Origin of the sequence: Paenibacillus sp. HWE-109, from assembly GCF_022163125.1 — a bacterium.
In the GTDB taxonomy this organism is placed as follows: domain Bacteria; phylum Bacillota; class Bacilli; order Paenibacillales; family NBRC-103111; genus Paenibacillus_E.
The window spans coordinates 8840001-8897021 of record NZ_CP091881.1 but is presented as its reverse complement, the minus strand read 5'-3'; the positions used below and the strand labels follow the sequence as shown (position 1 = coordinate 8897021).

Here is a 57021-nt window from a genome sequence, read left to right as displayed (position 1 = left end):
TACATCAGGACACCTTTCTCACCTTCGAGATCGTATCTCCCAAGCACTGCCTCACCTAACTTGCGATTTAAAATGTAGTCGATACCCCTTTGAATGGCCGCAGGCCATAAATGGCGCTCCGCTTCAAAATGCTCCACATTGCTGATAATCATGCTCTGAAATCTCCTTAGAACTTCTCTTGATTCGCGCCTTCCCAATCGGCTAGGAACTTCTCAATACCAGCATCAGTCAGCGGATGTTTGCTCATAGACTCGATTACTTTATATGGCACAGTAGCAATATGCGACCCTGCAAGTGCAGCCTCAATCACGTGCGCAGAGTGACGAACGCTGGCAGAGATAATTTCGGATTTAATCCCGTGTACTTGGAAAATTTGGCTGATCTCTTTGATCAGATTCATCCCCACTTGGTTGATATCGTCCAAACGGCCGATAAACGGCGATACATACGTAGCACCCGCACGAGCAGCCAACAAAGCTTGTGTCGAACTGAAGATCAGCGTTACATTCGTTGGGATGCCCAGTGAACGGAAAACGCTTGTTGCTTGCAGGCCATCTAATGTCATTGGAAGCTTGATCACAACATTCGGGCTAAGCTTAGCGAGCTTCTTGCCTTGCTCTACCATTTCGTCCGCTTTCAAGGAAACGACTTCTGCACTGATTGGTACATCGCCTACGATGGAGATGATTTCTTTGACAGTTTCAAAAAAGTCTCTTCCCTCTTTGGCAATCAGTGAAGGATTAGTCGTAACCCCCGCAACTACGCCTAACGCGTGCGCTTTACGAATTTCTTCTACATTGGCTGTGTCGATAAACAATTTCATCCTGTATCCCTACCTTTTCTCCCCTGTTGGGTTCTTATTGGAAATACTTCTGTCTGATTTGTTGTACGATTGCTTCTGCGGTAAAGCCATATTCACGAATCACACGATCCGCTTTGGCCGATGCCCCGAACTTACGAATCCCGACAACGAAGCCGCTGCCGCCCGTAATTTCTTCCCAACCAGCAGGATAAGCCATCTCCAGAACGACATTCGCCTGTACATTCGGTAACAGTACGGCATTTCGCACTTCTTCAGGCTGCTGCTCGAACAGTTCACGGCTTGGCATCGAAATCACACGAGCCCCAATACCATCTTGCGCCAACTGCTTCTTCACGTCAAGTGCAAGGCTTACTTCAGAACCTGTCGCGATAAGCTGAACAGCGATGGTTTCGCCAGCAGCCACATCGGACAACACATAGGCCCCTTGATGAATATGGTCAAAAGCAAGCGTATCCGTGCCCGGCAGCACTGGCAGGTTCTGGCGCGAAAGCGCGAATACGAAAGGACCTTCCTTCGCCTCGAGGACGTACTGCCAAGCGGCAGCTGTTTCGTTCGCGTCCGCAGGACGGAACAACGTCACATCCGGAATCATCCGCAGGGATGGGATCTGCTCGATCGGCTGATGCGTCGGGCCGTCTTCGCCGACAGCGATGCTGTCGTGCGTGAAGACGTACGCCACCGGCAGCTTCATCAGCGCGGACAAGCGAATCGCGCCACGAAGATAGTCGCTGAACACGAGGAACGTTCCGCCGAAGGCACGCACGCCGCCGTGCAGCAGCATGCCGTTCAAGGCTGCACCCATGGCGAATTCACGGACGCCGAACCAGAAGTTGCGGCCGCTATAATCCGCGCTGCTAAACGCCGCGGCGTCATTAATCATGGTGAAGTTGGAGCTTGCCAGATCGGCAGAGCCGCCTACAAGATAAGGTACCCGCTTCGCCAAGCCGTTAATCACTTTGCCGGATGCCGTACGCGTCGAGATCGCGCCGCTCTCCGGGGTAAAGCGCGGCATATCTGCCTTCCAATCGGCCGGAAGATCACCGCTGTTCGCGAGCTCGAATTGCTGCGCGAGCTCAGGATACGCCGCCTGATAGCTGTTCCACAGCTGCTCCCAGGCAGTTTGAGCTTCTCCGCCCAGCTGCTTGAAATGGGCGAAATGGGCGTAAACCTCAGCCGGCACATAGAAGTCCGGCTCCAAAGGCCAACCGAGCGCCTGCTTCGTCAGCAGCAGCTCTTCTTTGCCAAGCGGCGAGCCGTGCGTGCCGCCGTGGCCGCCTTTGCCGGCTTTGTTCGGACTGCCATAGCCGATCGTTGTTTTGATCTCGATCAGCGTTGGGCGCTCGAGATCCGCCTTGCCCTCGGCGATCGCAGCGGCAATCGCCTCGACGTTGTTCTGTTCTTCCACACGTAAGTATTGCCATCCGTAGGATTCAATACGCGTCTTAACATTCTCGGAGAACGACATATTCAATTCACCGTCAAGTGAAATATCGTTGGAATCGTAGAGCACGATTAATTTGCCCAATTTCAGATGCCCCGCCAGGGAGGCAGCCTCAGATGAAACGCCTTCCATTAAATCACCATCACCGCAGATAGCATAGGTGTAATGATCAACGATCGGAAAGCTCGGTTTATTATAAACAGAAGCTTGATGCGCTTCAGCCATCGCCATACCTACAGCCATGGCAACACCTTGGCCCAGAGGTCCCGTTGTAGCTTCCACGCCTGCTGTATGCCCGTACTCTGGGTGCCCTGGTGTCCGGCTTCCCCATTGGCGGAATTCCTTGATGTCTTCAATCGTCACATCGTAACCGCTTAAATGCAGCAGGCTGTAGAGCAGCATCGAGCCATGACCCGCTGATAATACGAAGCGATCGCGATCCACCCACTTGGGATTGGCCGGATTATGCTTCAAGTGCTGCGTCCAAAGCGCATACGCCATAGGCGCTGCTCCCATCGGCATACCGGGATGACCCATCGCTGCTTTTTCAACAGCGTCGATCGTCAAAGTCCGGATCGTATTTATGCTTAATGTTTCTAAACTGGCTGTGGCTTGATTCAAAAGAAGTTCGCCTCCATCATTTAAGTTGTAATTGCTGGATCTACTCCTTATTATAAGAGTAGATCAGCCATTCAAATAATTGATAGTTTCGATACTAGGTATAGAAGGTGTCTATATGGTTAATTTTGAGTTGTACAAAGTATTTTATTTGACCGCCAAATCTGGAAGCCTTTCCAAAGCAGCCAAAGAGCTGTTCATTACCCAGCCCAGCGTCTCTCACTCCATTAAATTATTAGAAGATCAATTGAAGCTGCAATTATTTGCCCGCACGTCCAAAGGAGTTGAACTGACCAAGGAAGGTTCCATTTTATTTTCCTATATCGAGCAAGCGTACAACTTCATTTCCCTCGCGGAAGAAAAACTCCATGAACTTCGCACCTTTTCCAGCGGGGAAATCAAAATCGGCGGCAGCGACTCCTTATGCAAGCACTACCTGCTTCCTTTCCTGGAGTCTTTCCACGACCAGTATCCACATGTGCAAATCAATCTGGTAAACGGCACCACACCGGAAATTGTAAAACAATTAAAGGAAGGGAAAATCGATATCGGGATCGTCAGGACGCCTATTCTGGATGAGCAGATGCAAGTCCGTGAGGGCATTACCATTCAAGATTGCTTCGTGACCGGACCGAAATACCGCGAACTGGCTTTAGGTAAGGTCTCGCTTGCTGATCTGCTGAAATACCCGATCATCTTATTTTCGAGCAACAGCTCCTCGCGGAAATTCGTCACCCGTCTATTCAGCGACCATGGCCTCATGCTGGAGCCGGAGATCGAGCTGGGCAGTGTGGATCTGCTGATTGAATTCGCGAAGATCGGGTTTGGCGTCTCCTTCGTCACGAAGGAATTCGTCGCGAAGGAACTCGCCGAGGGCAGTTTGTTTGAAGTAAACTTGGACGCTGCGATCCCATCAACCAAAATCGGCATTATTACTTTGCGCAATATGCCGCTTTCGACAGCTGCTGCTGCTTTTATTGCAAAGCTTGATCCTGCGCTTGGGTGAGCGGGTATTTCAGAAATAAAAATACCCTACTGATCTCGTTGATCAGCTGGGTATTTTTCAAAACTATCTCTATTCTCAGAAACGCTTATTTCAAGCTGTCCAACAACTGCTTAATTTCTGGATTAAGATTTAGGATATTCATGATAGCCGTAAGCGCCTCGGCGCGGGTCGCAGGACTATTCGGATGGAACTGGCCATCGCCTAATCCGCTAATGATTCCCGCTTTGGATGCTTCTTTGATTTGCTCCTCGGCAAAAGAGCTAGCAATATCGGCGAAGCTAGATGTGCTTTCCTGTTGAACAGAGCGTATGTTTACGATGCGGCTGACGATAGCTACCATCTCAGCACGGCTAATCGTTGCATCTGGTTTGAATGAGGAATCTTCGTAACCGTTCAAGATGCCGAGATTGGCTAGCTTTTCGATCACTGTTTTCGCCCAGTGCGTGTTCAGATCATTCAGTGTCAGGCTGCGAACAGGCTCACCGTTAATTTCGAATATGCGGGAAATGAGAGTCGCAAACTCTGCACGCGTCACCTTGCCATCAGGCTCGAAAGTTCCGTTCTCATACCCTTGAACGACACCTATTGCTGCGAATTTGTGAATGAGGTTCCCTGCCCAATGTGCAGTAGGCAAATCTGTGAAAGAAATGATGTTGCTTTGCTTTTTCGCTTCTTTGACTTTGGATTCCATGCTTTTGATCAGCGTGTCCAGCTTGACAAGTTCTGGATTAAATACTTCTGGAAGCGCGGGTTTTGTCGGTTCGACCGGTTTTGCAGGTTCCGCAGGCTTAGTCTGCTCTTGCGGCGTGGTTGGCGCAGGCTCGTAGTCTGGCTCTGTCGATGAAGAATTTACAGTAAGTGTATATTGATCCATCAATCCGCCATACGTTGCTTCAATAACTGTCGTCCCCACCCCGAGCGCACTTACCAAACCTTGCGAGTTAACGGACGCCACAAATGGGGCACTGCTGCTGAAAGTGATGCCGAACACAGGTTGGGTCTCGCTGTTATCACTGTATTTCGCCTTAACCGTCGTTTGATCCTGTAGGCCTATATACAATGAAGCTTTTCCGTTCATTTTAATGGAAGACAATGTCGTTTCTACTGGTTTGGAACTAGTGACCGTAAGCGTATACTGACCCATCAATCCACCATATGTTGCTCCAATGACTGTCGTCCCCACCCCAAGCGCGCTTACCAAACCATGCGAATCAACAGTTGCTACAGTTGGAACCGTACTGCTGAAAACGATACCGGAAACAGGCTGAATCACACTGTTATCACTGTACGTTGCCTGAACGATGGTTTGGTCTTGCTGGCCGATATTCAGTGAAGTTTTCCCATCCAATTTGATAGAGTATAATGTCGTTTCTACTGGTTTAGCTTGTATAGTGACAGTGCTTTGCGATGTAAAGTTTCCATCCGCTGCAGTCGCCGTGATTGTTGCCGTACCTGGTTTGATACCAGTAATAACGGCCTTGTCACCTCTGGATTCAAGTGCCGCGACCGAAGAATCGCTTGTGGTCCATGTCACCGCCTGATTGCTCGCTGTAGCAGGCAGCACTTTGGCGTAAAGTTCTACAGTTTGTCCTTCATATATCGATAGGTTCGCAGGGGTGACTTCTACGCTTGTCACCGGAATATCACTTTCTTGTTTTTCCGCACTAGTTAAGTTCGGCATCGTTTCTTTGGCCTGCGGATCGGCAACCATGGCGTCTTTAAGAGCTGCGGAGGGATTGGCTCCCTGCGATCCAACAAGGATATTGACAATGGGCTGATCGGCAACAATGCCTGTATCCGAGGAAAGAATGATTCTCGTCACGCCATTTGCCGTTTCATTGCGCAGCACCTTGACGCCGGGTTGAACAGGTTCCACGGATACGACCGACAAATCATTTGTCTGGATGTCAAGATCCATCGCTTTCGCGTCCGATTTCAGCTCACCGATGGACAGTTCATATCTTTTTAATTGCTGAGTAGTTGAAGAGACGACTTTGGTTAACTTCAAGTTGGAAGCATCCGGCTTATGCTGATTTTTCTGCTGGATGAACATCCCGTCAATCACCTTGGAATCCCCAATTGCAGGATCGATACCTAGAGCGGTGAGAACAGTCGCTGCCAAATCTTTGGTTGTGCCGCCTTGCAAAAGCTTCTCTTTCCCGACATCCGCAGCTACCGTTCTTCCGTTCGCCGCCATGAATGTGGTCGTTGACAGCGGTGAGTCTTGGCCGTGCGAAGTGGAGCTTCCTAACGTATGATTGGCATTTTCGGTGCCTCCGCCATGATCAGGCAGCATTAAAATAAGTGTATCGTCTAGCAGTTGATTATCTTTCAAAGCATTGTAAATTACGCCTACGTTCAAGTCGGTTTTCGCTAATTGATCATAATATTTTTTCGTATAAAAACCGTATATGTGCCCCGCCTCATGATCCATATCATCCAAATGTATGAAAATCACGGATGCATCGGCAGCTTTCCCATCTGCTATATACTGAGCGAAGGCAGCGGCATTGCCTTCATCATTCGAGGGGTAGTCCTCAACACCGACAGACGGTTCAATATGACCAGTGAAAATGTTGTTCCAAGTTAAAAAAGCAGCTAGCTTAGTTTCAGGCATGGCTGATCTTACTTTTTTAAAGAATGTCGGATAAGGGGAAGCTTCATCATAGGTATAAGCTTCGCTGATATCATTACCAATCTTATGTTTACTGTAATCAACGCCGGATATCATCGCGCCCCAGTTTGGCGAAGAACTGGATGGCAGCGTTGTTTTGACGGTATAGGAGATAGCGCCATGGTCAATGATGTTTCTAATCGACGGGATGTTTAGGCGGCTTCCGACTGCCACTTTGACGGAATTAGGAGTTTCCCAATATGGCGCATTGGGCGAAACCGAAACGCCTCCACCGTCGATCCCAATGACAACAACACGTTTATAAGGAGTAAATTTGGCTTTGTCGGCAATTTTTTGTAAAACCTCGTCAGAGTTGCCTTGGGCCAAAACAACATCCCCAACCGTCACATGGCCGTCCTTATTGAGATCTTCAGACGCTTTGGAATGGATTTGAACGGTAGCAGCCGGCTTATTCAAAGATTCAATTTCTATTTTATCCGTACCGTTATAGAAATCCGCATTCTTTACTTCAATGGTTCCTTGACCTGAAGGAGCTTTCGCTTTGAAGATCAGCTCGGAAATTCTGGAATTCTTGAATTCAAGCGGATTGATGTTGCTGTAAACGATCCCCCCAGGCAAGCTCAGCTTCAAGATTCCCGGCACGGAAGTGTCAATGGAAGTCGCGCGCGACGCACTGACGAATTCAAATAAATGACTGTCATACGCGAGTTCAACATCTGCTTTATCAATCACTTTGTTCATGTCCGGTGTACGAAGATCCAGGTTGTAGTGAAATTGCGAACCCTGAACGGTATGCTGGGCGCCTATCAAGTTCAGAGCGCCATTGAATTTTTCAGGGTCACGGGGAGGAATGGCGTTATAGGCATCTAAAACTTCTTGCGCCGTAACAGCTTTTCGCAAAATCTGAAAATCATCAAGCCGAGCTGTCAAATTGGCGGAATAATTGCCGGTACCATCATTGCCAATCATCGTTGACAGACCAGAATCCAGCGTGCCTGTCCGTCCCGTAATATTTACTGCGCTTGAAATGTTGTTATAATTACTTCCACTCGTTATGTCTACCGTTACAGGGTTTCCGTCTTTATAAAAATCAACGCGTCCTGTTGCCCGATCGTGCGAAATCACGATGTGATGCCAAGCGCCGTCCGCAACGTTAGGAATAGAGGCATCCGCTCTTGAACCGCCGTCCGTATTGTAGTTCCATATCAAGCGCGTATCCTTTAAAGCGACGACATAGCCAACATTGCTGCCGCCGTCCCAGTCCTTATTGGAAATGATGGGAGGGTCTGATGAAACGCCATTCGATTTCACCCAGAAAGCAAGGGTAAAGCTGGTTCCTGTGCCAAACTGAAGTTGATCTGGTTTTCCCAAGTTGACGTATTGCTTGGATGCGCTTGAAGAATCAATATTCAGCGCACTGCCGATTCGTCCCGGAGCATAAGACAATCCCCCGACAGGGGTTGCAGTTAAAAGATTTTGCGAACTATCCGTCAAGTTATCCTCAAAAAGCATGTGCAGAGCATAATCAGAGGGGATAATTGCGGCAGATGCAGTGAGAGAGTTTCCAAACAGAGGAATGTTTGAAGTTGCGACGACCGTAGTTGCTAACGTAATAATTAGCACTTTTTTAAAATGAATAAACATCCTAATGCCTCCAATTCGTTTAAAATAATATTTTTAGTCCTAAAAACAACATGAAAACAAGTTAATTTAGTTTTATTAATTTGTTTTATTTGTTTTTAGTTTCTTTCATTATATTACTAAATCATCCTCGCAGTGTAAATTATTTATTAAGTTTATGTTAATATACATAACACGAACACGACATGTTATTGTGGATATAGTACAAGATCAGAGTGTTGAACGAATAACCGGGATCAATCGGAGCAGATAACTTCCCATGACTTGAGCAGCCACCTCCATACCAACTTACTTACCGTCCATTATGCAGCGCTCCTTAGTTCACGTAGTAGCTTGCTTTGCTGATAGAACCCTGAAGTAAATAAGAAAACCGGATTCGCTATCCTGATAGATCAGTCAGTCTCTTCTTAGCGGCAAAACCTAGTAAGGGAACTAGGGGACGCTAATTAGGCAAAAAGTAGGGATGCGAGGGGGATAGCGGAACTACAGGGTCTTATTTTCACAAAAAGCGTTGAAGATTCCCAAGAAACAGCAAAATAGCGTACTGTAGTTCCCTCAACCTCTCGATACTGCCACTTTTGGCTAGAATAGCGTACTGTAGTTCCCTCTGCGTGAGGCAGCTGGAGTAACTCCGCGTTCACTCCAAAACATATAACTCATATATTAAAAAAAGGTTGGAGGATTTGAAGCATCCCTCAACCTTAAGGCCGTTTTCTATCTTTACGGAGGCCAGTTCGCACTTTCCGCCCACCTTAGCTCTGTTTTTCATCCTCTCAAGAGGATCGACAGCATCCAGAAGTAGGTTGTATCACCAATAAGAAAGACCTAGCCTACGGCTAGGTCTTCAAATCCATACACCTTCGCAAGTTTCCTTACGAACTCAATACCCTTTATTCGGCCAAAATCGCCCATTCTGAAAATCTAATGAATGCCAGATGCGCTATTTCAAGCAATTGATTACCTTTCCGACAATAAAGTACCGAATAATGCCAATCCAGTTCATTACATCTCCAAAGCAGCCATTTTCTCGTCGATAAGCATCCTACAGTTCATTAGATACCACTCAAGACTGAAAACCTCCAAAGCAAAGAGGCCTGCGGTGGACGTCAACTAAAAAGGGAAAACCCCTTAAATCCACCCAAAAGCTTATACTTTCTAAAAAAAAACGCGCCCATCTGCCTACAAGCAGTTGGGCACGCCTTTACAAACAAACGATCGCTTTAATCACCTTGGACTCCGGCTTGAGCCATGTATCAAACTCCCCGATCATATCCTCGAAGGAAGCACGGTGCGTGATATAACTCTCAATGTCGATAACTCCGCTCTGCATCGCTTCACGGACGGTGTCGAAATCTTCCATCGTTGCGTTGCGGCTGCCCATCAGCGTCAGCTCCCGCTTATGAAAATCCGGATCATGGAACGTGATATCCGCCTTCACGAGGCCAACGTACACGAGCTTGCCGCCATGCGCGACAAGTCCGAAGGAGTCCGTCATCGACCGCGCGTTGCCGGTCGCATCGAAGACCACAGTGGGCATATCGCCGTTCGTTAGCTCAGCGAGCTGCTCCTTCGGCTGCTGCAGCGCATTCACGGTCTGATCGACGCCTGCCCACTTGCGGCAAAACGCCAGCCGCTCATCATTGATGTCCATCGCGATGACGGTCGCGCCAAACTGCTTCGCCAGGACCATGACGCCGAGTCCGATCGGCCCTGCGCCAATGACGAGCGCAGTTTCACCTGCGCGAAGCCCCGATCTTCGCAAAGCGTGAGCTCCGATGCTAAGCGGCTCCAGCATCGCAGCTTGATCCAGCGTCAGCCCTTCGGTTTTAATGAGATGGCTGGCAGGTATAGATACCAACTCTCTCATTCCTCCATCCATATGCACGCCAAGTACTTTCATATCGATACAGCAGTTTGTATTGCCATTGCGGCAAGCAATGCATGTTCCGCAATGCATATAGGGGACGACGCTGACCAGATCGCCAGCCTGCAGTCCCAAGACCCCTTCGCCGATTTCCTCGACATAACCGGAGAGTTCATGACCAAGCACACGCGGGTAGCTGAAAAATGGCTGATTCCCTTTATAGGCGTGTAAATCCGTCCCGCAGATACCGATTCTTTTGATACGAACGATGGCTTCACCCGCTTTGACAGTAGGCTCCTTCATCTCTACAAAGTTAAACTGCTCAATCTGTTCACATACGATCGCTTTCATCTGAACCCCCCCTTAAACGTAAGTCTTCTCGTTATATTCAGGTCTTCCGCTAATCCATGACTTGTTGCGGATTGGCTCCAAAATGTCCAGCACTTCTTGCAGCAGCTCGGTATCCATCGGCTCATCCGTCCATGCGATGTTTTTGCGGATATTGTCCGGACTGGCTGTACTGACAAGTGTCGTTGGAATTCGCTCGTTCGCCGTTGCATATTGCACCGCCAGCTTCGCGATGTCAGCGCCTTTGCTTGCGCAGTGCTCCGCCGCCTCCTTGCAGAGCCGTTGAATGTCAGCCGGTGCAGGATGCCAAGCAGCAGCAGGTCTAGTGCTCAGCAGTCCCATAGAGAGCGGCGATGCATTCACTAAGCCAACCCCATGCTGCTCCAACAGTGGAACTACATCCAGCAAGGACGTGTCATTCAAAGCATAATGGCAATAAGACAAGACAGAATCGAACTCTTTCACAGCCAGCGACTTCTCAAACACAGACAGCGGTAATCCGGATACGCCGAAAAAACGAATTTTCCCAGATTGCTTTAATGCATCCAGTGCAGGGAAGGCTCCCTCAGCAAGCTGATCAAAAGCCGCAAATTCAATATCATGCAAATAAAGAATATCGATATAATCCGTATAAAGCCGCTTTAAGCTCTCATCCACACTGCGAATGATCCGCTCCTTCGAGAAGTCGAACTCGTCGTCGCCGTAACGTCCTGCTTTCGTTGTCAAAATAAAGCGTTCTCTGTCTATTTGGGCAATAGCTTTGCCTAAGACCGTTTCCGCCTTGGTTAAACCGTAGTAGGGGGACACATCAATCAGGTTAATTCCTAGATCAACAGCCGTATGAACGGTCCGAATGCTTTCTTCCTCGTTGGTTTCCCGGAAGAGGGAGCCAAGCGAGGAGGCGCCGAAGCTCAGTACTGAGACATCCAGCCCTGTTTTGCCCAGTTTACGATATTTCATAGTTTATAAAACTCCTTTGCATTTAGTCCAAATAGACGGTCATTGTCGTGCTGAGTCCAAGATTCCGGCAAGGCGTGCGTCAGTACCCCGATGACTTCATCATAATCAGCCGCTAGCAAGCATACAGGCCAATCGCTCCCAAATAATACTCGCTGCGTTCCGAATACTTCCAGAACATGCCGGATGTATACAGTAAAATCTTCTTTGACCCAGCTCGTTGGGTTCGCTTCCGTCACCATGCCCGAAAGCTTACAGTACACATTCGGATGCTTGGCGATAGCTGCCATCTGACTTTTCCAAGGCTCAGTAGCCCCCTCCCCAATTCGGGGTTTCGCGATATGATCGATCACTGCCCGCAACCTCGGGACCTGGTCCAAAAGCTCAACAACCGGCGCTAATTGCTCGGATTTTACAAGCAAATCTACGGGAACATCCTCCCCGGCAAAATATCGCAGAGCTTCAACAAAATGAGGCTCTAGGATGCTTTTCGCATCCGGCATTTCTTGAATCATGACTCGGAAGCCCACATATTTGGGATGCTGGCTGAATTTTTGGTACTGTGCAACAACGTCGGGGTCATTTAAATCAAGCCAACCTACGACACCCGCAATCGTATCTGATCCTTCGCTTAAGCTTAATAAATAATCTGTTTCATCTAAGGTTGGCGCCGCTTGGACGGCAATCGTTTGACTCACATCCTGTTGATGCAAGATAGGCAACAAATCATCTGGCAGAAAATCACGATACAAGACCGACAACTCCGGCGTTAACCACCCATAATCGCCACGATCTATTTTCCAGTAATGCTGGTGTGCATCAATTCTCATAGCGCGCTCCTTTTTCATAACTTTATTATGGTATCGCTTTCTTCTATTGTATCATTAATGAAATCATATGAAATATTGATATCTAGCACATTTGTACGGTTTTTTGATATTATAGAATAAATCTCTATTCAGAAGGAGCTCACCATGCATCCCATACGTAAAACATTCGATACGAACGAGTCCTTCCCACTCTCTTTTGCTTATAAAAACACAAAAAGCTCGCTAAGCGAGCTGCCTGACCATTTTCACGACTGGTATGAAATTGTGTATGTGTATCGTGGGCAAGGCACCTTCTTCATTGATCATACTTTTTATGATATGAAGCAAGGCGATCTGTTCCTCATCCCAGGCAATACAATTCACCGAGCAACGCCGGACAAAGAAATGCCTGTTACGTCTACAGCGATTTATTTCAGCCCAAGTCTGGCGCAGGCCCCTAATCTGGATGAGGCATTCTCCTATTTACGAAGTTTTGAGCAAGCCGCGGAACTGCGCAATTACAAATTTGAAACGCTGCTTCCTCAGCGTCAGCAGATCGAATTTACGTTGGAGTCCATACAGACAGAACTGAAGCATTCGCATTTAGGCCAACGCCAAGCCATTTACTTGAAGCTGCTGGAGCTACTGCTTTATTTGCAGCGTGAGCTGGGGCCTGAACGCAAGACAAGCAATGGAGACTCCTCGGTTGGTCCCTTATGGATGCGAGATATCTTGCTGTATATTGAGCTGCATTACTGCGACGACATCCGTTTAACGTCCCTAGCGAAGCAAGCTTCTGTCTCTCCTGCCCATTTCAGCCGGGTATTCAAGCAGTTGATTGGAATGAACATTACCACCTACCTGATGACCAAAAGAATCATTCGTGCGAAGCAGCTGCTGAGCGAAAGTGACGCCAACATCGGTATTATCGCCGAAATGTGCGGCTTCGATAGTCTGCCCCATTTCCATGCCATGTTCAAAAGAATGCTCGGCATGACGCCGGCTGCTGCGAGAAAGGCCCTGGCGGGCAGTCCTCTTTAATGATTTAATCCTGCTGTAGAAGAGGCTTCTCATTGGAATTCATTGCGGCTGGTTTCCGATGATAGAGCCCATAGTAAAGGATCGAAGAACAAGCAACGACAAGTCCCGCAACGAAATACATCGTATGGTAGTTTGTTTTGGAAGCAATCGTGCCAAGAATGTACGATCCAATCCCATAGCCAACGTCAAAAAGCAGGTAATACGTGCCAGTGGCAAGCCCTCTGCGATGAGCAGGCGCTGCTTGTATAGCAATCGTTTGAAAACTCGGAAGAAGTGCGCCGAAACCAAGTCCAAGCAGCACAGCTACCAACAAAAAGAGGAGGGAGGATTGTGTCAAGCTAAGCCCGATCATACCCACTGTAAATAAAATAATGCCTGGGTACACCAGCCGATTGGGACCGTAATGATCGAACCATTTGCCAATGAAAGGTCTAGATACGACAATAGCCAAGGCGAATACCATGAAAAAATAGCTGGCATATGATTCTAAACCAATAGCCTTCGCATAAACGGAAAGAAACGTAGTAATCGCCCCATATGAAAAGGCTAATACACTGCCCGTCAATGAAATCGGCAAAGCGCTTGGCTCGATAAATTTCCTCCAGCCTTTGGCTGCGATCACTTTGGTGTTAACGACTCTTTTGGGAAGGCGGATGAACAGCCCGCAAATGAAGGCCAGAAATCCAAGCAGGATACAAACGCCAAACAAGAGGTTATTATTATGAGTTTGCGTAATTGTCAAACCAATAAACGGGCCCACGACCATCGCCAGACTCATAAAAAGACTAAAATACCCAATACCTTCACCCTTGCGGCGTTCAGGCACTAACTCAATCGCAATAGCCCCCGTAGCGGTGGCTGCCATACCAAAGCTGATGCCATGGATAAGTCTTAAGCCTAACAATACATAGTATTGATGCACGAATGGATACATAGCCACACATAAGATAAATAAGCTAAGCCCGGCAATAACAATCTTTTTCCGATCCCATTCATCCATCCATTTGCCGGTTAAAGGCCGAAAGATCACGGTTGAGAAAATAAATACCGTCATCACCAAGCCAACCTGCTGCTGACCTCCGTGCAGCGTTTCCGTAACAAATAACGGCAGGGTGACGGCCAAAATGTAAAAGGTCATAAACAAAAAAAAGCTGCTGAAACAGACAGCAACAAAACCGCGGTTCCATAATCTGTTCTCTTCACTCATTGCCGAGCCTCCAGTTCCTTGATGCCTTCGTTAGCTTTATTCGTAACCTGGCTAAGCATATTGCGCAATAGCTGCACCTGCTCTTCCGAAAATTGACTCAGCAGAGAAGCAATAACCCTACGTTCAATCGGGGTAAGAATGTCATTCAAGGCTCTTCCTTGATCTGTAATATACGTCAAAAATGATCTTCTATCCGTCTCATTGGCTCTTCTCTCTACTAAGCCTTTTCTCTCCAGTTGATCGAGAATACGCGTAATATTCGTTTGATCCTTTTCGGCTCGAATCGCCAGCAGCTTCTGCGTAATGCCATCCTCCTCCACCAAGCGGCTGAGTACGACCCATTGCTCCGTTGTGATATCGTAAGGTTGAAAACTAACATTCAACAGCTGCGTCATTCTACGCCCCGCGTGGTTCAAAACAAATCCAAAAGAGTTTTCCATTTTCATATCAGTTCACCCCTGCCCATTTAGATGCTATAGCAATTATATACTTAGCAAGTAAATGTGTCAACAAATAGTGTGCGTATAAATGCCCTTTAAGGTTGTTCGGTCTGGATAAATAAAAAAAGAGTTAAGCCCCTGGGCTTAACTCTTTTTTTATGAACTTAGATACCGGCGAGAGGACTCGAACCTCCACGGTTTCCCACTCGATTTTGAGTCGAGCGCGTCTGCCATTCCGCCACGCCGGCTTATTGCGTTCATGGTGCCGTCGAGAGGACTTGAACCCCCAACCTACTGATTACAAGTCAGTTGCTCTACCAGTTGAGCTACAACGGCGTATTTAATTAAAAAATGGTGGCTTTGGACGGAATCGAACCGCCGACACGAGGATTTTCAGTCCTCTGCTCTACCGACTGAGCTACAAAGCCTTACTTGGAATAAACAATAAAGCTTAACATCACTTTAATGGATAAAATGGCGGAGCTGACGGGATTCGAACCCGCGGTCTCCTGCGTGACAGGCAGGCATGTTAGGCCACTACACCACAGCTCCACATCCAAACCTGATGAATCCAATATGGTGAACGCTGACGGGATCGAACCGCCGACCCCTACCCTGTCAAGGTGAGTTACGGCTTAGGAACCAAACTGTCATAACGGGTAATATACAGTAAAATAAAGAGAAGTGCAAGCACTAATATTAAAAAATATTAAATGCTATGAAAGGTTATTAGAAGATTGGTCCCCAGTCCGTCCCCAGTCCGTCCCCACAATTTTTATGAAATATACACATGGTTATAGATAGCGGTTGTCATAATTTTTTGATGAAGTAATAGGTTTGGCGGGTTCATCTTCCCACCCTCGAATGATCTTTATAGAGTCTGTATTGAATCCATCCCACATGATAAATTTTTGTTCTGCAAGTTGTTTCAATGCAAGCCTAATTTCGTTTTCACTCTTACCTGTCATCGTTCTGATATCTTTGAAATACGGCATGTACCCACGATGTTTTGTTGAATAGTTCCAGAGTATCCGAAGAATTTTCCGCTCGATATCTCGTAGCATAGTATCACCTCATAAATATTATATGCGAACAAAATACGAACGTAAATAAAAAAGCCCTCAATCCTTTTTATTGGACGAGGGCTCGCGTTATTATATAAGACCTTTTCGATGGATCGTTGTCAGCAGCCTATAGAAGTCATAACTTCCGCCGTCTGGTGTATCGATAAGTGGTTTTCCATCTTTGCATAGAGTCGAGCTAGCCGCGGCAACCGCTTCTTTCGCCCACTCCGGTACCGCCATACTATTTCTTGCCTTCAATTCCTCGACTTCTTTTTTCAATGCTTCCAGTTCTTCTCTCATCGCGGCTTCCTCCACACATTCTGTATATTCGTTTACAATATCAATGATCAAGTCCTGAAATGATTTGCCAAGCAATTTAAGGGCATTCATGGGATCTACCTTGCGAGCTGGATCCAGAATGAAATGTCCGGTAACGTGAACTGTTGGATCAAGATGGAACGTCCAGCAGCTGTAGGCCATTACCCAGACATACCGCTTATATGCCTCGTTCATATCGATATTGCCGCCATAGCATAACTCCACCCCACCTGCGACATCATTCGCATCATCGCCAAACATGTCGTTGTCGGTGCTGACATTATACACGACATGCCAAGCTTTCTCAGGCGTACCTGTTAGAAACGGGATACACTCGATAATCTGTTTGTCATCAACGAAGATATGCGCACTTGCCTCCATTACGTTTCGGCTGTTCTCGTAGTAATAGACATTTCCCGCCGCCGTGCTGCCGGGATTACCCGTATCATGTGCGACCATGAAGCGCATTAAATCAGCGGGGATACCTGGTCTGCGCAGGCTGGGCGCTGTTAGATACCGCGGGATGATCATATATTTCATCAAGAAACCTGACATCTTCTATTTCCCCTCCGTCTCATTTGGGTTAAGGATCGGGCCCTGCGTGCTCAGCATATTACGAATCTGTAGGTACCGGGCTGCTGCCTCTTTCCCGATCTGGTCCGGATGAGCTTTGATGTATTCCATATAATCGTTCAACTCCGCATTAACACTTCCAACGATACTCATGATTTCTGATACATCCAGGCTATCAATCGTCGGAACTGGCTCTACTGGTACCGGTTCAACAACTGGCTGAGCACTCCCCGGTACCACATACACTTGCTGCTTTTGTGCTTCCCGGTCGATGCTACCCTCAATGTGCTGGTAGATTACCGTCGCTATCATCTGTGCTGCCAGATTCATCAGCGGCATCCACTTGTCGATGGTTGCGTCCACCTGCAAGCTGCCTTGTACCGACAGGATAAATGTCGCGATGTTCACGACCGTCAGTATCAGGTACGCTTGGAACTTGGTCTTGCCGAGCTTCCTCAATAATTCTTTCATCGTTGGTATCCCCCTCGAATTTAAGCATGTGGTAAACGAATGTGCCCTTCTCTCTCGTGCAGAACGGGCAAAAATACGGATTGAAGATAGCGAGAAGCTTCTGTCTCTCGCGGCTGAGTTTCGTATAGCTATCAAGTCTGCATCCCACTGGACTCCCACCTTTCGTGCCATTGCTTCGTGCAGTGCTGTCCAATAAATATCACGAGCATTCAGCTGTTGGTTTCGCAGTCTCTTCCTCAGAAGTAGAATCAGTGTCACGAGGAACCCGAGTCCGAATCCATCCTTCAACAGTTTCTGAATCAGTTCCATTGTCAGGTCGATCATTGCCGTAAACCTCCCGTGGATCATAGAGAAGTTGGTGAGCTACTTCCTCACCCAGAAGTCCCAATATGCCAGTGTAAGCGTCCGTGTGGACGCAAGGATAAAGCGGTATGACTTCAATCATGTGGTACCCTCCTTCAAAACAAATAAAAGAGCCACCCCTAAGGATAGCTCTCGTATTGCTCATATTGATCTGCATCGTACATCTGAATTTCTTCGTAATCGGTACCGCGCCCTCCGCTAGGACTGCCGCCCCCCATGAGCCAGAGGCTCAGCAATATAAACGCGATTACAATCAGTGCATTTCCTGTATTCTGGCTCACCGGACACCTACTTCCCTAGTCCTTTTGCTGCTATATCATTCATTTTATCATCTAAGGCATTCAATTTGATACGCTTCTCCTGTGCGGATATTGCACGGTCGTTCTGAACTAATTTATATTGATCCATTAGCTTATCAACAACAGTTTTGGCACCTTTAATACGGGCGTACTCAGCGACATTTTCAAAGCGAGTCTTGTTCTTGTCTGCTGAGGATTTCTCTTTGCTAAGTGCATCCCACTTGTCGTAGAAGTCTTGGCGGACTTGGCCGCCGCCCGATATGGTAGCAAGGAATCCGGATACAGGTTGTTTCTCATACCACTGCTTTTTAGGCGGCTGCGGCCCGTTGCTTTCAAACATAGATTTTAGAATACTGTCTGCTCCACCCACTGCGTATTGACCTAGTCCTGCCGTGTAGCCTCTGATTGTGTTATCAATGATACGCGGGCTGGCAGCGTTGGAGTCTTCCATGCCCGGTATCTTCGAGACACCTTTACCGATCAGCTTGGCTGTCTCGCTTGTGTATAGGCCATATTGATCTTTCTTTTCAAGACGCTGTTCCCCTTGAGGAACAACAGGAGCGTTACGAAAGAATGAATGATTTGTAATTGCTTCTAAAGCTGGTAATAGTGCAGAAATCATCATTGGTGGCATGAATGTCTGTGCTAGTGTTGATCCGTAATCCTTGTAAGCCTTGGGATCATTATCAGCATACCAACGAAGTACACGTTCAGCACCTGTTGAAAAAAGCATGCCTGCTTCAAATGGTTTTGGAATCCTTACGAATTGATCAGTACCGGGTATCGGTATAATAAAAAAGCTATCCTTCTGCCACTGAGGAATGTTGTTGAAAACTTTCTTCTGTTCAGCAGGCAAATTGTTAACCCAGTAATGGAGCCCGATTGTCGGAAGAACAAGCGTTGTGAATGCTCTTACTAGGAATGAAGCAGGATTGTCTTTGAATGCACGATACATTTTATCTGTACCTTGAATGTTAGCATTCATAAAGGCGATGGCTTTATTGGCCTGGCGGATCGAGCTACCGGCACGGTTGAAGTCCATGAGATCCCGAGCAGTGAATGCCGCTTCCTCCAAACTCCCTGTCTTCTTCAACGTTTTATTAAACGCCCCGACCTTCGTCGATAACTCTGATACCTCTGCTGCCTTGCGTAATCCGCCTATAACCGTTTTGGCCGGAGTGTACCCTGAAAGCATTTTAGCGAGCTCTTTAGGACTAGTCACTACGTTCATTGCTTTATCTTTCAGACTCTTACGGAAGACTTGCTCCAATGCTTCCCGGCTTGTATCACGATCCAGCGACATCATCGTACTCATAGATCCGCCGCTGGATAGAAACTGGTCAAAAGTCTTTGTTTTGCCGATGACATGACCCAATCCTTTGAAAAAGTCGATAGGGTTAAATCCATACTTAGTGCTATTGATCGTAGCCCCGACCACGTCCCGCATGGCATTTCTAATTGTGAATTCTGGCGTTAACGTGGCGCCCGCGCGAAGAATGGAAGCTGCGCTGCCCAGGAACTTTAAGAGCGAGTTAGAGGATTCGGCATCCAACGAAAGCATGGCGTTATAAAGTTCTGGCTCCCGAATCTTGTATGCTTGCTTCTTCCCAGCCTGCCACACGGAAATAATATGTTCGTTCCCCACGCTGCCCCCAGGGCCGACATGCTCAACCCAATTACCTGCACCATTCACTTTGGCAAGCTCAGCCAACTGCAAGCCAGTCTTATTCTTGGCTGCAGCGTTCATGACCTTGAAAGTGTTCAGGACCATGCTCTCAATTGGGTTAATGATAGTTCGTGTGGAGCCTTCCTCAGACATTTTCTTGATCGGGTTCGTTACATTGGCGAACGATTTACCTGCTCCGTATCCGCCATTCTTGAAGCCCGCCTCGACATCGTCCTCAAAATGACGGAAGAAAGGAACGTAATTGGGAAATTCCTTTTTCATGTCAGCAACTGACTTGCTTGTTAAGATCTGAGCATCAACCAGAATATCAAGGAGTTTGTCATTGAAGCCTATGATTTTCTTCTGAACAGCTTGCACTTCTGGAGTGTCGAGCTTTTGCAATACAGCTTGCATCTGTGCATCCGTGAATGGTACACGTTTGCCCATCGCTTTCAAATCCATTGCATGCTTAACCGATAGGTATGTCGCAAAGTCCTTCTCTTTGATCCCTAGCTTCTCAAGCGGCTTAACGATCTGACGGAGTCCTTCGCTCACCTTATTTCCCTGTGCATCGTAAATGCCGCGCGTAACCGCAAGCTTCGCCCGCTCGCCGATACCTCGGCTCAACCGGGCCATCTTGTAGAGTGAATCGGATCCTTTACCGACTGCGCCTTTTAGAGCTTTTTCAGCAAGTTGTAGTGGATTAAGATCATCGACAAAACGTGTATATGCTCGGTCTTTACTGAATTTCGGCTTTGCCTTGCTACTATCGAAATCCACGAGCCCCTTGGCCTGATTATAGTCGCCTTGAGTAATCCAAGTATCGACATCTGCCTGAGAAGCTTCTAGCCCTTTCAGCGTTCTTTTATCAATCTTACCTTCAAAGTAGCGTGTAAAGTTCGGAGCGAGGCGACGTGCTGCGTCAGGATCAGTAAGACGGAGTCGAACATATTCCGCAACACCTTCGCCCGGGAGCTGATGAGGCTGATAGGCTGATACATTGAGTACTGGATTATGCTGAATCAAAGAAGCAAATTCATTGTTGTATTGGGCATCTTGTAAGCCGAATTTCTTATCAAGATGATGACCAACTTCATGAGAAATAACCTGAATATCTTCCGCCATTCGAGTACGCACGACCTCAGGGTTTACCTTATATAAGCCAAGAACGCCACGCCCAGCACGAAGCTTACCAGAATCAACCACAACTCCAAGATTGTTCTTGATGTTCCTGACTACCTTGTTTCGGTTAATGGTACGAGTTGATTGAGTGGCGGCTTGACGGAATGGAATGGCATTGCCTGCATAAGCTTGCGATCCATCAGGTGCAGCATGAGAAGCTTTGTAATCCTTTGCGCTAACAAAAGACTGTTCACCCTGTGTGACTGGCGCTTCTTTGCTCGCATTGAATTCCTTAGCAGAAATCAATTTACCACCACGACGCAGCTTAGTAGATGGCTTTATTGGTTGAGTAGCTTCGACAGGTGCCAGTTTTCTTGTAGGCGGAGTGATTTCGACAACCGGTTCTTTTGGAAGGATTCGATCACGTTGCAACGGCGCTGCTGCTTCTCCTTTAACGCCCCCATCATACCGCTGACTCATAGACTTCACTGGACCATTCACTCCAGCAACATCCCGCTCATACTGCTGCTGTCTTGCGCGGCTTATGGATTCAGGTTTGACCTTTGATTTTGGATAGGCAAGAGTTATGAGCTCATCAAGGCTCGGATCTTTAGGTCCGGCCATACGCGACCACAGATCGTCCATGCTTTCTAGTTCACGACCTGGAGGATGATCCATGCTGTTAGCCACTCGGACAAGATTCTCAAATTTCTCACGCCAGATATTCGGCTGTCCAACTCTTGCTGTTGTTGGGCTTGCCACTGTTGGCTCAGGAAGTCCGAAAGTTCGAATGTCACCTCTTGCTGGGATAGGATCAAGACCATCAGCATTAATTCCACGCGATTGAGCTGCATTCATGCGTATTTCACGGTTTGAAGGTGGCAAAGCAAGAGGTCCGTTCGTCGCTGTCCGTTGATCAATAAACCCAAAGCGATCGGCAGCTTGCTGTGCTGTTTGTGGTGCCGCCCCCCTTGCTTGTTGAACGTTCCGTGAACTGGATGCATCCTCAAATGGAAGCAAGCTATCATCAATAGAAGAACCGCGCCTTTTTACTAAAGCAGCCAACGCTCTACCAACAGAAGGAGCTGCTGCACCAAGTAAACCACCGAACGCCGCACCGCCTATGCCCTCCTCAAGAATGTGCCCCGGAATGTCCCGCACATCTCCGCCAATCTCCAATGTATGAAACGGCGAAAAGGCAGCTGCACCAAGGCCGCCTTGCACTGCCCCCTGCACTGCCTTATTTACTGTCTTTCCTGCTAATGAATCTACGATCTGAGCTCCATTCCTTGAAATAGTCATCCCTGCATCAGGGAGAAGTCCTTGAACCTTATTACCAGCTTTCTCAGCAAGTTGCACAATCTTTGGGTTTTCGAAGAAGTTCGCACCTATACCTAAGTTCCCTACTGGCATGCCGGGATTCACAACAAAACCCGCAGCTCCACCAACGACGTCCGCAATTTTATCTGCGATCTTGTTATTAGTAGTAGCTCGCGGGCTCATTTGAGAATCATTAAGACCAATCGTATGACCTATCCCTTGTGCGAATCTATCAACAAATTGTCCTGCTGTTGTACGACGAAGTGCGTTCAAATCATTTACAGGGTTAAGCCATCCGCCCGGGTAATCCGTACGGAGATCACCGCGATACTGCAACTGAGGATTATCTTCTGCTTGCATTGCTTCCAATTGCTTCTGATAATCATTTGTGAGTTGCACTTGATCATTCATTGTTCGCTGTGCTGCATCCATCTGCTGTTGATCTGATAGAGTTTGTGCTGTGTACTCGGGACTACTGATCGTAGGCGTCCTACTACTCTTATAAGCACTAGCAGAGATGAGGCCGTTACCACCACTTGATTTAGTACTAGATTTAGACGGAACAGGAGCAGCAGCCGATGATCCACTGCCATCCTTTTTATTTAGATAATCCTTTGCGCTCACTAATGCCATAAGAACCTCCTATCTGAGGTAACTCATATATTGCTGGATGAGTGCCTCTCTACTTGCTTCGTCATACCAGCCCGGGTCATTCTTTGCTAAGTTTGTAGCTTGTGTTCTCAGGCTGTCAGCCGCTTTACTCTCCTGTTGCGATGGCGCAGTGACTGATTTCCTGATCCGATCATATCCGTCAGTACCTATCTGCCTAACAATTTCACCGCGGTTCTGGGTTAACCAACCTTCATAATCAGAAGGATCGAGCTGTCCCAACTCATCCATTACATCACCTTCAAAGCCTTTTGCATTCTTTTGATCACTGTATCTGCTATTTGTGACTGATGAATTATTAGCGGAGGTATTGGCGTTCTGGCGTGATGTTTGAGCGTTGTACCAGCCGATTTTATTGCTTTCTAACATTTTCTGAGCTTCCAACATCGGCGTTCCTACTGGAATTCCCGTTGCTTGTGACAATTCCGCTGTAACATACCCGAGTTTATCTGACACATCGATTGCGTTCTTTATTTGTTTGTCTTTTTCACTCGTTGGAATAAGACCCTTAACTTGCTCATCCATAAGGCCATAGTCGTTTTTAACAACGATAGGAACGCCGAATGTCTTCTGAAGGTTCTGAGCATAGTCAATACGTGCTTTTTTATCAACTTCGATTGCTTTATCGTTAGCTGCCTTCTTCTGATCAAGATACTGCTGCATCTGAGCTGTTGGTGTACCATCAGCCATATACCCCGTTTGAGCAGCCTGAGCGTTTCTATCAGCCAATTGTTTATTTACTAACTCATCAATCCGCTGGCGAATGAGATCAGGCGCCTGCTGTTGCAATTGTGTGATCTTCTCCGCAGTCTGCTGAGCTAATAATGCGTTGCGATTCCAAATGTCTTGGTTTCGTGCGGCAATATCACGTGTCAAAGTGCCTTGAGCCTCGCCATAGCTGTTATTGATCTGTCCTTGTTGATAGTCGACACCACCACTGTAGAATCCACCACGGCGATTTTGGAAGGACACGGCATTGTCCATATCGTTAGCCTTCTGTTTTGTCATTTTAGCAATCTGGTCATTGAGATAGTTCTGATTCTCGGTGACAGCCAAATTGTTAGCTTGTGTCATCTGCCCGAGACCTTGGTTAGCGGCTAAGACTTGCTTATCAATTTGATTTTTAATATCAGCTTGGACACCGCTTGTAATCCCTCCGATATCAATCGTAGGACGAGCTGCCGCAGCATAGTTCGTAGGATTAGAGATAACCCCTCCTTGCGGGATAATCTCAGCGATGGCCCCTCCATAACCTGGCTGCATTGTTGCTGGCTTCTCAATTCCGTTTCCATAACCGCTATTGCTATTCGTTGGTGCTGTTGGCTGCGTCGCCTTTGCAGGTGCTGTTGTAGAAGCTGGACCATTCCCCGTGGCTTCCTCATATGAAATTTTACCCTGCACATAATCCTGATATTTTTCCGGTTTAATGCCAGCCATATAACGAGCTCCTTTCTTTAAACGCTTTTCGGTGTAGCGAGTATAGCGTTGGCTTGTTCTGTTGTGATGTACCCTTTGGTTACCGCTGTTTGTACTTTCGTTTCTACTAAATTACCAAGTATCCACTGGTTCAACAAAAACTCAAAATAGGCCATCGATCATCACTCCTTTATAGTCCCATAAGGGCTAGTAATGCGGCTTCTGCTGCGGCTAAACGTGATTCTGTTGACGGTTCAGCAGGTGGACGCGCTGCCCATTCAGCATCTAATTCTGTTTGAGTACGTTCTGTGATGATGCCATCAATAAGCTTGTACTTGTATTGCCCACGACCTGTCGTGAGTGGTGTTTGGAAGTGGCGGCCAAACTCACCGTCTAGTTGAACGTCACCCTGCTGCGGTTGCTCGAAAGCGTCAGAAAAGCCGTGTGTGACGATGTTATTGGTATCTATGCGAATGTAGTGTTTGTATCCGTCCATATGTTATCTCCTTATAGTTCGGCATCTGAGGCGAAATGAAATACTATTGCATTCAAGTTAGTAGTCAATGCAGAACCGTTAGCATTATGAACTGTGAAGCCACGTTCAGACTCAAACTTAGTACCTCCTGATGCAGTTGGAAGATCAGTTCCATTTTCTTGTGATACCCTCCCAGCATTTGCAGTAGTGGTGAATGGATAAATTGTGACTGTTGGTGTAATCCTTTTTTGAACTTTGAAACTAACCGTTCCATACTCCTGATTAATCGCGATTGTGTTTGATGGTAAAACAAACAGTTGAATTCCGGTTGTGGCACCACTTGTTGCAGGAGCAGTTCCATACGTATAACTCTTCTCATAATACCGCTGACACAGTGCCAATTCTTCCGCAAAACTTCTCGGTTGAAACGCTGGAGCTGAATCACCTACGTTAAATTGAAGTTGTGAAATATTAACGCCAACACCAACTGCAAGTCCGTACCTATTGAATTGCAAAATTACTGATATGCCAGTTGGCGAACTATTTAATATAGCCGTGTATGAAAAAAACGTCCATTGTGTTGAATTAATTGCAGGGGCTACATAATTCCCTACACCGTCAGCTAGATAAGGAATAACCGCTGCCCCTGAATCACACTTTATCCAACCTGACAAAGTTACTTTTTGCCCTGCGAAGAACTGGTAATCTTCTATTTTCTGAGCAAAAGTAGAATAAGCTGATACACCTGCTGTTGCAGTCATTACTTCTAACCTGGCAGAAAATTTACTTTTCTTATTAGGAACTGAACTAGATTGCAAAACTTTTACGTTATTATCGATTGCATTCGCAATGTAAAAACGGTCAACAGTGTAAGTAGGTGAAGCACCTGCATTATTAAAAGATGTGCCTCGCTGCCATACATCGAAGTTACCATTTATTAGTGCTTGACGAAATAAAGAAGCAGGATAAGGCTGCAACACCCCTCCTGCTACTAATCCAGATGTATAGTCGTAGTTTGCATCCAACTGATCTGCGAGAGTACCAAATGCCCCCTCTGTTTTAGTGTCGTCATACACATCACCAGCATTCTGATAATACGACTGTAATAATGTCCTGTTTACTGGTCCCGGCGTAGCCATAGTGCACCTCCTAGTATTTCGTCATTACTCGAACTTCCATCTTCGTGCTGTATACCTCAACAGGCTCATCACGATTATTAGTCATCTTTATTTGAGCGTATTGCCCCTTTAGCCCCATAGGACCAATTCGCTTGGCATTGTTAATGTAATCCGTCATATTAGGGTTCTGGATTTGAGCCTGACCAATCTTCGAGACACCGATGATCATGACCTCAGTTTTGAGAGCTCCCACCAAGCTATATCGGCCGCTGTAGGTATTGACCTCAATATCTATAGTGGATGATAGGTTGAACTGCTTCGCCTCGATCATCAGAATATCCCAAAGGTGATCATAGCCGGTTAACTTAGGCGTCATCAGCTTGCTGTACCAGTACCAGTTGATTGGCGTTCCGGTACCCACTGCCTTGTTATATGTTGACCAATCACTATATAACGAGCTGTCAAACACTTTCAGATGACCTTCATCTCCAGCAAAGTAAAAGTAATCTTCATCATGATAGAAGGAATTAGCACTTATGCTTTCCACAGGCCGCCATTGCTGATCAATTGTGTCGAATACGAGACCTTTCCACGCGGACCCTACTTTATAAATGAGCCAGTATCGACCATCTTTGAAATATGCCGTCGCATTTGCCCACTCTGTTTTCGATACTCCCAAGGATGTGAAATCAATCTGAAACTGAGTCACACTCTTAGTTGCATACCGTGCTGATGTGTCCAGTGACAACGTGTTAAGCGTATAGACAGCATGCACGCCTCTATCGGATTGATAAAACAATTCTTCTCGTCCATCGGGGTATATAACCAATTGAACACTCTTCGGATTAACACAACCGTCTGTGGTATCGAGAAAGTCTTGTGACCAATCCTCGCTCGTTGCAGGCGTTGTGTATCCATCTCCAAAGAGAACTCCTACATGTCGGCGCATAAGCACGATAAAAGCACCGGAGAACGTTGCACACTGGACTATATAGTCATTCTCTTTCACGAATCGTTGATAATCCGTAGCACGGAAGTAATCATAGAACCCGGGCTTGCTGTGGTTAATCTGATCTGTGTTGGTCCCCCAGATTACTAGGCGGTTGTTGTGCACAAGTATGCCAACGGGCGGCATCGTTGTATTCAGGGTAGCCAATACATTTGCTGGTGCAGGTCCAGCATCATTTGCAGCAGGAGTGACGTTCGCGACGGCCGTACCATTGAAATACTTCAACACACCACCGTCCGTAATAACGAGTACTTCATTGCTGCTCGCATCTTTGAACTGAGTAGCATCAATATTGGCACTCGCTAACGCATTTGTCATTGTCACACCTGTAAAGGCTCCTGTTGCGTATTTGTACAACGTGGTACCTGCTGTTGCCAGAATCGTATTGACTCCTGCCTTACGTAGGTTGGTGAGTGTCTTAATGGCTCCGATTGCTGATGTTGTTAATGGAATCGTTCCATCACGCTTAGACAAGCCCCCGATCTTACGCGGAAGGTTGTTCATCATCTTAGGCGACTCAGACAACCCGATCTCAGAGAATGTCTTGGCTGTATTGAGACCCCCGAAACTCGGAATATCCATTTCAACCATGCCGCTGCCAGACTTGTTCATTCGACTCATATCACTGCCCCCTCGATCGCGCAGCAGCGTTACGAATCTTCAAGCGCTCCTGTTCATACTTCTGCTCATATTCTTGTCCTTGGCCCATTTGGTTATTGTTGTACAATGCTTTTGAGATGGCGTAGTAGATCAAAAAGCGCTCGCCAACTGTTGGGACTTCTGGGCTATCCGTTGTGGCTGCCAGTACTTTTGCATATCGCTGATACAAACCTGTGAATGACTGCGAGTTTGAGTAATTGTAGAGATCAATAATGTACTTACCTCCACGGTTCATCACCATGTACCCGGCTGGATAGGCTTGCATGTAGTTTCTTCGTTCACACACATAGGTGCCATTTCCATCGTATAGATCGACGAGACTGAAATAATCGCTCGGCAAATCGACTTCCCGAGTCCCCGCCGTAAAAGCAAGGGCAGGGAGCAGGTCCACAATGTTCAAATCATCCACTAGATCACGGAGAGCATCATTAAAGAAATCAAGCCAAGTAAGATCTGTGGCTATACCGCTGTTGTTATAACCGTTTTCAGCTTTGCCTTTAGCTATGAGCTGCCCAGCAGTTGAGGTACCCATTATTCAGTATCCTTCGCTGCAGCTTTCTTCAACTTCCCGAATGCTGTACCACGATTATTGGTTTCGAGTGGATTGCCTGGTTCCCTTGTCTCGATCTCTTCTTTTTCAATCTCTTCAATTCGGAGATCCGCGTCTTCGTGACGCTGAATAAGGTGTTCAGCTACTCCCGCTTGTACTTCCACAGAATCCCCCGGCTCTAATAGGATGTCCTTGCCATCCCAACGTCCTTCAAAATCGCTTGTACCCTCATTGAATAGTAAAACAATTCGCTCTAGTTCCGATTTTAATTTTGCCATGTTCATTATTCCTCCTAGTGGTTAAAATGCAAAAAGGCCGTCCATCCCCGAAGAGAAGAACGGCCTGAGTTCCTTGCGGATTGTTCAGATATTAGGCTTGTGCTGCTGAGGAACGTTGCGTAGTTCCGTCATACGTGTAAAGTTTAAAGTCCGTTGTGTTGAACCATATACGTGGCACACCAGACGTGTTTGTTGGGTTGGCTGATAGAAATTCAACGACCATTTCTTGACCGGTGATTGTCCCTCTACCAGATGTATTCGCCAAAGCATTTGGTTGAAATGTATTGTTAACTGCCATTCGTTTCCCCTCCTACTAAAAATAATGTGTTCTATGTTAAATTCTCGATCTTACCGTTTGCACGAGGCTCGGAGCAGATCAGTTCTCCTGCCCAAAGGATTTGACCAACCTTGGCGTCCATGTTAGCAGGCTTCACCATTTCAGTTGGTTTGAAGTCTTTACCCGGCTTAACATACAGCTGCAAGGTGTTGGAATTCAGGAAATACATCGTATTTGGTGGGCAATATTCATCGTAAACAACTGGCACACCCATAAAGGACACTTGAGTGAACCCGAGGTTTGCGAACTCCTGTCCAACTTTACCAAGCGGCTGCTGAATCGTTGTTTTACCATCAACAAGTGCAAGGTACTTTTGGAACTGGATCAAGTCGGTAACAATGAAGTCCGGCTTGTTCTCCACACCACCGCGTGAACATTTTAGGAACATGGATTGCATCTTAGGTACGGTAAGTGCTGTGGCTACTCCATCATACTGTGATTTCCACCATGTATACGTGCCGCGAGCGATACCGCCGTAGTTAGCAACACTTGTTCCATCATCGACAGCAGCTTTAAGACCAAGGATGTCCTTACCAGCATTACCTGTCCCATCTTTAAAGATGAGCTGCGCGAATAGATCCTTCAGCGCTGCCTCTGCATCCTCCGTGGCAATTTGTGCCATCTTAAAGATAGCCAAGTCACCAGAGCTTGCGGCATCTTCGTAACCATTAAAAATAATACTCGCATACAGTTGCTTGAGTCGGAACTCAGCATCCGTGCGAGTATCTTGTGGAGTAATATCGAGCGAGTCATAACCTTGGTAAGAACCAACGTTTGTCGCATGCTTGTATTTCAGGTGAATCTTAATCGTGTCGCCGCCGCTATCCCAATTCTTCTTGAGCTTCATGATTTGGTACATTAACGGCGAGCTCTTCATGATGTTGTCGTACATTTTCTTTGGAATCAACGGTAAAAACGATGCTAAAAACTTGTCAAAATTTCCTCCAGCCATTGTGGCTCCTCCTTCATCAGTCAAAAGACCTCCGGAATCATCACCTCACACACAGACCTAAGACATGGACGACTTCGCGATATCGAACCAGCTCATATTGCTGATATCATTTTGTTGTTCGGCTGGCCGCTGCCCGTTTGATCTAGGCTGTGGTGGCAATGCCGTCCTTTTTTCCTGAATGCTTTGTATTGTTTTGGCTTCCGCCTCTTTAGTTGCTTTGGTTACGTTTTGCTTGTTGCCTTTCATTTGCTGCTTGGTTAGATAACCGTCAGCGATCTCTCTCAAGGTTGCCGTTGATAGCTTTTCAGCCTTACCACGATCTTGGAGAGTCTTGATATAGTCATCCGTCACTAGCTCGCCATATTCGGCTTTCAGTTCATTCTGTAGCCCGGTCATTTCGCTAGTGAGCTTGATGCCTTCATTCTCACCCCGTAGGGTTTCGACTTCACGAGTAAGCCTCGTTACATCGCCTACCAGAGCATTGATGTATTGGCCGTATTGCACGTCCTCCATGGCTTGCTCAAGGCTAATTGCTCCGGTACTCTTGAACTCCTGAATGAATCCATTGATTTGACTAGCAAGCCAAGGGTTGCTCTTGAGGAATTCATCCGTCTGCTTAGCCGGCTCCCATGTAGCACGTTCGGTTTCAAACGTTTGTCTTTCAGTTGCCAATGCTTGCGTCTTCTTGGTGTAGTCACTTTGGCGTAGGTACCCCGATTTGAGCTCTGCTAGTTTGACGGGCTGGCGTCCCTCGCCCAGGTCAATCTCAGATTCATCATCAAGTGTCGGGGTTGTATCAGCAGGTTTATCGTCCTGCGCTTGATCGTCGCTGTTGGGCTCAACCACATTTTCAGCGTCCGTTAAAATGTCCGCAGGCTCTAATCCTTCTGTGTCCGGATCCGTTCCTGGTTGTCCATCATCCACAGGCTCTGCTATTGAAGATTTAGCAACATCCATCCAACTGCTCGACGTGTCGCCCCCTGATGCAGCGCCATCCAGATTAAAGCGCGGTGTGTTGATCTTAAACATGCAAATTCCTCCTATAGAGTCCCGATTGGGTTATTCTATTAAAAAAGTAAATCGAAATGTGGGCAAGGGACTCACACCCTTGCATACTCGCTCGGTTTGGTATCATTCGGAAGTGCCACTCTCTCCAACAATAGATATTGGCCGACTATCACTTAGTTGGATCGTAAAGCCTTTTTCCTAGCGTCTATATTCCGCCACCACACATTTAAAAGGCCCGATGGATTCTCACCATGGGCCTTTTACTCTTTTGGTATTGCAAAAATGCCATCAATCCAAGGGATACAAACTACCTCAATCCCACGGTACTCAATCTTCTCGCCATGAAAGACGGTGCTCGAACGATAATCCAATGGAAATGTAAACGACATATAATTTCGAAGCTCATGGTCAAGCATTTGCATTTGCTTGTAACCAACAACAATCATTCGACAACGGCGATGATATAAGATCTCGATGCTAGTAATGTGATCAAAAAGCATGCGCTCAATCTTTGTTAGGTCTATCTGAACTTGTTTAACGACTCGCTCTTCTTTCCAACGGTCGTATTTCGTCACCTCTGCTAATTGACGCAGTCGCTTCATAATTCTCTTAAACTTCCGCTCTTGATGAGGCTTTGGTTTGATAGTGAAGGTATCAACAACAGGCTCTAAATTCCTTATATTTTCGAATTGATTATGATAAGCGATTCTGATCATGCTCATTTCAACACTCTCCCTGTGCTTAATTCTCCTAAATATAGGCGGAAAACAAGCGGAGTCCTTGCTTTCGGTAGCTATCCTATTCCGCCTAAACAGATGGTCATCTAATTTTGAATTTTAGAAGCCTGATCGAAAAGCTTTTGTTCGAGTTCCTCTGACTTAGCTGTCTGTCCTTTTTGATATGGCATCCAGTCCCACTGTCCAGCATTAGGACCCTGAATTACTTTTTGATTGAAAAAGAATCCTGTTGGATTAATTACGCAAAGATCAATGCAAGTAGCATTATGCACTTGTGTAACGATAGCAGCGCGATCAACGCTCGGATGCTCTCCGCCCGGTGTTCCAAAACTTTTGTAATAAACGATTCTACCTACTGTTGGTGTCATTAGACTACCTCCCAATCTTCAGCCAAGCAATCGTTTATGGATGGAACCCATGTGCTTACTGTGCCATTTACATTTTTAATTGCAAAATAAGGATTGTATGAAACCGTATCTCCAAAAGTCTCTTTAGCTACCTGTGTCTGTGCAGGATAACTGTTTGCAGGCACATAGTATAAAAACATTCCTTTACCGTTCCAACCAATACGGGCTACCTTCTTGCCATCTTTCAAAGCTTCAACCGCTTGTCCGAAATTCATCTTTGTTCCTCCTTATTTTTACGCAGTCATCTGCGATAATAACGCCATTAGTTCCTCATCACTTAGATTAGCCAGGCGTGGATCAACGTCCCGGATCCTATCAAGGCCCCCTGCAATGTCTGGCTGCTGCTGCTGTTGTGGTTGGCCATTAGTCGTTGCTTGCTGCGCCTTAGCATCGTTGTTCATCTGAGTAACATTAGTTTGATGTTGGTGATTCATCGACTGCTCTTGAGCCTTAAACTCGAGCTCCATCTTTTTCAGTTCCATTTGCTGTTGAATCTCAGCCTGCTTGGCCTGCGCTTCTGCTTGCTGCTGTGCCTGAGCTGCCTGCTGCATACGCTGGGTAATCTCGTCAGCATGCGGATAATCATAAGCATCAAGCAGTGCCTGTTGATCTATGGCACCCATCTTAAATAACTCGGCCGCCTCTTCTTTCCTCGCCATTGGAGATGTTGGAAGGGAAGAGCCTGCCTCGATCTCAACCGTCATCTGAAGGATACGCATTGCTGCGTCAATACTCTCCTTGCTGCGATCATCACTAACTGGTTGCTCAGGTGCTTCTGGCTGTGAAGGATCGGCCGGAGCTTGTTCGACCTTCGTCCATTCATTCGGATTGGCATACAAGAAGAATTGCTTCTTATCATGGATAGGCTGCCCCTTCTCGTCCTGTCCGATTGGAATAGGCTTCACTTGAAACGGACCGTCTTCTCCCATTGCCTGATGCTTGGTGTAATCACCCTTCACCCGGTAAGTACGGTTCTCTTTGCAGAACTGCATTGCATTAACAATGGTCTTCTGGCTGATTGACTTCACGAATTTCTCGAAGTTATCAACCTTTGTCTTGATTCGCGTGTATGCTGCCTCTTGTTTAAGCTGAACCTCTTTACCGCTCGTAGCTTCACTCATACCGCGGAAAGAGTCGTTGACGCCCGTAATGCGGTCTTCCATGGCTCCCAATCGATCAGGCAAAGCCTCAACATAGTTTGGCATCGGTGAAGGCGTGAAGAACTCAGCTATTGAGTTGAGTGGAGCAAAGTCTGGGTTGTTAATAGGAACGACACCTGTTTCCTTCGATCTCTCCCTAAGATCCTGCGGATCTTTCAATCCAGCTGCCGTGTTGTACATCATTGGCGGATCAGCTGCAATCTTGGCATGTTTCACGATCTGATCCATGAGGACATTCTTCTCATAATTCAAGTTCTCGATGTGCTCAGCCATCGGGATTCCAAGGAGAGACAGGATATCCTCGGTTGGACTGTAGATATCATATGGCAACTCACCATGTATGAACGGATTCGCCATGTCTTCCAGTGGAATCTCGTCGGCCCAAAAGCTAAGCCTCCACTCGTCCGTCTCCTCATCACGGTACCAGTAATGAATGAACGCAACGCTGTTCTTGTATTTCTCCTGCTCATCCATCTCCTGCAGCCAGCCATAATCAGCCAAACGTTGCATGGACTTCTTGTCACCACTGATCGTGGATATTGCATTTTTGAACGTGTTCACCCAGGACTTAAACCAGTTGCCGCTGTTCTGATTGTTACCACTTGTTCCTTCACGTTTACCAAGCGACTGCCTTATCTCATCGGCCTTCTTTGGATGCTCCTTACAAACCTTTGATACACGCTGTGGCTCCACATAGAAAAAGTAATTGGAGTTATTCATCTTCTGGATAGCTGCCGAATCAAGGTAGCACCACCGGATGTTTACCTCCTTGATACAAAGCTGTCCGGTACCGTTCTTTGCGTCGGTGTCGTATCCGGTATAAGCGATTGCTGATCGATAGATCTCAGCCATACGCGCCACGCGTTGAGCGTTATAATCCCAATCGTTATTGTCAAATGTGTTATCGAGGATATAGTTCATACCCTCGGCATGCTGTACATAATCAGGGAAGTCAGCTCGCACTGTGGTACGTGTCCGGTTGTTTGTCAGGATCGGCACGACTGTCTCCACATAAGCGTGTAAGTCTGAAACTTGGAAGTCACACTTGTTATCTGACCATCGATTGCGGTACATCTCATAGTATTTGTCCATGAGTTGGTGGATCGGGTCCATGAACTTGCGGGCTGTCTTTAGGTCACTGGTAAAGCGTTCCTTTAACTTCTGTTCGTCTCGCGTTGTGTCTTTGGGCTGATCTGCCACGTTATCATTCCTTTCCGATTATTTTTTTCTCTTGATACATCTGAAATCCACTCATTCCACATAGGGCGCAGGCGTCTTGATTAGGAGCAAGAATATTGTGAGCGCATGGCCCTATCAAAAGTGTGGGTTGCCAGTTGTTCATTACATAGTCCCATCTTTTCGCATTTCTCGGCTGATCCATTATCCTGATCCCTCCATCTGCTTCTTGATCACAAGCTGCGCCAACTGGTTGTAAACGTCTGCGAGCGAGAAGTGATCGGCACCTAGATTTGTCCACATCGGCCTCACGTTACCTTGTCTATCCAACTTTAGGTGCTTATTCTTTTCTCTGTCTGCGGCTGTTTCTCCGTTGCCGCCCTCTTTCCGCTGTGCCTTCCAATGCTTACAAAGAGACTCAACAGAACCATCCATACCAGAAAGGCTACTATCCATCCCGTCAATGTAAACCTTGCGCTCGCCAGTGATATAGCCATCCACCACGCGGTCAAAGATACGAGTACGATGAGCATTGAGAATACGAGTCTTATAATCCGTCTCATAAACTGCCTTCCTCTCATCGTCATAGTCGAATACACAGCGCCAAACTTTTCCTGGGAATGCTGTCGCAAGCTCTATGGCCTTTTCAGGCTTAGGAGCATTATCAATGACGCACATGCTGATGTTGTTCATTCGCATGTAGTTGTGAAGCTGCTCCCACGAACCAAGACGTACAATCTCGTCAATGCCTTCCTCTGTGCCTTTGACACAGTACAGCTTTGGGTTATCGTCAGTGCCGCCTTGGTCGACTCCCAATGTCCTAAACTGACCAGGCGTAACCTTCGGAACATAACCATTGGCATCATATTGCACATTCTTAATGATGTTGGAAGGATCGAGCGCATTGCTGTTGCTTGCATATGGCCTGCCAAGGTTAAAGTTTGCAAAGACATCCGCTAGCATAAGCTTCTCATCTCGAATGAGCTCGCCCGCGCTGATCCATGGTGCCATCATTTGGCTGATCCAGTAACCGGAGATATCGTCCTTACTCTCATTCCACTTGGAAACCCACTCTTTTTGTGCCGCTCTCCGGTCGAGAACGTTGCCGCATGATCCGCATACATACTCCCGGCGCTCTTTGCATACGTAATGTGTGCTTCCTCCGTCGAACGATTCTTGTTCGTACGTGATATAGCTGGCATGCTTGCAGGATGGACACCAATAAATAAAATGCTTTTGATCGGATAGGCCCCATGTGTAATCAACTCCAAACGAAGGGAATGAGGGATTGCTGAACTCCCATTCGGCGCCGTACGAGCTCGCCTTAGTACGTGACTTATATTGGTTAAGTACTGGCTGATTGGATCGGTCGAACTCATCTTTAACGAGAATGTCTGCCGTCTGCATGATAGCAGCTGATGTACCGAAGGTGCCCTTCATAAACCAAAACCCTGTGTTCTTATGATCAAGCGTATGAAAGCTCTTGGTGTGCAGGCTATCATCCACCATGTAAGACTTGATGCTTGGGTTATTGGCGATGATCATGTTTGTCTTAGCTTTACCAAACTCTTGAGCATCTGAATCCGTTGGCAGCGTATAAATCACGTTATGGCCGTACTTAATGCAATGATAAGCCGATTTGAAGATGCTGATCGTGGAGAAGCCAATCTGCGAGCACTTCATGACAGCGAGCAGCTTCGTTTCATCACATAACGGATCAATCAAAAAAGCTCTGTCAACAAACTCCATCAACATCCCGTTCTCATTCAAAAATCCATTTCTGACGATCCACTCATACGCTGATGTGACGTTGAAGGCATTTTGTAATGCCTCACGCTGCTGCTTTGTTCCCTGGACATATTGGATCAGGTTAGCAAGGATTAGCTTCCGCTCGCTTTCGTCTGCCATCTCTAGCTTCTTACGCCAGAAGTCATAGGCTGTTTGTTGTGGCAATTCTATCACCCATTGTGTAACAACCCCCATTTGAAGTTAATTTCATTGTGTAGGATCTTATCCTTGCACTTGATGCACCATAAATATTTTTCATGACCGTCCCTGCGAGAGCGGCCTTTGATCCGACGGATCGGCGTTACATTTTTGCAAAACGAGCAGCAGAGATAAGTTTCTTTTGTTGATCGGCTATTTTTGCTCATCACTTGCCACCAAGGAAACTCTTGATTAGATCCTCAGCTTGCTCAACAGTCATAGAGCTTAGACTCACATTGCCGTAGATCTCGCTCTCCTGCTTGTCACGCCAACGCTTAGGCTGCCTATTCTTAAGCCAGAAGATCATTGCTGTGTTGTCGCCATCGACTGCCTTCTTATAGAGAGCATTCTCAACAGCTAGATCTGCTGCGTCTCGATCCTCTTTTAAGGCTTCCGAAAACTCCGAATGCTTATTTTTATAATCACACAGTGTTGATACAGCAATCTTCAAGTTATGTGCGATTTGTTCAAGCGTGAGACCGTTGCGAGCCCAAGCGGATATGAGACCAAGCTTAGGTTTCACATGGGTGTCGTACTTGCCTTTTGCCATCATCACCACCTGCATTCATGCGTTCTTACTTAATGGCACAATGGACGGGGAAAATGTGCGTTATCTGCACGAAAAAAAAGAACCTATTCCGCAAGGAACAAGTTCGTCAGCTTCTCATTTTCAATTTTACGTTTGGCATTTTGCAAATAATCCTGCACCGTTGTCCTTCCTAATTGCAATTCTCTAGCAATGTCATACTCGCTCATTCCATCTACATAATAAAGCATGAAACATTGCTTCTCACGATCTGAAAGAGTACACATGGCTTCTTCAATACGGAATCTCTGGTTAGGTGATAATTCTCCACTAAATTGTGTTCGATCCATATACCATCCATTTGGAGAAGCATATGATTCGATCCAGTTGGGATCCCAAGACAATTCTTTATATGCTCGTTCAGCTCCTTTGAAACTACCCGGCCTACGCCCTGTTTCCAGCCATTCCTCCACATACTCACATTCACTAATCATCGACGTAATAATCCCACGAATATCCTTCGCTTTTTTATCTGTCTTGCTAAGAGCGTAACGAGCCAGATTCTTTGCTCTACGGTAATTATCAGGAGTTGCCTTTCCTAAATCCATGATTGTCCAACCGCTACGCTCTGTATATAAGTGTCCGATAGCCAATTTCATCAACCTCCTTTGATATGGGGAAAGAGCAGCCTAAGCTGCCCCTCCTGCTAATTTGTTTTTCCAAACTAAAATTTCGTTAACATCAGATCGTAAAGCGTCGATCTGCATTTGTAATGCCACATCTCCAGTAAAAGGCACTGTTGTTACCGTTTGTCCATCGGCTTGCGACGGGATTGAAGCATCTGCCACAACTTCTCCTGCTCCTGTTTGAGCATCTTGTCTTGTGGAGTCGCTTTGTACCACCGTTTGAAATTGCGCTGCCTCTTGGGCGGCTTCCTCGACTCTCTGCGACTGCGCTTTGATTTCTTGATCTGTAGGAACAGCTAGTGGTTTAACGTCGAAACGTGCAAGGTTATTATTGATGCGTTCTATTTCCTCAGATTTCAAACGAGCAGCCTTTTCGTCCGGCGTTTCAGCTTTGATGCTGGAGGTTAATTGAAAGGTAAAACCCGAAGTGCTGGCAGGCTTCTTCTGGGCAGTAATGGAGCGCTCAAGCTCATCAATTTGGCCTTTGAGACTGATAATCTCACGGGAAGCTGCATCTCGCTTGCTTTCGGCGTCCTCGGCACGCTCAGTCAGTGCATGGATAGTAGCGGCAGCTTCATCAGCTTGTTGACTCAAAGCGTTATTATCACTCGTAAGGCTTTCCTTGTCTGCCTGCAACAACGTGACTGACTGATTTAGTTCAGCAATCTGACTGCGGTACCCGGCATCAAGCTCTCCCATTTCATCATTGTGCCGGTTCCAAAGCTGCTCTTTCACTTGTCGGATGATGCTTTTGATTTCATCATTAGCCCGGGGATCTCCAAAGATGATGTTATAATCCTCTGGTAGTACGATTTCTTCCATATCTACCGCTTGCGCTTTGAAACGATCCAGTTCGCGTTTCGTCACATCAAGTTCAAGAGCAACTTGGTTAATTTGCGCTTCGTTTCCGGGATGTGACTGTAATTCCGCTAATAATGCTGTCAGGCGGTCAAACTTTTGTTGAATAGTTTCCACTTGATTTCCCCCTAAAATAAAATGATGATGCCAATCGGATTATCCTTGTCCATATAAACGGCGCAGGACTTGTGCTGTTTAATCTTGCACTTGCTGAGCCTCTCCCACCTTTTCATGTGTCTGCTCCTTTGCTATACTGGATTTGTGGATGTGCCCTCATTAGTTGAGGGCTTTTTTTATTTGATCAGAAGATAGATGATAGCAGCTGCCAAAGCCTCGATAATTAAAGCGTTGATCAATCCGCGGGCAGGTGACAGATCGTCTCTCATTTATTCATGTTCTCCCTTAGAACAGCAGCCACAGTCGGGTGCATGATCAAGGTGTTACCCATCCGTAATGCGTTCTTTTTTGGCGTAACAGTAAATCCGTATCTCTTTGCCCACTTCTTATTTATTCTACTTTTACGATGAGTACGGTTCTGCTTCTTATCAACCATGTACTTGTCCTCGATGATTTTAAAACCAAAATGAATCAATTTCATCACCCCAAGTTCCTCAATATTCAGCCAATGTTCATAGCATCAAGGATGCTAATGCTTAGGTAAATGTGTGCTTCTTCCTCGTTAATCTTAGCTGTTGCTTTAGGATAATTTTCTTTGACAAAGGATTCTGCATTGTCTGTTTCAATAGTTCCTTGATTCTTTCCGTTAACAAAAATTTGATAAGTTGCCATTTTAAAAACCTCCATGTAATTTAATATTCATTTTGATACATCTTCATAAGCTTTCACTAGATCTCTAGCACGTTTCAGAATTTGTACTGGAGTTTTTCCGGCTGCCGTTTCAGGATCAAGAATACTTGTCATCATCCCAACGAAAACAGATCTACGATAATCGCCTTTCTCTTTCAAAAGAACTTCTTTAAAATATTCAACACTTCCAAATTCTGTTGCCATTTCCCATGCACGCTCCCTATTCATTTTGTTTCCTGATGCCATTGGTGAAACTTTGAACCCAACTTATTTAATACCTCGGCTTCCTCTTCTTCTTCATTATTTGCACCCAACGTATCGACAGTCATTAAGACCTGATACAGAACTTTGACTTCAATATCAGATAAATAATATTGCTTTCCCATGTTTTCACCCTATTCATTTTGTTTCATGATGCCAAGCAAAATAAGCCAAAGATAAAACGATAAACGCCAATAAAAACGCTATAACTCCAAAAGGATTTGTAAAAAAATCCGAATACGTCATCATGTACACTTCCTATTCATTATGTTGTATGGCTAATCCAAGCAGTAATAACCTTTGCCGATCCGCTCAACATCGTTCTCCGTAGCAGGTACGATAACAAATGATTTGCCGTTGATGTGGATTACATCCTCTTCACCTTCTTTTAAATCCATAATTCGATCTTCAAACGGAAACTTATCCATGTGCCCCTCCAATGCGAGAGAAGCAGCTTACGCTGCTCCGTGCTCATCGCCTTCCATATATGCTTTCACTTGCTTACGGTATTTGCTCCATGCTGCTGACAAAGTAGTGGAAGTGATTTTCAATGATGTAGCAATCTCCATCCACGTTTCGCCTTTTACCTTGCGTTTCAGGAGCTCAGGGAAGTCATAAGGGATGTCCTCATACTTAGGTGCTTTGCCGTTTAAGATGAAGGTTTCGAGAGCGTCCTTGCCTTCAATTTCGATTACGTTGGTACCATCTTCGTTTCCATCATTTTCCGAATCTCCAGTCGGAGTTTGACCATCAAACTCTAACTCGAAATCAGGTTGTGGTTCAGGTTCAGCATTTTCTGAATCATTTTCGAGCGATTCTTGATCGATTTCCGGTTCTTCTGGTTCATCAGTGATATCCATTTGCTCTTGATCATCATCTTGGTCCTGTTCATTTTCCGTTGATAGACGTTCAACGATACCAGAGGGACCAGCAACAAAGGGAATTCCGGAACGATGTGGAGTAGAAACTCCGATGTCATCGATGGAAAGTTGTTCTTCACTGAAAATCTCAATTTTCACTGTTTTACCCTTTTGTTTCATAAGCTGATAAACAGAGATAAGATCAAACTCCTCTGGAAATATGAGCTTTAGTACTGTTTTCTTTTCATCAACTGTAATTGGACCGATTTTTGCTTTGAATATTGTAAACATATTCATCTTCCTCTCAATTTTTATATTAGTGTCGGCTGATCTGGCTTCTTCTTGGCCGGAGCTGCCGTTTGTAACTCGATAATTTTCAATTCTATGCGGGGCCGAACACTATACCGTTTAAGAGCATAAACCTCAACAACTTGGCTATCGTCCTTCCAAATCACGCCTTTCAGCGCATCCTTGACACCTTTGAGATAGTTATCAATGTCAGGCTTAGAAATCGGGACAACCTCCCCTGCTTCAGCCGCTGCCGCTTTCTTAGCCGACTTGCTGAGATAACCCGGCATGCTCCGGTATACGACCAATTTCATTTTGATTGGTCCTTCCAGCAGCGCAACAGGTGCATATTCCTTGGCTGCCAATTTCACAAATTTTTTATAATCTCCGGACTTGGCTGGATCATAAGTTTTCACGAATCCGGCGTGTGTAGAAAATCGCGGGCGCCCCTGAGCAACTGGTTCGCCGTAAACTGTGAATTCGATCATGCGCTCACCTTCATCATGCCAATTCCATTAATGCAGCGAGTCAGCCTGATCGCTAATGCTTCCGCATCGATTTGGTTCATTGCATGAAGGTACGGCCTTCCATTGATTGTTAATCTGAACATGGTTCATTCTCCTCTCAAGCTTGTTTACTGGTCCGAAAATCTCCGCGAATCTCATTGTATTTGCGCTGCCGATCAGCTTTTTGTTGCATTTTTCGGTAGTCTCTTGGTGCGTTAACCTGAACGACCTTCATTATTCTCAGGACCGCATAACGATCTTCAAGCGGAACCTTTGGATCAATTGCGATGTTGTAAAGGTGATTCATGCCGTTCCCCTCTTCCAAGGATTCTTGGTCTGCTTTTTATCTGGAAGTATGGAGCCCTCATGGTGTGTTCGATCTAGGTTTACGAATTTGTTGTATTGCTTCAGGAATGCAAGCTCAACCGTTCCGACTGGACCGTTACGCTGCTTAGCAATGATGATTTCGATAATGTTCTTCTTCTCGGATTCCTTGTCGTAGTAATCGTCACGATAGAGGAAGGCGACGATGTCGGCGTCCTGCTCGATAGAACCAGACTCCCTAAGGTCTGACATCATCGGCCGTTTGTCAGATCGCTGCTCGACTCCACGGCTCAGCTGCGAAAGTGCAATGATCGGAACATCCAGTTCGCGGGCAATTTGTTTGAGTGTTCGGGATATCTTGGATATCTCTTGCTGCCTGTTCTCGCTGCGTCCGGCGCCGCTGATAAGCTGGAGATAATCGATCAGGATCATTCCAAGTGAACCAGTGTCTTTCTTGAGTTGGCGGCAACGTGAGCGGATTTCGTTGACTGTGATCGATGGGCTATCGTCGATAAAGACATTGGATCGTGATAGCTCGCTGATAGCTCCAGTGAGCTTCTCCCAGTCGCCACCCTCCATAATGCCGCTGCGCATACAACTAGCATCGATATTTCCCTCAGCCGAGAGCATACGCTGCACAAGTTGCATGGCACCCATTTCTAGGCTGAATACTGCAATGGATTCGCCACTGGTTATACCAGCACTTCGAGCAACATTCAGAGCAAGTGCTGTTTTACCGACAGACGGCCGAGCCCCCACGATAATCAGGTCTTGACGCTGAAAACCGGATGTCTGTTTGTCCAAGTCCACGAAACCAGATGATATTCCTGTTACGCCTCCGGGATTCGGGTTCGCATTGGTCTTCTCGATCTGCTCAAACACTTGCATGCTGACTTCATCGATCCGTTTGAATCCGCCTTTTTTGCTTGCGGATCGCTCTGCAACCTCTTCGGCAACAATCTGTGCCTGTGCGGCCATCTCCTCGGCGGTGAGATCATTGTTCTGGAAGATCTTCTGCATGCCTGAACGCGTCTTCCGCTCGAGCGAAGCATTCAAGACAAGCTTGGCGTAGTAATCAACGTTTGCCGCGGTCGGTACCGCATCGGACAGCTCTGACAGATATCCAATACCGCCCACATGTTCAAGCTGCTGACGACGTAGCAAGTGATTCATGACCGTCAACAAATCAACGGGAGTATCCGTTTCAGCTGCATCGTAGAGCTCAATCATGGACTCGTAAATGATCCGGTGCTTAGGTTCCAAAAAGTCATCCGGCACAAGTCTTGTAGAAACAACCGATATCGACTCATTCTCGATGAAAATCGCGCCTAGAACCGCTTGTTCAGCACTCAGATTCTCGTTCATTTCTTCCTGCATAAGCCTTGATCGCCTCCAATCTTTCCTCGAGAGGCAATCGCATCATAGCCTTGATGTGATCCGGTGGGCCAACCGAGTTTTTAATCCACTCGTCCTTTTGAGCCAGATACTCTTGTGCTGAGCGTTTCATGGATTCGTGATACAGGTCCTCGTCGGTTTTCAGCGGCTGCTTGAGTTGACCGATGCTTGGCGGCCATTGAGCAGCGCTATCTGAATGCCTCCGAAGATTCTCAGTAGCCACCTCGAAAGGCGTGTGCTCCAGGTCTTCCAGCCATTCATCGACCATATACTTGAGTGTTAGAATTTCCGAAGGCATCTGGAATGATGGATACTTCCCTTTAATTTTTTTAAAGAGTTGAATAACTTCCGCTCTGTTCACGCTCACGTTCCTCCCTTTCGATTTGATCCAGCATGTCGATTGCTTGGTTATGTTTTGCTTTAACAGTCGGCTTCTGTGTACTCATTTCCGTAGTGTTTCCGTTTCCTTCCGGCTGCTTTTCCGTTTCTGGTCCACCCCGTGACTTATAACCCTTTAAAATTCCATGTATGTAAGCAAGCGTCCTAATGTTGTGACGGTATGCCTCCCTCATTGCCAATAAGAGCCACTCACCGCCGTAGTCATCAAAAAGGGTGTTTATTTCGTCAACATCGAACTGATTAACTTTGGAATCAACAGCAAAATTATCAGAATACGTTTGAAAGATTTTTGAGTAAGAAAAATCATGTGCATTTTTAGATGATGTTGTAGTTGATGTAGTAGTTCTTTTTTTAATAATGTATTTAATACTGTCTTTAGACACCCGTTTCACCTTACAGCGACAAGGGTTTGAGGGGAGTCTAACTTCTTGTTTTAAGAAGTACCTACTTCTTGTTTTAAGAAGTTTCAACTTCTTGTTTTGAGAAGTTATGATAATATTTACAAGCTTTTTTTCTGGTGATAACTTCTTGTTTTGAGAAGTCTTTTTTTCCAAATTCAAGTGTATAAGTTCCTTGAATTTCTCTTCGTCCCAACCTCTCACGGGACTAATTTGCCACTGCTCATAATCCTTATTTACGATGAAAACTGACTCTGATTTCTCCCAAAAAATGACCTTTGTTGATGCTAAATATTTTAATTCGTTAGTAATATTTTGTGCTCCGATACCACATAATTCGAAGTCTTTAAGCTTCGGAATGACAGCAAATTTCTTCTGACACCCATAAGATAATCGCCATATAAAAAGGATGATATCCTTCTGACGCTTCGAGAAGTCACGGCGAATGATCTCGTTCCATATCTCGTTCGCCAGCTTAACAAAGCCGTTTTCTGGTTGTGGGTTCGCCATTCGCCGCTCCTTCCCCGTCATCGCTGTGCTACGAAAACCTGCTTACCAGTTAACTCTTGAATCTCTCTTTTGAATAGGGCCTCATCGCTGTTGTTGTCGCTTAGATGAAGCAGCCAAACTTCCTGAATGCGACTTAGATCATTCGCAAGTAGGAAGTCCTTCATGTTCTCCAAGCTAAAGTGTGAGCGGATCAGGCGGCGTTTCATAGCGACTGGAACTCTACCTGACGCCACATTATCATTTAATATTTTCATAGAATAATTGCACTCAACCATAAGATGCGTAAGGCCTTGAAAGCGATACTTGATATAGTAGGTGTCTGTTGCGAACAGTAGCTTATCTCCCGCCTGATTAACGAGCAAGAAGCCCAAGGGCTCCGATACATCGTGTTGTACATCAAACGGTAAGATGGTCCATGTCCCAATAGTGAATTGTTTCATGGCACTAATGACTTGCGTTCGGTGTCCAGTTAGTTTAAGGGCCTCAAGCGTTCCCTGAGACGCGTAGACGGTGATTCCTGCCTTCATTATGTCGGTAGCAGACTTACCGTGATCCCCGTGTTCATGGGTGATCAGGCAGCCTGCTATGTCCGATGTTTGGAAGTTAAGTGACCGCTGTATTTCCTTATATTTGATGCCTGCCTCCAGAAGCAGTGCTGTTGTGCCATCCGTTATGTAGTAAGCATTTCCAGCGCTGCTGGAGGCAAGAGGTTTGATCTCTATCACCAGTCTGGACCATTTTCCAAACCAGATAAATCTAGCTCTTCTTCCACGATTGTTGGAGGAGAATCAACAGGCTTTGAAGTGTTCTTACTTGGATCAGGCTGTGGATCAGGAGTGATATCAATAATTGGGCCGTTGGCGTTCTCGTTGATTTCCTCACGAACCTCAGCCTCAGCAAAGTCCATCTCAGCTTTCTTGAGGTTCATATAGTCGTCATCGATTTTTTGGCTATCGATGGTTACATCACCATGAGCAGCGCGATAAACCGTCTTCCAAACCATTTTTTCGTACCAACCATCAATCATTTCAGTACCGTTTTTCACATTTTTCTTCTTTTGGTCATCCCACTCCCAAATATCCTTTTCCCCACCCCAGAATTCCGCGCTGGCCTTATCTGGCTTACGTTTGAGGATATCCTTCATGTTCATGACTACAAGCTTGTTCTTCTCAGGTGTTTGATTGAAGTGGTGATAGTAGAAACCTCCGATGATGTCACCACGTTCAAAATCATTCACGATTTCGAAATCATAATTTTCTACAGCATTGTTACGATCTTTCTTAAAAGACTTAAAGCGGTCCGTTGAATAAACCACTTCCACGATAATAATGTCTGGAACCTCTAACCCGTATTTAACAGCCTTTAATTCCATTCCGCGGTAACCTTCGACAAAGCCAATGTCGTATTTACCTGTGTTCCCATTTTTAAACGGAACCATATTGATATGATTCTTCTGGGCAGGATCGAAACCAATCCGTGCATAAGTGACTACATCACGAGAAAGTTTCTCCATATTCACGTTCTGCCAAATGATCGGCAACTGCTCTACATTGTTACCCTTTTTCTTAAGCCTTTTTTCCTCTGCCACTCTCAAAGAGCCGTCCAGTGCAATGAAGTAGTTCTGCGCAAGACGCTGTTGAAACTTGGTAAGGGCAATCTCGCCCACACCAGAAGTGAATTGTGTAACGACCATGTTCATGAAGCGTTCGGACTGAGTTATTTCCTTTTTTGCGACTGTAGTATTTTCTGACACTGGATTCTCTCCTTTACCCCTCATGGGCCATTTGATCGTTTGAATGACAAGGCTTGTCGTTGCAGTAAGCATTGAATTTTGAGTTAACAAATTTCTTTCGAGTAACATAGTTATAATCCTGAAAAATGATCTTGCCCTGCTTCATTTCTGAAACAGGACGCTCGCTATGACAATATGCACATCTTGCCTTGGTTTGTTCGCTCAACTAGATCGCCTCCTGATATTTCGCTTTGGTCTCAACACGGAGCTGCTTGTCCTGCTCACTGACGATCAGGCTGACCTTTTGACCTTGTGTATCAATCATTCGCGTGACGGCCTCGGCATTGTCGACAAAGATCGGAGCCGTGAATCCGTGGTACTCAGAAAGGGTATTGATGATATCCAATCCCGCATTGATTTCAGCTGCGTTGTTAAGTCCGGCGCCGTATGGAACGCCATCGATCAGCGTGTCGCAACGCTCTTCCAAGCCACCATTGACCTGAGTTTCGAACAATTTGAAGCGAACATGCTTAAATTTACTGTTGATCTTGGATTCAAGCAGCGATACTTTAGCGCGAACAAATTCTTCTGTAAGGAAGAGTTCTTCTTCTAACTTGGCAAATTCCTTAGCAAGCTCAGACTCTTGAGCAACCAATTCTTCGATGCGCTCTTTAATCTGTTTGACCTGGGAGAACTTTGCTTTATGCTGCTCAAGCAAGCTTACTTCACTTCGGATCTTGGCAAGTTCCAGTCGAACTTGTTCGATCTTTCCTTGATTCTCAGAACGTAAGCCTAAGATTTCACTTTTAACGGCATCGATCTGAGCTTGCTTCTCGATGTAAGCAGGCTGCGCAGTAACGTCCGTGATACCCGCCTGCATGGTTTCTAGTAAGGACTCACTAGCTTTGACCTCAGCCTTTTTATCCTCAAGCTGCGAGATCAGGGATTCGAGATTCGTCGCCAGATCGGCGTTTTCAGCAGTTAAGCTATCAGCATCCCTTTTTTCGGCCTTACCTGTTACTGATATGGCTTCCAAACGCTCAGCCTTTTCACGGTTAAAGTGTGCAATTGCTCTATCATGAGCCAATTTAACCTGATCATCAGGAAGAGGTTGGTTACAAGCGAAGCAGTTCTCATCATGCTGCCCTGTGAAGACTTCCGCATTCACAGTCACCCATTTGTTACGAAGACGATCAGCTTCTTCTAGCTTCCGCTCGATCACCAACCGGTTATGTTCAATCTTTTGTTGATGGGTCTCAATTGATAGTTGTAAGGTAGATTGCTTGGATCGCAAGGCATTTAAAGTGGTTCTAAGCTCAGACACCTTGTCCATTGTGCCGGACTGTAGGCTGTTCCTCAGTCCAATCAGATCGCCTTCAAGTTCACGCTGCAGCTTCTCTTTCACTGATATCTCGCCACCGTTTTGGATCCTCGACAACTCAGCTTCCTTTTGTTCAATCTTGGTCTTTACGGATGCAATATCTTCATCCAAAAACACTTCATCTAGTTCGGATACATCCGGCAGCGATCGGTTAGCTTCATCGATCCGCACAGGAAGCTTGTCCAGTTCCTTGTTAATCTCTGAGCGCCGCGCTTTGATCGTCTTTTGATGATCTTCAATGCTGCGGTCACCGAGAATAGCAGTTAGCTTTGAGAGCTTCTTGTCGCTTGCTATAACGTCCGCATCGGAGATATCCCCGCATACTTCAAGCAATATCTTGCGACGATCATTCTTATGGAGCTCATTAAAGTAGGAAGGACTGGTTAGCAGTTTGAAGATGTTTTCACTTATTACTGTATTGATGAAATCCGTAAATTCACCTTTGGTGCTAGGCACTCCATCAATAAAATGATCAGTATTGTGACCGTTGAACTCTTGGTGAATGGATCCCCGCTTTTTAGTCCATTTTTCAGCGTATACCTTGCGAAGTGTTTTAACCTTTCCATCGATCAGCAGGACACCTTCAACTTCGTGCTCCATATGATGAATGTCATTGCCGTCTTTATCTTGAGTTTTGATTTTGAAGTTAGAAGTGGATTTGTTATGACTATCTTTATCGAAGAGTAACCAAGTAAAAGCGTCAAAGAGGGTTGATTTACCAACTGCATTATCGCCGTATACTTGAACATCCTTGCCGTTTGTTTCAAGTTTGAAGCTCTTAATGCCTTTAAAATTGCGTAGTGTAAGGCTTGCTAAGCTAATCTCTTTCATTTGCTGGCACGCTCCTTTTATTTTGATAATTAAGTCGTTTCTAGGATTCTGGAATCTCCATCCATTCAACGATGACCGGACAATTCTCGATACTGACAATTAAAGAGCCGTTCTCTTCTTTAACTAAATACTCAGAATGAACATGATCTTCATATTCCGAGCTGACGTTATTTATCTTGGAGACAACAAAGCCATTTAGCTTCTGACCAACTACATACCATTCGATCCCACCTTCAGGACCCGAAATTACAACCCCAAGCTTTTTAATGACTCGCATGCTTTGCCTCCTTCACCGCAGCGCTATTATGTGTTAAAATAGCCACAACGAGATTCTTTAAGCGGACTCTCAACCCTAGCTGCCCTTCCACGGCGGCTTTTTTCTTTTCCTGATCCATTTCTGCAAGCTGCTGATTCATCCACCAGACGAAAGCGTCGTAGGTGACATCGTCGATCTGAGCGTCAGCGGCCATTCGTGTACGAAAGCGAGTTAATGTCTTGCGATATTTAGCTGGACTCACTCGAACCCTCCTAATAAGGCGATTTGTTATAAACGTCGGCGGCCTCTTCTACTGATACAAAATCGAACTCACCGCGGACTGCTTTGACCAGTTCTTCAATGTGCTTGTCCGTGTACCCAAGCGCTTTAGCCCCTTCGATCACATAACCCAAGCAAGCACTGTTACTCCACTCTTCCATATAGGCCATGCTCCTTTCTAAACTTCACGAGCAACTTCTGATTCAAATCCTTGATGTCTGGCTCCAGATCACTAAGATCGATGAGGACCAAGTTAACAGGCGGCATCCAGTAGTGTAGTTCAGGCATTACCATTGGATTCTCGATCATGGCGTTTTCCTTTCAGCAACTAAATTCAAAATGTTAGAAACAAAGATAAGGTCCTCGACATTCAACGGTTCAATGAATTGAGCAGTTCTTTTAAGTAGATCTGCATTACGGTTGAATTTTGAGTGAAGAGTTCTAATGGCAAGTGCTGAGCCACATATTTCACAATAATTATCACCTTTAGCTCTTCCAAGAGTACATTGTGTACAACCCATGGCTATCTCCTTTCCGGCTTTACTCTAAAGAAGCTGACCAGCTCTTTGATCTTTTTCATCTTGTTCTCAAGTGCGAGCAGCTTCTTCCAGCCATTCTCGCCTCCTGTTAAGTCCAGACCAACAAGATCTTCACATTCGCATACCTTAGCCCATTGTTTAACAAGTACATAGCTAGGTTGTTGAATCGTTCCTGTCTCGATTCTTGATAGAACTGATCGATCTATTTCTAAAAACTTTGATAATTGTTCTTGTGACCAGCCTTTACGCGTCCGGCCAAATTTCAGAATCTCACCGATCTTGTCCAAATTCATCACCTCCCTTATGTGTGCAATATCCGCACGCGGGATGTATTTACCTGTGATAGCATCATGATTTATGATTAATGTAACGAATAATTCCCCGTATGTACCCCGCGCCCACCATCGTACGAGTGGGCTTTTCCTCCCTTCCTCTTAGTTAAAGGAGCTCTCTTATGAAAACTATTGATATCAAATTTATCTGTGAGCAGATCGGTATAGCCTTATGCACGCCTCAACATACTCGAACCTTCTGTCGGAACGGGAATTGTGCTATTCTCCATTTGAAGCTTGATCCAAGAATCGAGCGCCAACCTCTTGAAGAAGATTTGAACCCCAATTCGGAAATGCGGTATCCGCCGCTTCTTCACTAATGTTCGTAGTGTGTCACTACTAATCATCAAATGCGTTGCTGCTTGATCCACATCGAATGACTCATCTTGCAGCGGCAACGCTGTAATAAAAGCAGTGGTTGCTTTGACGAGCTCTACATCCACTGTCTTTGCTGCGATTTGGCTTTTAATAGCATCACAAAGTGCTTCTGCTGTTTGCTCCAGTGTCTCCTTCACTTCTTTCACCTCCCCTCATAATTTCCCGATCGCCTTACCCGCCATTTGGTAGATGGCTTCTAATACACTGCGTTGGTGTTCGATTGTTGAAAGATCACTCAAGACGTGAGTCGCTTCTTCTGAAAAATATTGAACCATCCGCATAATCCTCTGATCATCCACCTGTATTGCCTTTACTTCCTCGATGGCTTTTTTTTGGAGAACATAAGTGTTTATCATAGGTTTCACCATCCTTTAGGCCGAGGAAGTACGCGATTCGCGCAAATTTTTCTCATTAAAAAACTCATTCACATTCACACCAAGCAGATCCGCAATCACTTTTGATTGTTCCAATGTAACTGGCGTTTCATCTTTTTCAATTCTTGTGTAACTTGAAACAGCCTTATATTTCAAACTTTTTGCCATAAATGTAGCAGATATTCCTTTAGACAATCGAATTGCTCGGATGATAGAACCAACTTTATTCTCCAATTCTTTCACCTCCTACTTTTGCGCGATACGCATAAACTTTATAACTTGATTATAATTGCGCGTTTTGCGCAAGTCAACACTTTTTTCAACTTATCGCGCAAAATATTTTTCGTTACGCGCAAAAAGATTATAATTAGTAAAAAAGATTGTGTGGTGTGAATCGTGTCTACATTAGGATCTCGCCTACGAGCAGCTAGGGAAAGAAAAGGCTGGTCCCAAACCTTTGTATGCCAAAAACTTGGATTGTCAAACTCAACATTGTCTGGGTATGAAAGAGATTACAGAGAACCAGACGCCGAAACCATAAAAATTTTTGCTGGAATGTATGAAGTTTCAACTGATGAATTGCTAGGAAATAGTGATTTAAGCAGTACTCTTAATAAAATGAAGAAAGCTGATGTTATTAAGGAACAATCTGCTACTCATCTTAGAGCCTATCATGGAGGCGGAGATGACTGGACTGAGGAAGAGAAAGCCGCGGCTGATGCTTACGTAGAGATGTTGAGAAAGAGGAAAGCAGAACGACGTAAGAAAGAATAGCAACTCCCTCAACCGATGAGGATGTATTGGTGGATAGATATATGTTTGGGGGGTTAGTAAAATCCGTTCTTAAGTATATATTCGAGGCTTTATTTGGAATAGCATTTGAAGAATTTGTTCCTGACATCGCCATTGAAATATTTGGAATTATTTTAATGCCAATTGTCATGTTTTTCTTAATTAAATTCACCATTGAACATTATAAAACACCAAAGTGCGAACATAAACGCCGTGGCGTTTGTTATCAGTGCAATCCATTAGAAATAGACTAACATCTTATTTAATAAGCAAATACCTCATCCGATGGGGAACCTAAAAAGGGTATAGAGATGTTTAAAAAGAAACTTTCACCTTATGAAGCAGCAGCGCATCTTATTCATATTGCCGCAAATCGATTTAGAGAAAATTGGGACACTGAATTAATAGAATTAAATAAAATGTTAGATGACAAGCAAAAAATTAATGATGAAGATTATGCGGATTATGAAATTCTACTAGCATTATTATCAACGGAATTAATAGTTGTAAATAATTTATCACCGGAAAAATATCACACTGTATTCTCATGTGTTCTTAACCTCGCCTCCGATACTGAGGGATTCGAGGAGTATTCATTCTTAACACTAAAAAATGATTATCCTCGAGGTATTGCAGAAGCAAAAAAGCGCGGTGAGTTAGAAATAGAAGGAATAATTCAAGTTTTAGCTGAAAAGCTAGATATCACATTAAATCCTTTACGAGGCACCTTGCTAATGCAAATGGTTATTAAGAATGCTGGGATTTGGAAAAATATCGTTCAAAATTATAAAATCTCATGAAATGGAGAATTTAAATTGCTTAAACGTAACCAAACCCTCCGAACCCCTCTTGAATTTGAATTAGCCCTAAAGTCCGGCGTCAGTGTCATGGTCATGCAAAAAGGCAAAATGATCGACTTTGGCGGACCAATCGAACGATACACCGAAGATGCAGTATACATAGATGGTGGATATTACCTAACAATGAATTGTGAATTTCGAGTAAGATAATAAATAGCCCTTGAAGTGGGCTTTTATTTTTACATAAATTACGAACATACGTACGATTACTTCTCGATACTAGGAGGCTCCTTCATGGATCTTACACATTACAAACCAACTGCCTTAGAGGAACTGATTAGCAGACACTATCAGCAAGGAAATATTCATTATCCCTCGGACCTAGATATTGAGATGATCGCAGACCTGTTTCAAATAGATATTGCATACCGTGAAGACAAATCATTTGTACATTGCATTGATGATGACTATTTCATTGTGATTGACGCCAGGCTAAGACCAGAGCAACGTCGTGAAGTGTTCTTCCACGAATTAGGCCACTTTCTATTGCACTATGGAGACCAAGGGAGAATGCCTGAGTTGTTCAAAGAGTTACAGGAAATGCAGGCTATGCACTTCCAGTACTACGCTGCGATGCCCTATTACATGCTTGCTGATTACCGTTACATTAATCCTTCACTCTTAGTTAAGACAATTTCAGAAGAGTTCCAACTTCCGCCAAAATTCATTGAAAGAAGACTCGAACAGATCAAGCGCCGGATCTATGTCGGACAGCAGGACCACGAAATTAACACTCGCTGGAGCACCCCTGTCAAGGTCACAAAGGAAGATATTCGAATTGTACTGGAGGAATTTACTCGTAGAAAAAAAGAAAGGGAGCGTGCATACTGATGGCAAAGATTTCGGTTTACTACGAGGAACATGAAATCAATGGTATGCTGCGCCCTACTCGGGTTAATCTGTACTTCGGCCGCGGCGTCATTGATTGGAAAAGACAAAGTGTGTATCTTCCCTTTGATTTCAAGTTCAAGAAAATGACTGCTGATGATGTGTTCCCAGAGGTGACAAGCGTTATGATTATGGCTGGAGACTTATTTCGTCACCCAATTGAAAGGAAGTTTGGCATCTATCTTCCTCCAATTCTCGACCGGCTAACAGAAGATAAGAAACGGACTGGCGCCAAGTATGAGATTGAAGATATAGAGCAATTCATCATCATGGTTCACGACATAGAGGCAGCAATTCAAACAGCTTTGATTTCACTTTATGATAAGGAGGATTTTTGAATTCATGAAAACATCCAAAGGTTCAATAGAAAAAAGAAGCGAGAAGTCATATCGGCTTACAGTAGAGCTTGGATACGATGCGAATGGGGAGCGCATACGCGAACGTAAGACAGTTCAAGTCCCTGATGATGTACTGAAGAGTAAAAGCAAGAAGCAGCTGGACATGTTTCTTGATGATGAATTAACGGCGTTTCGTCGAGAGTTGGAAACTGGACACTATATTAAGCCACATCGCTTTACACTTGAGCGGTTCTATGAGGTATGGGAAACCGAATATGCAAGTAATCCAAAGAACCTCTCTCCGACAACATACGATAAATACCAGGCAATTTATAATTCAAGGCTAAAAAAGAGGTTTGGACATTGGTGGATTGATGACATCGGCACTTTCGAATTAGTAACGTTTCTTAATACGTTAGAGGAGGATGACGGAGCTCGTCTCGACGGGAAATCCGGACCACTGTCCACGTCTGCTATTAAAGACGTTCATAAAACACTAAATTCTATCTTCAAGTTCGCTTTTAAAATGAAGGTCCTTAAAGAGAATCCAATGAACGGAATAAATGCTCCAGCAGTTTCATACGAAAACAAAGAAGTTTACGATGAGGATGAAGCATACTTAGTTCTTGAAGCTCTGTACCTTGAACAACGTAAGCAACGGCTCATGGTAATGGGAGCTCTTATTGGGGGCGAACGCCGCGGTGAAATTAATGCGGTGAAATGGGGCAACGTTGCTTATGATACTCGAACGATATCCATCGAAGGTAACATCCCTCTAACCAAGGCAGGTATAGCAGTAGAGAAGGAACCAAAATCTAAAAGCTCCATCCGTAAAGTATCGTACCCTGCTTGGTACATGGCCGAGCTCCGTGAATTCGAGATGGAATGGCGCGGCGAACGGAAAATTGCAGTTGATGCAGGAGTTTGGGTTGGAGGCAAGACAGATGACGACTACTCTAATGAGTATATCTTTCATAACGGTAAGGGTAAGCCGTTTTATTATCAGTACATCTCCAAGTGGTGGGTGAAGTTCTGCGAACGGCATGAATTGAGATATATCACGTTTCATGAGCTGCGGCATAGCTCGGTCACTCTGATCATCGAGGAAGTAGTGAAACAAGGAGAAAGCCCTGAGTTAATTTTAAAAGCGATTCAGGCCCAACTTGGTCACGCCAAGTATTCTACAACGTTTGATATTTACAGTCACGTCACTAAGAAGATGAGCGACATTACCGCTCAGAAGATGGACAAATTCGATATGAAAAAAAGAGGCACTTCCGGGTAATTTGGAACCATTTCATCCCCTTCTGAACAGTTTGGTCCCCACGGCGTCCCCAACGATTGAATGAGTAGTACAGTTTTCAACGACTTAAACAAGCTGTTATACAAGAAAAAGCCGCGTCCCATAAGGAATCGCGGCTTTCTGTTATACTGAACGCTGACGGGATCGAACCGCCGACCCCTACCCTGTCAAGGTAGTGCTCTCCCAGCTGAGCTAAGCGTTCATGGGAAGTGTTGTACCGGGCCCACGCAAAGTAATCGGAATATGCTTCGTCAGCAATACGTCACTTTGTGGGGATTAGTTGGTGACCCGTAGGGGACTCGAACCCCTGTTACCTCCGTGAAAGGGAGGTGTCTTAACCACTTGACCAACGGGCCTCATATATTTAGGTGAACTACCTAACAGGCTGGCAAAAAAAATACCCCCAAAGGGTAAACTGCTTGGCAACGTTCTACTCTCCCAGAACCCTGCGGTTCAAGTACCATCGACGCTGGAGGGCTTAACGGTCGTGTTCGAGATGGGAACGCGTGGGTCCCCTCCGCCATCATCACCAAACAGTCAAAGCGTGGTTTGCGCCTTGAAAACTAGATACGAAACGTGCGTAAAGTTAGATGTTCTTAGGATTTCTGGGTCCCAATCAAGTATTCGGAATTCGCTACAAAGCTTATCTTCACTTGGTTGGGATTAGGTTAAGCCCTCGACCGATTAGTATTCGTCAGCTGCATACGTTGCCGCACTTCCACCTCGAACCTATCAACCTCGTCGTCTACAAGGGGTCTTACATACTGGGAAATCTCATCTTGAGGGGGGCTTCGCGCTTAGATGCTTTCAGCGCTTATCCCCTCCGTACATAGCTACCCAGCTATGCCTCTGGCGAGACAACTGGTACACCAGCGGTACGTCCATCCCGGTCCTCTCGTACTAAGGACAGCTCCTCTCAAATTTCCTACGCCCGCGACAGATAGGGACCGAACTGTCTCACGACGTTCTGAACCCAGCTCGCGTACCGCTTTAATGGGCGAACAGCCCAACCCTTGGGACCTACTTCAGCCCCAGGATGCGATGAGCCGACATCGAGGTGCCAAACCTCCCCGTCGATGTGGACTCTTGGGGGAGATAAGCCTGTTATCCCCAGGGTAGCTTTTATCCGTTGAGCGATGGCCCTTCCATTCGGTACCACCGGATCACTAAGTCCGACTTTCGTCCCTGCTCGACTTGTAGGTCTCGCAGTCAAGCTCCCTTATGCCTTTGCACTCTGCGAATGATTTCCAACCATTCTGAGGGAACCTTTAAACGCCTCCGTTACATTTTAGGAGGCGACCGCCCCAGTCAAACTGCCCACCTGACACTGTCCCCATACCGGATCACGGTACCAGGTTAGAACTCCGATACGATCAGGGTGGTATCCCAACGGCGCCTCCACCCAAGCTGGCGCTCAGGCTTCAAAGGCTCCCACCTATCCTGTACAGATCGTACCAAAGTCCAATATCAAGCTGCAGTAAAGCTCCATGGGGTCTTTCCGTCTTGTCGCGGGTAACCTGCATCTTCACAGGTATTAAAATTTCACCGGATCTCTCGTTGAGACAGCGCCCAAGTCGTTACGCCATTCGTGCGGGTCAGAATTTACCTGACAAGGAATTTCGCTACCTTAGGACCGTTATAGTTACGGCCGCCGTTTACTGGGGCTTCAATTCATAGCTTCGGGTTGCCCCTAACCACTCCTCTTAACCTTCCAGCACCGGGCAGGCGTCAGCCCGTATACTTCGCCTTGCGGCTTCGCACAGACCTGTGTTTTTGCTAAACAGTCGCTTGGGCCTTTTCACTGCGGCCCCCTCGGGCTATTCACCCTACCGAGGCACCCCTTCTCCCGAAGTTACGGGGTCATTTTGCCGAGTTCCTTAACGAGAGTTCTTCCGCGCGCCTTAGAATTCTCTTCTCACCCACCTGTGTCGGTTTGCGGTACGGGCACCTTCGCCTGGCTAGAAGCTTTTCTTGGCAGTGTGAAATCATGACCTACGGTACTTAAAGTTTCCCTCCCCATCACAGCCCAGCCTTACGGTTAGCGGATTTGCCTACTAACCAGCCTCACTGCTTGGACAGACATCCATCAGTCTGCGTCACTATCCTTCTGCGTCACTCCATTGCTCATAACGGCTACGGTGGTACAGGAATTTCCACCTGTTGTCCATCGACTACGCCTTTCGGCCTCGCCTTAGGTCCCGACTTACCCTGAGCGGACGAGCCTTCCTCAGGAACCCTTAGGTTTTCGGCGGATCAGATTCTCACTGATCTTTTCGTTACTTATACCGGCATTCTCACTTGTATGCGCTCCACCTGTCCTTACGGTCAGAATTCAACGTACATACAACGCTCCCCTACCCATGCACAAAGTGCAAGCCATAGCTTCGGTGGCGTGTTTAGCCCCGTTACATTTTCGGCGCAGAGTCACTCGACCAGTGAGCTATTACGCACTCTTTCAATGGTGGCTGCTTCTAAGCCAACATCCTGGTTGTCTGTGCAACTCCACATCCTTTCCCACTTAACACACACTTGGGGACCTTAGCTGATGGTCTGGGCTGTTTCCCTTTTGACAATGGATCTTAGCACTCACTGTCTGACTCCCGGAATAAAGTTTGTGGCATTCAGAGTTTGACTGGACTTGGTAACCCTTGGCGGGCCCCGCACCCAATCAGTGCTTTACCTCCACAACTCATCTTCCGAGGCTAGCCCTAAAGCTATTTCGGGGAGAACCAGCTATCTCCGAGTTCGATTGGAATTTCTCCGCTACCCCCACCTCATCCCCGCATTTTTCAACATGCGTGGGTTCGGGCCTCCAGTGAGTGTTACCTCACCTTCACCCTGGACAGGGGTAGATCACACGGTTTCGGGTCTACGTCCACGTACTAAAGCGCCCTATTCAGACTCGCTTTCGCTGCGGCTCCGTCTCTTCGACTTAACCTCGCACGGGAACGTAACT

At 45.9% G+C, this 57021-nt stretch carries 63 protein-coding genes, 6 tRNA genes and 2 rRNA genes (2 of these 71 running past the window's edge); 8 read left to right on the top strand and 63 right to left on the bottom strand.

Going from position 1 to position 57021, the window contains the following annotated elements; all coding sequences use genetic code 11:
* The 3 genes in view from LOZ80_RS38210 to tkt are tightly spaced (at most 34 nt apart) and all read right to left on the bottom strand, a layout consistent with a single transcriptional unit that may run on beyond the window.
* A protein-coding gene (locus LOZ80_RS38210) for a NanQ anomerase/TabA/YiaL family protein (protein WP_238169371.1) crosses the window boundary here: on the bottom strand, window positions 1-152 show its start. The gene continues 334 nt to the left of window position 1, outside the view; only the first 152 of its 486 coding nucleotides appear in the window; it begins with the start codon at window positions 150-152; its stop codon lies beyond the left edge, outside the window.
* Window positions 153-166: 14 nt separating this feature from the next.
* Window positions 167-823: a fructose-6-phosphate aldolase gene (fsa, locus tag LOZ80_RS38205; RefSeq protein ID WP_079418788.1), complete on the bottom strand. Its 657-nt coding sequence runs from the start codon at window positions 821-823 to the stop codon at window positions 167-169.
* A gap of 34 nt (window positions 824-857) precedes the next feature.
* Window positions 858-2885: a transketolase gene (gene tkt, locus LOZ80_RS38200; RefSeq protein WP_238169370.1), complete on the bottom strand. Its 2028-nt coding sequence runs from the start codon at window positions 2883-2885 to the stop codon at window positions 858-860.
* A 115-nt stretch (window positions 2886-3000) separates the two neighbouring features.
* On the opposite strand from tkt, the gene LOZ80_RS38195 reads away from it, so the two are divergent.
* Window positions 3001-3888, top strand: a complete 888-nt coding sequence (locus LOZ80_RS38195) for a LysR family transcriptional regulator (RefSeq protein ID WP_238169369.1) — start codon at window positions 3001-3003, stop codon at window positions 3886-3888.
* A gap of 85 nt (window positions 3889-3973) precedes the next feature.
* On the opposite strand, the gene LOZ80_RS38190 is transcribed toward LOZ80_RS38195, so the two are convergent.
* From LOZ80_RS38190 to LOZ80_RS38175, 4 genes are all read right to left on the bottom strand, one after another.
* Window positions 3974-8167, bottom strand: a complete 4194-nt coding sequence (locus LOZ80_RS38190) for an S-layer homology domain-containing protein (protein ID WP_238169368.1) — start codon at window positions 8165-8167, stop codon at window positions 3974-3976.
* A 1198-nt stretch (window positions 8168-9365) separates the two neighbouring features.
* Window positions 9366-10379 carry a zinc-binding alcohol dehydrogenase family protein gene (locus tag LOZ80_RS38185; protein WP_238169367.1) on the bottom strand — a complete coding sequence of 338 codons (1014 nt, stop codon included), beginning with the start codon at window positions 10377-10379 and terminating at the stop codon, window positions 9366-9368.
* Window positions 10380-10391: 12 nt separating this feature from the next.
* On the bottom strand, window positions 10392-11336 hold the full coding sequence (locus LOZ80_RS38180; RefSeq protein ID WP_238169366.1) for an aldo/keto reductase: 945 nt from the start codon (window positions 11334-11336) through the stop codon (window positions 10392-10394).
* Window positions 11333-12163: an amidohydrolase family protein gene (locus tag LOZ80_RS38175; protein ID WP_238169365.1), complete on the bottom strand. Its 831-nt coding sequence runs from the start codon at window positions 12161-12163 to the stop codon at window positions 11333-11335. The genes LOZ80_RS38180 and LOZ80_RS38175 overlap by 4 nt, the downstream gene beginning before the upstream one ends.
* Before the next feature lie 144 nt (window positions 12164-12307).
* Here LOZ80_RS38175 and LOZ80_RS38170 point away from each other — a divergent pair, with 144 nt between their 5' ends.
* Window positions 12308-13183 carry an AraC family transcriptional regulator gene (locus tag LOZ80_RS38170; RefSeq protein WP_238169364.1) on the top strand — a complete coding sequence of 292 codons (876 nt, stop codon included), beginning with the start codon at window positions 12308-12310 and terminating at the stop codon, window positions 13181-13183.
* A gap of 4 nt (window positions 13184-13187) precedes the next feature.
* Here LOZ80_RS38170 and LOZ80_RS38165 read toward each other — a convergent pair whose 3' ends face one another.
* The 52 genes from LOZ80_RS38165 to LOZ80_RS37915 all read right to left on the bottom strand — a co-directional run bounded on the left by LOZ80_RS38165 (window position 13188) and on the right by LOZ80_RS37915 (window position 50118).
* Window positions 13188-14390: an MFS transporter gene (locus LOZ80_RS38165; protein ID WP_238169363.1), complete on the bottom strand. Its 1203-nt coding sequence runs from the start codon at window positions 14388-14390 to the stop codon at window positions 13188-13190.
* Window positions 14387-14836 (bottom strand): MarR family winged helix-turn-helix transcriptional regulator, encoded by a 450-nt coding sequence (locus LOZ80_RS38160; protein ID WP_238169362.1) that lies wholly within the window; start codon window positions 14834-14836, stop codon window positions 14387-14389. Before LOZ80_RS38160 ends, LOZ80_RS38165 begins: the two co-directional genes overlap by 4 nt.
* Before the next feature lie 163 nt (window positions 14837-14999).
* Window positions 15000-15078 (bottom strand) — tRNA-Leu (locus LOZ80_RS38155).
* Between the two features lie 12 nt (window positions 15079-15090).
* Window positions 15091-15166, bottom strand: a tRNA-Thr gene (locus LOZ80_RS38150).
* Between the two features lie 16 nt (window positions 15167-15182).
* Window positions 15183-15258 (bottom strand) — tRNA-Phe (locus tag LOZ80_RS38145).
* Window positions 15259-15305: 47 nt separating this feature from the next.
* A tRNA-Asp gene (locus tag LOZ80_RS38140) sits at window positions 15306-15382 on the bottom strand.
* 242 nt (window positions 15383-15624) lie between these two features.
* A complete protein-coding gene (locus tag LOZ80_RS38135) occupies window positions 15625-15798 on the bottom strand; it encodes a hypothetical protein (protein ID WP_238169361.1) in 174 nt (57 codons plus the stop codon).
* Window positions 15799-15984: 186 nt separating this feature from the next.
* The gene (locus tag LOZ80_RS38130; protein WP_238169360.1) at window positions 15985-16767 is read right to left on the bottom strand and encodes a peptidoglycan recognition protein family protein; all 783 of its coding nucleotides are present in this window, start codon (window positions 16765-16767) and stop codon (window positions 15985-15987) included.
* 3 nt (window positions 16768-16770) lie between these two features.
* Entirely contained in the window at window positions 16771-17580 is an 810-nt protein-coding gene (locus LOZ80_RS38125; RefSeq protein WP_238169359.1) for a hypothetical protein, read from the bottom strand.
* Window positions 17581-17738: 158 nt separating this feature from the next.
* Window positions 17739-17900 carry a hypothetical protein gene (locus LOZ80_RS38120; protein ID WP_238169358.1) on the bottom strand — a complete coding sequence of 54 codons (162 nt, stop codon included), beginning with the start codon at window positions 17898-17900 and terminating at the stop codon, window positions 17739-17741.
* A 7-nt stretch (window positions 17901-17907) separates the two neighbouring features.
* The gene (locus LOZ80_RS38115) at window positions 17908-22659 is read right to left on the bottom strand and encodes an LPD38 domain-containing protein (protein ID WP_238169357.1); all 4752 of its coding nucleotides are present in this window, start codon (window positions 22657-22659) and stop codon (window positions 17908-17910) included.
* Window positions 22660-22668: 9 nt separating this feature from the next.
* Window positions 22669-24132, bottom strand: coding sequence for a hypothetical protein (locus tag LOZ80_RS38110; RefSeq protein ID WP_238169356.1), 1464 nt, complete (start codon window positions 24130-24132; stop codon window positions 22669-22671).
* A 17-nt stretch (window positions 24133-24149) separates the two neighbouring features.
* The gene (locus LOZ80_RS38105) at window positions 24150-24287 is read right to left on the bottom strand and encodes a hypothetical protein (protein WP_238169355.1); all 138 of its coding nucleotides are present in this window, start codon (window positions 24285-24287) and stop codon (window positions 24150-24152) included.
* Between the two features lie 14 nt (window positions 24288-24301).
* Window positions 24302-24607, bottom strand: coding sequence for a hypothetical protein (locus LOZ80_RS38100; protein WP_238169354.1), 306 nt, complete (start codon window positions 24605-24607; stop codon window positions 24302-24304).
* 11 nt (window positions 24608-24618) lie between these two features.
* On the bottom strand, window positions 24619-25725 hold the full coding sequence (locus tag LOZ80_RS38095; RefSeq protein WP_238169353.1) for a hypothetical protein: 1107 nt from the start codon (window positions 25723-25725) through the stop codon (window positions 24619-24621).
* Between the two features lie 10 nt (window positions 25726-25735).
* Window positions 25736-27334 (bottom strand): hypothetical protein, encoded by a 1599-nt coding sequence (locus tag LOZ80_RS38090; protein WP_238169352.1) that lies wholly within the window; start codon window positions 27332-27334, stop codon window positions 25736-25738.
* Between the two features lies 1 nt (window position 27335).
* Window positions 27336-27905: a phage adaptor protein gene (locus LOZ80_RS38085; RefSeq protein WP_238169351.1), complete on the bottom strand. Its 570-nt coding sequence runs from the start codon at window positions 27903-27905 to the stop codon at window positions 27336-27338.
* On the bottom strand, window positions 27905-28201 hold the full coding sequence (locus LOZ80_RS38080) for a hypothetical protein (protein ID WP_238169350.1): 297 nt from the start codon (window positions 28199-28201) through the stop codon (window positions 27905-27907). Before LOZ80_RS38080 ends, LOZ80_RS38085 begins: the two co-directional genes overlap by 1 nt.
* Before the next feature lie 91 nt (window positions 28202-28292).
* Window positions 28293-28499, bottom strand: a complete 207-nt coding sequence (locus LOZ80_RS38075; RefSeq protein ID WP_238169349.1) for a hypothetical protein — start codon at window positions 28497-28499, stop codon at window positions 28293-28295.
* Window positions 28500-28530: 31 nt separating this feature from the next.
* On the bottom strand, window positions 28531-29490 hold the full coding sequence (locus tag LOZ80_RS38070) for a phage major capsid protein (RefSeq protein ID WP_238169348.1): 960 nt from the start codon (window positions 29488-29490) through the stop codon (window positions 28531-28533).
* Window positions 29491-29547: 57 nt separating this feature from the next.
* On the bottom strand, window positions 29548-30519 hold the full coding sequence (locus tag LOZ80_RS38065) for a hypothetical protein (RefSeq protein ID WP_238169347.1): 972 nt from the start codon (window positions 30517-30519) through the stop codon (window positions 29548-29550).
* 239 nt (window positions 30520-30758) lie between these two features.
* The gene (locus LOZ80_RS38060) at window positions 30759-31220 is read right to left on the bottom strand and encodes a hypothetical protein (RefSeq protein WP_238169346.1); all 462 of its coding nucleotides are present in this window, start codon (window positions 31218-31220) and stop codon (window positions 30759-30761) included.
* A 101-nt stretch (window positions 31221-31321) separates the two neighbouring features.
* Window positions 31322-31603: a hypothetical protein gene (locus tag LOZ80_RS38055; RefSeq protein WP_238169345.1), complete on the bottom strand. Its 282-nt coding sequence runs from the start codon at window positions 31601-31603 to the stop codon at window positions 31322-31324.
* Window positions 31603-31857, bottom strand: a complete 255-nt coding sequence (locus LOZ80_RS38050) for a DUF2829 domain-containing protein (protein WP_238169344.1) — start codon at window positions 31855-31857, stop codon at window positions 31603-31605. The genes LOZ80_RS38055 and LOZ80_RS38050 overlap by 1 nt, the downstream gene beginning before the upstream one ends.
* A gap of 18 nt (window positions 31858-31875) precedes the next feature.
* On the bottom strand, window positions 31876-34002 hold the full coding sequence (locus tag LOZ80_RS38045; RefSeq protein WP_238169343.1) for a portal protein: 2127 nt from the start codon (window positions 34000-34002) through the stop codon (window positions 31876-31878).
* 180 nt (window positions 34003-34182) lie between these two features.
* Entirely contained in the window at window positions 34183-35931 is a 1749-nt protein-coding gene (locus LOZ80_RS38040) for a phage terminase large subunit family protein (protein WP_238169342.1), read from the bottom strand.
* Between the two features lie 199 nt (window positions 35932-36130).
* Complete coding sequence (locus LOZ80_RS38035) at window positions 36131-36517, bottom strand: hypothetical protein (RefSeq protein ID WP_238169341.1); 387 nt, start codon at window positions 36515-36517, stop codon at window positions 36131-36133.
* An 80-nt stretch (window positions 36518-36597) separates the two neighbouring features.
* On the bottom strand, window positions 36598-37143 hold the full coding sequence (locus LOZ80_RS38030; protein WP_238169340.1) for a sigma factor-like helix-turn-helix DNA-binding protein: 546 nt from the start codon (window positions 37141-37143) through the stop codon (window positions 36598-36600).
* A 36-nt stretch (window positions 37144-37179) separates the two neighbouring features.
* Window positions 37180-38151, bottom strand: coding sequence for a coiled-coil domain-containing protein (locus LOZ80_RS38025; protein ID WP_238169339.1), 972 nt, complete (start codon window positions 38149-38151; stop codon window positions 37180-37182).
* A 501-nt stretch (window positions 38152-38652) separates the two neighbouring features.
* Window positions 38653-38823, bottom strand: a complete 171-nt coding sequence (locus LOZ80_RS38020; RefSeq protein ID WP_238169338.1) for a hypothetical protein — start codon at window positions 38821-38823, stop codon at window positions 38653-38655.
* Window positions 38824-38850: 27 nt separating this feature from the next.
* On the bottom strand, window positions 38851-39045 hold the full coding sequence (locus LOZ80_RS38015) for a hypothetical protein (protein ID WP_238169337.1): 195 nt from the start codon (window positions 39043-39045) through the stop codon (window positions 38851-38853).
* A 20-nt stretch (window positions 39046-39065) separates the two neighbouring features.
* On the bottom strand, window positions 39066-39227 hold the full coding sequence (locus tag LOZ80_RS38010; protein ID WP_238167402.1) for a hypothetical protein: 162 nt from the start codon (window positions 39225-39227) through the stop codon (window positions 39066-39068).
* Window positions 39228-39380: 153 nt separating this feature from the next.
* Window positions 39381-39530, bottom strand: a complete 150-nt coding sequence (locus LOZ80_RS38005) for a hypothetical protein (protein WP_238169336.1) — start codon at window positions 39528-39530, stop codon at window positions 39381-39383.
* 27 nt (window positions 39531-39557) lie between these two features.
* The gene (locus LOZ80_RS38000; RefSeq protein WP_238169335.1) at window positions 39558-40253 is read right to left on the bottom strand and encodes a hypothetical protein; all 696 of its coding nucleotides are present in this window, start codon (window positions 40251-40253) and stop codon (window positions 39558-39560) included.
* Between the two features lie 20 nt (window positions 40254-40273).
* Window positions 40274-40738 (bottom strand): RusA family crossover junction endodeoxyribonuclease, encoded by a 465-nt coding sequence (locus LOZ80_RS37995; RefSeq protein WP_238169334.1) that lies wholly within the window; start codon window positions 40736-40738, stop codon window positions 40274-40276.
* Window positions 40735-40860: a hypothetical protein gene (locus tag LOZ80_RS39255; RefSeq protein WP_283214728.1), complete on the bottom strand. Its 126-nt coding sequence runs from the start codon at window positions 40858-40860 to the stop codon at window positions 40735-40737. The genes LOZ80_RS37995 and LOZ80_RS39255 overlap by 4 nt, the downstream gene beginning before the upstream one ends.
* Window positions 40861-40874: 14 nt before the next feature.
* Window positions 40875-41063, bottom strand: a complete 189-nt coding sequence (locus LOZ80_RS37990) for a hypothetical protein (RefSeq protein WP_238169333.1) — start codon at window positions 41061-41063, stop codon at window positions 40875-40877.
* A complete protein-coding gene (gene dnaB / locus LOZ80_RS37985; protein ID WP_238169332.1) occupies window positions 41060-42457 on the bottom strand; it encodes a replicative DNA helicase in 1398 nt (465 codons plus the stop codon). The genes LOZ80_RS37990 and dnaB overlap by 4 nt, the downstream gene beginning before the upstream one ends.
* Entirely contained in the window at window positions 42423-42836 is a 414-nt protein-coding gene (locus tag LOZ80_RS37980; protein ID WP_238169331.1) for a replicative helicase loader/inhibitor, read from the bottom strand. The genes dnaB and LOZ80_RS37980 overlap by 35 nt, the downstream gene beginning before the upstream one ends.
* On the bottom strand, window positions 42805-43782 hold the full coding sequence (locus LOZ80_RS37975; RefSeq protein WP_238169330.1) for a replication protein: 978 nt from the start codon (window positions 43780-43782) through the stop codon (window positions 42805-42807). The genes LOZ80_RS37980 and LOZ80_RS37975 overlap by 32 nt, the downstream gene beginning before the upstream one ends.
* Window positions 43783-43799: 17 nt before the next feature.
* The gene (locus tag LOZ80_RS37970) at window positions 43800-44507 is read right to left on the bottom strand and encodes an MBL fold metallo-hydrolase (protein WP_238169329.1); all 708 of its coding nucleotides are present in this window, start codon (window positions 44505-44507) and stop codon (window positions 43800-43802) included.
* A complete protein-coding gene (locus tag LOZ80_RS37965; RefSeq protein WP_238169328.1) occupies window positions 44504-45535 on the bottom strand; it encodes a recombinase RecT in 1032 nt (343 codons plus the stop codon). The genes LOZ80_RS37970 and LOZ80_RS37965 overlap by 4 nt, the downstream gene beginning before the upstream one ends.
* 13 nt (window positions 45536-45548) lie before the next feature.
* A complete protein-coding gene (locus tag LOZ80_RS37960; protein WP_238169327.1) occupies window positions 45549-45740 on the bottom strand; it encodes a hypothetical protein in 192 nt (63 codons plus the stop codon).
* Window positions 45741-47726, bottom strand: coding sequence for a hypothetical protein (locus LOZ80_RS37955; protein WP_238169326.1), 1986 nt, complete (start codon window positions 47724-47726; stop codon window positions 45741-45743).
* A gap of 40 nt (window positions 47727-47766) precedes the next feature.
* Complete coding sequence (locus LOZ80_RS37950) at window positions 47767-48003, bottom strand: hypothetical protein (protein WP_238169325.1); 237 nt, start codon at window positions 48001-48003, stop codon at window positions 47767-47769.
* On the bottom strand, window positions 47990-48244 hold the full coding sequence (locus LOZ80_RS37945) for a hypothetical protein (protein WP_238169324.1): 255 nt from the start codon (window positions 48242-48244) through the stop codon (window positions 47990-47992). Before LOZ80_RS37945 ends, LOZ80_RS37950 begins: the two co-directional genes overlap by 14 nt.
* 10 nt (window positions 48245-48254) lie before the next feature.
* Window positions 48255-48422, bottom strand: a complete 168-nt coding sequence (locus LOZ80_RS37940; RefSeq protein ID WP_238169323.1) for a hypothetical protein — start codon at window positions 48420-48422, stop codon at window positions 48255-48257.
* Complete coding sequence (locus tag LOZ80_RS37935; RefSeq protein WP_238169322.1) at window positions 48406-48570, bottom strand: hypothetical protein; 165 nt, start codon at window positions 48568-48570, stop codon at window positions 48406-48408. The genes LOZ80_RS37940 and LOZ80_RS37935 overlap by 17 nt, the downstream gene beginning before the upstream one ends.
* A gap of 214 nt (window positions 48571-48784) precedes the next feature.
* Window positions 48785-49087 carry a helix-turn-helix transcriptional regulator gene (locus LOZ80_RS37930; protein ID WP_238169321.1) on the bottom strand — a complete coding sequence of 101 codons (303 nt, stop codon included), beginning with the start codon at window positions 49085-49087 and terminating at the stop codon, window positions 48785-48787.
* Window positions 49088-49302: 215 nt separating this feature from the next.
* On the bottom strand, window positions 49303-49647 hold the full coding sequence (locus LOZ80_RS37925) for a helix-turn-helix domain-containing protein (protein WP_238169320.1): 345 nt from the start codon (window positions 49645-49647) through the stop codon (window positions 49303-49305).
* Window positions 49648-49662: 15 nt separating this feature from the next.
* On the bottom strand, window positions 49663-49866 hold the full coding sequence (locus LOZ80_RS37920; protein WP_238169319.1) for a hypothetical protein: 204 nt from the start codon (window positions 49864-49866) through the stop codon (window positions 49663-49665).
* Between the two features lie 15 nt (window positions 49867-49881).
* On the bottom strand, window positions 49882-50118 hold the full coding sequence (locus LOZ80_RS37915) for a helix-turn-helix domain-containing protein (RefSeq protein ID WP_238169318.1): 237 nt from the start codon (window positions 50116-50118) through the stop codon (window positions 49882-49884).
* A 162-nt stretch (window positions 50119-50280) separates the two neighbouring features.
* On the opposite strand from LOZ80_RS37915, the gene LOZ80_RS37910 reads away from it, so the two are divergent.
* The 6 genes from LOZ80_RS37910 (at window position 50281) to LOZ80_RS37885 (ending at window position 54047) form a co-directional block, all read left to right on the top strand.
* Window positions 50281-50658: a helix-turn-helix domain-containing protein gene (locus LOZ80_RS37910; protein ID WP_238169317.1), complete on the top strand. Its 378-nt coding sequence runs from the start codon at window positions 50281-50283 to the stop codon at window positions 50656-50658.
* Between the two features lie 29 nt (window positions 50659-50687).
* Window positions 50688-50930 carry a hypothetical protein gene (locus tag LOZ80_RS37905; RefSeq protein WP_238169316.1) on the top strand — a complete coding sequence of 81 codons (243 nt, stop codon included), beginning with the start codon at window positions 50688-50690 and terminating at the stop codon, window positions 50928-50930.
* A 57-nt stretch (window positions 50931-50987) separates the two neighbouring features.
* Entirely contained in the window at window positions 50988-51476 is a 489-nt protein-coding gene (locus tag LOZ80_RS37900) for a hypothetical protein (protein WP_238169315.1), read from the top strand.
* 294 nt (window positions 51477-51770) lie between these two features.
* Window positions 51771-52367, top strand: coding sequence for an ImmA/IrrE family metallo-endopeptidase (locus LOZ80_RS37895; RefSeq protein WP_238169314.1), 597 nt, complete (start codon window positions 51771-51773; stop codon window positions 52365-52367).
* Entirely contained in the window at window positions 52367-52762 is a 396-nt protein-coding gene (locus tag LOZ80_RS37890) for a hypothetical protein (protein WP_238169313.1), read from the top strand. The genes LOZ80_RS37895 and LOZ80_RS37890 overlap by 1 nt, the downstream gene beginning before the upstream one ends.
* A gap of 4 nt (window positions 52763-52766) precedes the next feature.
* The gene (locus tag LOZ80_RS37885) at window positions 52767-54047 is read left to right on the top strand and encodes a tyrosine-type recombinase/integrase (RefSeq protein ID WP_238169312.1); all 1281 of its coding nucleotides are present in this window, start codon (window positions 52767-52769) and stop codon (window positions 54045-54047) included.
* A gap of 147 nt (window positions 54048-54194) precedes the next feature.
* Here the strand turns inward: LOZ80_RS37885 and LOZ80_RS37880 are convergent.
* The 4 genes from LOZ80_RS37880 to LOZ80_RS37865 form a co-directional block, all read right to left on the bottom strand.
* A tRNA-Val gene (locus tag LOZ80_RS37880) sits at window positions 54195-54267 on the bottom strand.
* Window positions 54268-54346: 79 nt separating this feature from the next.
* Window positions 54347-54421: transfer RNA gene (locus LOZ80_RS37875), tRNA-Glu, on the bottom strand.
* A 61-nt stretch (window positions 54422-54482) separates the two neighbouring features.
* Window positions 54483-54599: ribosomal RNA gene (rrf, locus tag LOZ80_RS37870) — 5S ribosomal RNA — on the bottom strand.
* A 130-nt stretch (window positions 54600-54729) separates the two neighbouring features.
* A 23S ribosomal RNA gene (locus LOZ80_RS37865) occupies window positions 54730-57021 on the bottom strand; it runs 623 nt beyond the window's last position.

Excerpts from the sequence above, each read along its gene's own strand:
- LOZ80_RS37990 (WP_238169333.1), bottom strand. The coding sequence starts at position 41,063 with ATGAATCACCTTTACAACATCGCAATTGATCCAAAGGTTCCGCTTGAA.
- LOZ80_RS38065 (WP_238169347.1), bottom strand. The coding sequence starts at position 30,519 with ATGTTTAAGATCAACACACCGCGCTTTAATCTGGATGGCGCTGCATCA.
- LOZ80_RS38035 (WP_238169341.1), bottom strand. The coding sequence starts at position 36,517 with ATGATGGCAAAAGGCAAGTACGACACCCATGTGAAACCTAAGCTTGGT.
- LOZ80_RS38165 (WP_238169363.1), bottom strand. The coding sequence starts at position 14,390 with ATGAGTGAAGAGAACAGATTATGGAACCGCGGTTTTGTTGCTGTCTGT.
- LOZ80_RS37955 (WP_238169326.1), bottom strand. The coding sequence starts at position 47,726 with ATGAAAGAGATTAGCTTAGCAAGCCTTACACTACGCAATTTTAAAGGC.
- LOZ80_RS38130 (WP_238169360.1), bottom strand. The coding sequence starts at position 16,767 with ATGTCAGGTTTCTTGATGAAATATATGATCATCCCGCGGTATCTAACA.
- LOZ80_RS38175 (WP_238169365.1), bottom strand. The coding sequence starts at position 12,163 with ATGAGAATTGATGCACACCAGCATTACTGGAAAATAGATCGTGGCGAT.
- LOZ80_RS39255 (WP_283214728.1), bottom strand. The coding sequence starts at position 40,860 with ATGTTCAGATTAACAATCAATGGAAGGCCGTACCTTCATGCAATGAAC.
- LOZ80_RS38195 (WP_238169369.1), top strand. The coding sequence starts at position 3,001 with ATGGTTAATTTTGAGTTGTACAAAGTATTTTATTTGACCGCCAAATCT.
- LOZ80_RS37920 (WP_238169319.1), bottom strand. The coding sequence starts at position 49,866 with ATGATAAACACTTATGTTCTCCAAAAAAAAGCCATCGAGGAAGTAAAG.
- LOZ80_RS38075 (WP_238169349.1), bottom strand. The coding sequence starts at position 28,499 with ATGGCAGTTAACAATACATTTCAACCAAATGCTTTGGCGAATACATCT.
- LOZ80_RS38180 (WP_238169366.1), bottom strand. The coding sequence starts at position 11,336 with ATGAAATATCGTAAACTGGGCAAAACAGGGCTGGATGTCTCAGTACTG.
- LOZ80_RS38110 (WP_238169356.1), bottom strand. The coding sequence starts at position 24,132 with ATGGCTGGCATTAAACCGGAAAAATATCAGGATTATGTGCAGGGTAAA.
- LOZ80_RS38050 (WP_238169344.1), bottom strand. The coding sequence starts at position 31,857 with ATGAATTTCGGACAAGCGGTTGAAGCTTTGAAAGATGGCAAGAAGGTA.
- LOZ80_RS38170 (WP_238169364.1), top strand. The coding sequence starts at position 12,308 with ATGCATCCCATACGTAAAACATTCGATACGAACGAGTCCTTCCCACTC.
- LOZ80_RS38115 (WP_238169357.1), bottom strand. The coding sequence starts at position 22,659 with ATGGCATTAGTGAGCGCAAAGGATTATCTAAATAAAAAGGATGGCAGT.
- LOZ80_RS37900 (WP_238169315.1), top strand. The coding sequence starts at position 50,988 with ATGTTTAAAAAGAAACTTTCACCTTATGAAGCAGCAGCGCATCTTATT.
- LOZ80_RS38080 (WP_238169350.1), bottom strand. The coding sequence starts at position 28,201 with ATGGCAAAATTAAAATCGGAACTAGAGCGAATTGTTTTACTATTCAAT.
- fsa (WP_079418788.1), bottom strand. The coding sequence starts at position 823 with ATGAAATTGTTTATCGACACAGCCAATGTAGAAGAAATTCGTAAAGCG.
- LOZ80_RS37975 (WP_238169330.1), bottom strand. The coding sequence starts at position 43,782 with ATGGCGAACCCACAACCAGAAAACGGCTTTGTTAAGCTGGCGAACGAG.
- LOZ80_RS38070 (WP_238169348.1), bottom strand. The coding sequence starts at position 29,490 with ATGGCTGGAGGAAATTTTGACAAGTTTTTAGCATCGTTTTTACCGTTG.
- LOZ80_RS38060 (WP_238169346.1), bottom strand. The coding sequence starts at position 31,220 with ATGAGCATGATCAGAATCGCTTATCATAATCAATTCGAAAATATAAGG.
- LOZ80_RS38190 (WP_238169368.1), bottom strand. The coding sequence starts at position 8,167 with ATGTTTATTCATTTTAAAAAAGTGCTAATTATTACGTTAGCAACTACG.
- dnaB (WP_238169332.1), bottom strand. The coding sequence starts at position 42,457 with ATGCAGGAAGAAATGAACGAGAATCTGAGTGCTGAACAAGCGGTTCTA.
- LOZ80_RS37890 (WP_238169313.1), top strand. The coding sequence starts at position 52,367 with ATGGCAAAGATTTCGGTTTACTACGAGGAACATGAAATCAATGGTATG.
- LOZ80_RS38010 (WP_238167402.1), bottom strand. The coding sequence starts at position 39,227 with ATGGGAAAGCAATATTATTTATCTGATATTGAAGTCAAAGTTCTGTAT.
- LOZ80_RS38135 (WP_238169361.1), bottom strand. The coding sequence starts at position 15,798 with ATGACAGGTAAGAGTGAAAACGAAATTAGGCTTGCATTGAAACAACTT.
- LOZ80_RS38090 (WP_238169352.1), bottom strand. The coding sequence starts at position 27,334 with ATGAGTCGAATGAACAAGTCTGGCAGCGGCATGGTTGAAATGGATATT.
- LOZ80_RS38085 (WP_238169351.1), bottom strand. The coding sequence starts at position 27,905 with ATGGGTACCTCAACTGCTGGGCAGCTCATAGCTAAAGGCAAAGCTGAA.
- LOZ80_RS37895 (WP_238169314.1), top strand. The coding sequence starts at position 51,771 with ATGGATCTTACACATTACAAACCAACTGCCTTAGAGGAACTGATTAGC.
- LOZ80_RS37885 (WP_238169312.1), top strand. The coding sequence starts at position 52,767 with ATGAAAACATCCAAAGGTTCAATAGAAAAAAGAAGCGAGAAGTCATAT.
- LOZ80_RS38100 (WP_238169354.1), bottom strand. The coding sequence starts at position 24,607 with ATGGACGGATACAAACACTACATTCGCATAGATACCAATAACATCGTC.
- LOZ80_RS38095 (WP_238169353.1), bottom strand. The coding sequence starts at position 25,725 with ATGGCTACGCCGGGACCAGTAAACAGGACATTATTACAGTCGTATTAT.
- LOZ80_RS37950 (WP_238169325.1), bottom strand. The coding sequence starts at position 48,003 with ATGCGAGTCATTAAAAAGCTTGGGGTTGTAATTTCGGGTCCTGAAGGT.
- LOZ80_RS37995 (WP_238169334.1), bottom strand. The coding sequence starts at position 40,738 with ATGATCGAATTCACAGTTTACGGCGAACCAGTTGCTCAGGGGCGCCCG.
- LOZ80_RS38015 (WP_238169337.1), bottom strand. The coding sequence starts at position 39,045 with ATGGCAACAGAATTTGGAAGTGTTGAATATTTTAAAGAAGTTCTTTTG.
- LOZ80_RS38105 (WP_238169355.1), bottom strand. The coding sequence starts at position 24,287 with ATGGCCTATTTTGAGTTTTTGTTGAACCAGTGGATACTTGGTAATTTA.
- LOZ80_RS38160 (WP_238169362.1), bottom strand. The coding sequence starts at position 14,836 with ATGAAAATGGAAAACTCTTTTGGATTTGTTTTGAACCACGCGGGGCGT.
- LOZ80_RS38005 (WP_238169336.1), bottom strand. The coding sequence starts at position 39,530 with ATGGATAAGTTTCCGTTTGAAGATCGAATTATGGATTTAAAAGAAGGT.
- LOZ80_RS38055 (WP_238169345.1), bottom strand. The coding sequence starts at position 31,603 with ATGACACCAACAGTAGGTAGAATCGTTTATTACAAAAGTTTTGGAACA.
- LOZ80_RS37940 (WP_238169323.1), bottom strand. The coding sequence starts at position 48,422 with ATGGAAGAGTGGAGTAACAGTGCTTGCTTGGGTTATGTGATCGAAGGG.
- LOZ80_RS37935 (WP_238169322.1), bottom strand. The coding sequence starts at position 48,570 with ATGATCGAGAATCCAATGGTAATGCCTGAACTACACTACTGGATGCCG.
- LOZ80_RS38185 (WP_238169367.1), bottom strand. The coding sequence starts at position 10,379 with ATGAAAGCGATCGTATGTGAACAGATTGAGCAGTTTAACTTTGTAGAG.
- LOZ80_RS38000 (WP_238169335.1), bottom strand. The coding sequence starts at position 40,253 with ATGTTTACAATATTCAAAGCAAAAATCGGTCCAATTACAGTTGATGAA.
- LOZ80_RS38125 (WP_238169359.1), bottom strand. The coding sequence starts at position 17,580 with ATGATCGACCTGACAATGGAACTGATTCAGAAACTGTTGAAGGATGGA.
- LOZ80_RS38020 (WP_238169338.1), bottom strand. The coding sequence starts at position 38,823 with ATGGCAACTTATCAAATTTTTGTTAACGGAAAGAATCAAGGAACTATT.